The organism is Enterobacter sp. BIDMC 29 (genome assembly GCF_019378755.1).
Taxonomy (GTDB): domain Bacteria; phylum Pseudomonadota; class Gammaproteobacteria; order Enterobacterales; family Enterobacteriaceae; genus Enterobacter; species Enterobacter ludwigii.
This window is the reverse complement of sequence record NZ_CP080000.1, coordinates 789,949-846,185: the sequence shown is the minus strand read 5'-3', so window position 1 is coordinate 846,185 and position 56,237 is coordinate 789,949. Positions and strand designations below refer to the sequence as shown.

Annotated in this window: 53 protein-coding genes, 2 pseudogenes and 1 riboswitch (1 of these 56 running past the window's edge); of the genes and pseudogenes, 25 read left to right on the top strand and 30 right to left on the bottom strand. The window is 57.3% G+C overall.

Annotated features, from left to right (window positions below; genetic code table 11):
- The 3 genes in view from efeB to efeU are tightly spaced (at most 42 nt apart) and all read right to left on the bottom strand, a layout consistent with a single transcriptional unit that may run on beyond the window.
- Positions 1 to 1,192, bottom strand: the 5' portion of a protein-coding gene (gene efeB / locus JTA15_RS03810; protein WP_020884708.1) for an iron uptake transporter deferrochelatase/peroxidase subunit. 92 nt of this gene lie to the left of the window's left edge; 1,192 of the gene's 1,284 nt are visible here — the first part of the coding sequence; it begins with the start codon at positions 1,190 to 1,192; its stop codon lies beyond the left edge, outside the window.
- Between the two features lie 5 nt (positions 1,193 to 1,197).
- Positions 1,198 to 2,325, bottom strand: coding sequence for an iron uptake system protein EfeO (efeO, locus tag JTA15_RS03805; protein ID WP_063858501.1), 1,128 nt, complete (start codon positions 2,323 to 2,325; stop codon positions 1,198 to 1,200).
- Positions 2,326 to 2,367: 42 nt separating this feature from the next.
- Positions 2,368 to 3,201, bottom strand: coding sequence for an iron uptake transporter permease EfeU (efeU, locus tag JTA15_RS03800; RefSeq protein WP_020884710.1), 834 nt, complete (start codon positions 3,199 to 3,201; stop codon positions 2,368 to 2,370).
- Positions 3,202 to 3,452: 251 nt separating this feature from the next.
- On the opposite strand from efeU, the gene JTA15_RS03795 reads away from it, so the two are divergent.
- A complete protein-coding gene (locus JTA15_RS03795; RefSeq protein WP_014169507.1) occupies positions 3,453 to 4,637 on the top strand; it encodes a NupC/NupG family nucleoside CNT transporter in 1,185 nt (394 codons plus the stop codon).
- A gap of 32 nt (positions 4,638 to 4,669) precedes the next feature.
- Here JTA15_RS03795 and JTA15_RS03790 read toward each other — a convergent pair whose 3' ends face one another.
- Both JTA15_RS03790 and putP read right to left on the bottom strand, forming a co-directional pair.
- Positions 4,670 to 5,089 (bottom strand): DUF3574 domain-containing protein, encoded by a 420-nt coding sequence (locus tag JTA15_RS03790; RefSeq protein ID WP_219372889.1) that lies wholly within the window; start codon positions 5,087 to 5,089, stop codon positions 4,670 to 4,672.
- A 115-nt stretch (positions 5,090 to 5,204) separates the two neighbouring features.
- A complete protein-coding gene (gene putP, locus JTA15_RS03785) occupies positions 5,205 to 6,713 on the bottom strand; it encodes a sodium/proline symporter PutP (RefSeq protein WP_020884712.1) in 1,509 nt (502 codons plus the stop codon).
- A gap of 423 nt (positions 6,714 to 7,136) precedes the next feature.
- On the opposite strand from putP, the gene putA reads away from it, so the two are divergent.
- Together putA and JTA15_RS03775 are read left to right on the top strand one after the other, a co-directional pair.
- Complete coding sequence (gene putA / locus JTA15_RS03780; protein ID WP_219372888.1) at positions 7,137 to 11,099, top strand: trifunctional transcriptional regulator/proline dehydrogenase/L-glutamate gamma-semialdehyde dehydrogenase; 3,963 nt, start codon at positions 7,137 to 7,139, stop codon at positions 11,097 to 11,099.
- Positions 11,100 to 11,198: 99 nt separating this feature from the next.
- Positions 11,199 to 11,594: a lysozyme inhibitor LprI family protein gene (locus JTA15_RS03775; protein ID WP_020884714.1), complete on the top strand. Its 396-nt coding sequence runs from the start codon at positions 11,199 to 11,201 to the stop codon at positions 11,592 to 11,594.
- Here the strand turns inward: JTA15_RS03775 and rutR are convergent.
- Positions 11,591 to 12,229, bottom strand: a complete 639-nt coding sequence (gene rutR / locus JTA15_RS03770) for an HTH-type transcriptional regulator RutR (RefSeq protein ID WP_219372887.1) — start codon at positions 12,227 to 12,229, stop codon at positions 11,591 to 11,593. The genes JTA15_RS03775 and rutR overlap by 4 nt on opposite strands.
- A gap of 243 nt (positions 12,230 to 12,472) precedes the next feature.
- Between rutR and rutA the strand changes: the two genes are divergently transcribed.
- From rutA to rutG, 7 genes are read left to right on the top strand one after another with little or no spacing between them, the layout of a single operon-like run.
- Complete coding sequence (gene rutA / locus JTA15_RS03765; RefSeq protein ID WP_025204484.1) at positions 12,473 to 13,564, top strand: pyrimidine utilization protein A; 1,092 nt, start codon at positions 12,473 to 12,475, stop codon at positions 13,562 to 13,564.
- Entirely contained in the window at positions 13,564 to 14,253 is a 690-nt protein-coding gene (gene rutB / locus JTA15_RS03760) for a pyrimidine utilization protein B (protein ID WP_219372886.1), read from the top strand. Before rutA ends, rutB begins: the two co-directional genes overlap by 1 nt.
- An 11-nt stretch (positions 14,254 to 14,264) precedes the next feature.
- A complete protein-coding gene (rutC, locus tag JTA15_RS03755; protein WP_219372885.1) occupies positions 14,265 to 14,651 on the top strand; it encodes a pyrimidine utilization protein C in 387 nt (128 codons plus the stop codon).
- Positions 14,652 to 14,658: 7 nt separating this feature from the next.
- Entirely contained in the window at positions 14,659 to 15,459 is an 801-nt protein-coding gene (rutD, locus tag JTA15_RS03750; RefSeq protein ID WP_044867236.1) for a pyrimidine utilization protein D, read from the top strand.
- A gap of 9 nt (positions 15,460 to 15,468) precedes the next feature.
- Positions 15,469 to 16,059 carry a malonic semialdehyde reductase gene (locus JTA15_RS03745; RefSeq protein ID WP_025204485.1) on the top strand — a complete coding sequence of 197 codons (591 nt, stop codon included), beginning with the start codon at positions 15,469 to 15,471 and terminating at the stop codon, positions 16,057 to 16,059.
- 9 nt (positions 16,060 to 16,068) lie between these two features.
- On the top strand, positions 16,069 to 16,563 hold the full coding sequence (gene rutF / locus JTA15_RS03740; RefSeq protein WP_014169496.1) for an NADH-dependent FMN reductase RutF: 495 nt from the start codon (positions 16,069 to 16,071) through the stop codon (positions 16,561 to 16,563).
- Between the two features lie 21 nt (positions 16,564 to 16,584).
- Complete coding sequence (gene rutG, locus JTA15_RS03735; RefSeq protein WP_148575915.1) at positions 16,585 to 17,913, top strand: pyrimidine utilization transport protein G; 1,329 nt, start codon at positions 16,585 to 16,587, stop codon at positions 17,911 to 17,913.
- On the opposite strand, the gene JTA15_RS03730 is transcribed toward rutG, so the two are convergent.
- Together JTA15_RS03730 and JTA15_RS03725 are read right to left on the bottom strand one after the other, a co-directional pair.
- The gene (locus tag JTA15_RS03730; RefSeq protein ID WP_041162529.1) at positions 17,901 to 18,824 is read right to left on the bottom strand and encodes a DMT family transporter; all 924 of its coding nucleotides are present in this window, start codon (positions 18,822 to 18,824) and stop codon (positions 17,901 to 17,903) included. The two genes, rutG and JTA15_RS03730, sit on opposite strands and share 13 nt — an antisense overlap.
- 117 nt (positions 18,825 to 18,941) lie before the next feature.
- Positions 18,942 to 19,112, bottom strand: coding sequence for a general stress protein (locus JTA15_RS03725; RefSeq protein WP_001273664.1), 171 nt, complete (start codon positions 19,110 to 19,112; stop codon positions 18,942 to 18,944).
- Between the two features lie 391 nt (positions 19,113 to 19,503).
- On the opposite strand from JTA15_RS03725, the gene wrbA reads away from it, so the two are divergent.
- A complete protein-coding gene (gene wrbA, locus JTA15_RS03720) occupies positions 19,504 to 20,100 on the top strand; it encodes an NAD(P)H:quinone oxidoreductase (RefSeq protein WP_014169491.1) in 597 nt (198 codons plus the stop codon).
- Positions 20,101 to 20,118: 18 nt separating this feature from the next.
- Entirely contained in the window at positions 20,119 to 20,346 is a 228-nt protein-coding gene (locus tag JTA15_RS03715; protein ID WP_014169490.1) for a YccJ family protein, read from the top strand.
- A gap of 32 nt (positions 20,347 to 20,378) precedes the next feature.
- Here JTA15_RS03715 and agp read toward each other — a convergent pair whose 3' ends face one another.
- Together agp and JTA15_RS03705 are read right to left on the bottom strand one after the other, a co-directional pair.
- Positions 20,379 to 21,620, bottom strand: coding sequence for a bifunctional glucose-1-phosphatase/inositol phosphatase (agp, locus tag JTA15_RS03710; RefSeq protein WP_219372884.1), 1,242 nt, complete (start codon positions 21,618 to 21,620; stop codon positions 20,379 to 20,381).
- Between the two features lie 86 nt (positions 21,621 to 21,706).
- A complete protein-coding gene (locus JTA15_RS03705; protein WP_014169488.1) occupies positions 21,707 to 22,066 on the bottom strand; it encodes a helix-turn-helix domain-containing protein in 360 nt (119 codons plus the stop codon).
- Between the two features lie 100 nt (positions 22,067 to 22,166).
- Between JTA15_RS03705 and JTA15_RS03700 the strand changes: the two genes are divergently transcribed.
- Positions 22,167 to 22,916 carry an SDR family oxidoreductase gene (locus JTA15_RS03700; RefSeq protein WP_219372883.1) on the top strand — a complete coding sequence of 250 codons (750 nt, stop codon included), beginning with the start codon at positions 22,167 to 22,169 and terminating at the stop codon, positions 22,914 to 22,916.
- 1 nt (position 22,917) lies between these two features.
- Here the strand turns inward: JTA15_RS03700 and JTA15_RS03695 are convergent, their stop codons facing one another.
- On the bottom strand, positions 22,918 to 23,421 hold the full coding sequence (locus tag JTA15_RS03695; protein ID WP_219372882.1) for a DedA family protein: 504 nt from the start codon (positions 23,419 to 23,421) through the stop codon (positions 22,918 to 22,920).
- A 290-nt stretch (positions 23,422 to 23,711) separates the two neighbouring features.
- Positions 23,712 to 23,881, top strand: a riboswitch (M-box (ykoK) riboswitch).
- A gap of 60 nt (positions 23,882 to 23,941) precedes the next feature.
- On the opposite strand from JTA15_RS03695, the gene JTA15_RS03690 reads away from it, so the two are divergent.
- The gene (locus tag JTA15_RS03690) at positions 23,942 to 24,943 is read left to right on the top strand and encodes a magnesium transporter (RefSeq protein WP_020884727.1); all 1,002 of its coding nucleotides are present in this window, start codon (positions 23,942 to 23,944) and stop codon (positions 24,941 to 24,943) included.
- Positions 24,944 to 24,984: 41 nt separating this feature from the next.
- On the opposite strand, the gene JTA15_RS03685 is transcribed toward JTA15_RS03690, so the two are convergent.
- Positions 24,985 to 26,061, bottom strand: coding sequence for a LacI family DNA-binding transcriptional regulator (locus JTA15_RS03685; RefSeq protein ID WP_041162527.1), 1,077 nt, complete (start codon positions 26,059 to 26,061; stop codon positions 24,985 to 24,987).
- Between the two features lie 269 nt (positions 26,062 to 26,330).
- Between JTA15_RS03685 and JTA15_RS03680 the strand changes: the two genes are divergently transcribed.
- Positions 26,331 to 27,596, top strand: coding sequence for a maltoporin (locus tag JTA15_RS03680; protein ID WP_025204490.1), 1,266 nt, complete (start codon positions 26,331 to 26,333; stop codon positions 27,594 to 27,596).
- A gap of 104 nt (positions 27,597 to 27,700) precedes the next feature.
- On the opposite strand, the gene JTA15_RS03675 is transcribed toward JTA15_RS03680, so the two are convergent.
- The 6 genes from JTA15_RS03675 to JTA15_RS03650 form a co-directional block, all read right to left on the bottom strand.
- Positions 27,701 to 27,943 carry a PTS transporter subunit EIIB gene (locus tag JTA15_RS03675; protein WP_025204491.1) on the bottom strand — a complete coding sequence of 81 codons (243 nt, stop codon included), beginning with the start codon at positions 27,941 to 27,943 and terminating at the stop codon, positions 27,701 to 27,703.
- Positions 27,944 to 28,042: 99 nt separating this feature from the next.
- The gene (locus JTA15_RS03670; protein WP_032677844.1) at positions 28,043 to 30,100 is read right to left on the bottom strand and encodes a beta-galactosidase; all 2,058 of its coding nucleotides are present in this window, start codon (positions 30,098 to 30,100) and stop codon (positions 28,043 to 28,045) included.
- A gap of 30 nt (positions 30,101 to 30,130) precedes the next feature.
- The gene (locus JTA15_RS03665; protein ID WP_219372881.1) at positions 30,131 to 31,333 is read right to left on the bottom strand and encodes an arabinogalactan endo-beta-1,4-galactanase; all 1,203 of its coding nucleotides are present in this window, start codon (positions 31,331 to 31,333) and stop codon (positions 30,131 to 30,133) included.
- A gap of 2 nt (positions 31,334 to 31,335) precedes the next feature.
- Positions 31,336 to 32,187, bottom strand: a complete 852-nt coding sequence (locus JTA15_RS03660; RefSeq protein WP_219372880.1) for a sugar ABC transporter permease — start codon at positions 32,185 to 32,187, stop codon at positions 31,336 to 31,338.
- A gap of 11 nt (positions 32,188 to 32,198) precedes the next feature.
- Positions 32,199 to 33,503 carry a carbohydrate ABC transporter permease gene (locus tag JTA15_RS03655; RefSeq protein ID WP_020884733.1) on the bottom strand — a complete coding sequence of 435 codons (1,305 nt, stop codon included), beginning with the start codon at positions 33,501 to 33,503 and terminating at the stop codon, positions 32,199 to 32,201.
- A gap of 57 nt (positions 33,504 to 33,560) precedes the next feature.
- Complete coding sequence (locus tag JTA15_RS03650) at positions 33,561 to 34,775, bottom strand: extracellular solute-binding protein (RefSeq protein ID WP_219372879.1); 1,215 nt, start codon at positions 34,773 to 34,775, stop codon at positions 33,561 to 33,563.
- Positions 34,776 to 35,096: 321 nt separating this feature from the next.
- Between JTA15_RS03650 and JTA15_RS03645 the strand changes: the two genes are divergently transcribed.
- Positions 35,097 to 36,212, top strand: a complete 1,116-nt coding sequence (locus JTA15_RS03645) for an ABC transporter ATP-binding protein (RefSeq protein ID WP_020884735.1) — start codon at positions 35,097 to 35,099, stop codon at positions 36,210 to 36,212.
- On the opposite strand, the gene hpxK is transcribed toward JTA15_RS03645, so the two are convergent.
- The 7 genes from hpxK to hpxU form a co-directional block, all read right to left on the bottom strand.
- Positions 36,209 to 37,450 carry an allantoate amidohydrolase gene (gene hpxK, locus JTA15_RS03640; RefSeq protein ID WP_219372878.1) on the bottom strand — a complete coding sequence of 414 codons (1,242 nt, stop codon included), beginning with the start codon at positions 37,448 to 37,450 and terminating at the stop codon, positions 36,209 to 36,211. The two genes, JTA15_RS03645 and hpxK, sit on opposite strands and share 4 nt — an antisense overlap.
- Positions 37,447 to 38,688: an alanine--glyoxylate aminotransferase family protein gene (locus tag JTA15_RS03635; RefSeq protein WP_014169474.1), complete on the bottom strand. Its 1,242-nt coding sequence runs from the start codon at positions 38,686 to 38,688 to the stop codon at positions 37,447 to 37,449. The genes hpxK and JTA15_RS03635 overlap by 4 nt, the downstream gene beginning before the upstream one ends.
- A 14-nt stretch (positions 38,689 to 38,702) precedes the next feature.
- The gene (locus JTA15_RS03630; RefSeq protein ID WP_032677837.1) at positions 38,703 to 39,440 is read right to left on the bottom strand and encodes an amino acid ABC transporter ATP-binding protein; all 738 of its coding nucleotides are present in this window, start codon (positions 39,438 to 39,440) and stop codon (positions 38,703 to 38,705) included.
- Positions 39,421 to 40,077 carry an amino acid ABC transporter permease gene (locus JTA15_RS03625; RefSeq protein WP_025204495.1) on the bottom strand — a complete coding sequence of 219 codons (657 nt, stop codon included), beginning with the start codon at positions 40,075 to 40,077 and terminating at the stop codon, positions 39,421 to 39,423. The genes JTA15_RS03630 and JTA15_RS03625 overlap by 20 nt, the downstream gene beginning before the upstream one ends.
- Complete coding sequence (locus JTA15_RS03620) at positions 40,077 to 40,742, bottom strand: amino acid ABC transporter permease (RefSeq protein WP_014169471.1); 666 nt, start codon at positions 40,740 to 40,742, stop codon at positions 40,077 to 40,079. Before JTA15_RS03620 ends, JTA15_RS03625 begins: the two co-directional genes overlap by 1 nt.
- A gap of 4 nt (positions 40,743 to 40,746) precedes the next feature.
- Entirely contained in the window at positions 40,747 to 41,529 is a 783-nt protein-coding gene (locus JTA15_RS03615) for a transporter substrate-binding domain-containing protein (RefSeq protein WP_020884739.1), read from the bottom strand.
- A 192-nt stretch (positions 41,530 to 41,721) separates the two neighbouring features.
- On the bottom strand, positions 41,722 to 42,561 hold the full coding sequence (gene hpxU, locus JTA15_RS03610; protein WP_020884740.1) for a MurR/RpiR family transcriptional regulator HpxU: 840 nt from the start codon (positions 42,559 to 42,561) through the stop codon (positions 41,722 to 41,724).
- A gap of 153 nt (positions 42,562 to 42,714) precedes the next feature.
- Here hpxU and hpxW point away from each other — a divergent pair, with 153 nt between their 5' ends.
- The 4 genes from hpxW to hpxZ are packed head-to-tail and all read left to right on the top strand — an operon-like array spanning position 42,715 to position 46,274.
- On the top strand, positions 42,715 to 44,298 hold the full coding sequence (hpxW, locus tag JTA15_RS03605) for an oxamate amidohydrolase (RefSeq protein ID WP_219372877.1): 1,584 nt from the start codon (positions 42,715 to 42,717) through the stop codon (positions 44,296 to 44,298).
- 10 nt (positions 44,299 to 44,308) lie between these two features.
- Positions 44,309 to 44,497 (top strand): oxalurate catabolism protein HpxX, encoded by a 189-nt coding sequence (hpxX, locus tag JTA15_RS03600; protein WP_025204497.1) that lies wholly within the window; start codon positions 44,309 to 44,311, stop codon positions 44,495 to 44,497.
- Positions 44,494 to 45,891, top strand: a complete 1,398-nt coding sequence (locus JTA15_RS03595; protein WP_219372876.1) for an AtzE family amidohydrolase — start codon at positions 44,494 to 44,496, stop codon at positions 45,889 to 45,891. The genes hpxX and JTA15_RS03595 overlap by 4 nt, the downstream gene beginning before the upstream one ends.
- Positions 45,888 to 46,274, top strand: coding sequence for an oxalurate catabolism protein HpxZ (gene hpxZ, locus JTA15_RS03590; protein ID WP_032677834.1), 387 nt, complete (start codon positions 45,888 to 45,890; stop codon positions 46,272 to 46,274). Before JTA15_RS03595 ends, hpxZ begins: the two co-directional genes overlap by 4 nt.
- 90 nt (positions 46,275 to 46,364) lie before the next feature.
- Here hpxZ and puuE read toward each other — a convergent pair.
- The 3 genes and pseudogenes from puuE to JTA15_RS03575 all read right to left on the bottom strand — a co-directional run.
- A pseudogene (puuE, locus tag JTA15_RS03585) lies at positions 46,365 to 47,282 on the bottom strand (allantoinase PuuE); the annotation flags it as partial.
- A pseudogene (locus JTA15_RS03580) lies at positions 47,185 to 48,055 on the bottom strand (aspartate/glutamate racemase family protein); the annotation flags it as partial. The pseudogenes puuE and JTA15_RS03580, both read right to left, overlap by 98 nt.
- Complete coding sequence (locus JTA15_RS03575; RefSeq protein ID WP_219372875.1) at positions 48,055 to 48,771, bottom strand: GntR family transcriptional regulator; 717 nt, start codon at positions 48,769 to 48,771, stop codon at positions 48,055 to 48,057. The pseudogene JTA15_RS03580 and the gene JTA15_RS03575, both read right to left, overlap by 1 nt.
- 144 nt (positions 48,772 to 48,915) lie before the next feature.
- Here JTA15_RS03575 and JTA15_RS03570 point away from each other — a divergent pair, with 144 nt between their 5' ends.
- Entirely contained in the window at positions 48,916 to 50,412 is a 1,497-nt protein-coding gene (locus JTA15_RS03570; protein ID WP_219372874.1) for an NCS1 family nucleobase:cation symporter-1, read from the top strand.
- Positions 50,413 to 50,511: 99 nt separating this feature from the next.
- Entirely contained in the window at positions 50,512 to 51,831 is a 1,320-nt protein-coding gene (gene guaD / locus JTA15_RS03565) for a guanine deaminase (protein WP_219372873.1), read from the top strand.
- On the opposite strand, the gene uraH is transcribed toward guaD, so the two are convergent.
- Positions 51,811 to 52,134: a hydroxyisourate hydrolase gene (gene uraH / locus JTA15_RS03560; RefSeq protein WP_176586743.1), complete on the bottom strand. Its 324-nt coding sequence runs from the start codon at positions 52,132 to 52,134 to the stop codon at positions 51,811 to 51,813. The genes guaD and uraH overlap by 21 nt on opposite strands.
- Positions 52,131 to 52,631 (bottom strand): 2-oxo-4-hydroxy-4-carboxy-5-ureidoimidazoline decarboxylase, encoded by a 501-nt coding sequence (uraD, locus tag JTA15_RS03555; protein WP_219372872.1) that lies wholly within the window; start codon positions 52,629 to 52,631, stop codon positions 52,131 to 52,133. Before uraD ends, uraH begins: the two co-directional genes overlap by 4 nt.
- Positions 52,632 to 52,873: 242 nt before the next feature.
- On the opposite strand from uraD, the gene hpxO reads away from it, so the two are divergent.
- From hpxO to JTA15_RS03540, 3 genes are read left to right on the top strand one after another with little or no spacing between them, the layout of a single operon-like run.
- The gene (gene hpxO, locus JTA15_RS03550) at positions 52,874 to 54,028 is read left to right on the top strand and encodes an FAD-dependent urate hydroxylase HpxO (protein WP_219372871.1); all 1,155 of its coding nucleotides are present in this window, start codon (positions 52,874 to 52,876) and stop codon (positions 54,026 to 54,028) included.
- 17 nt (positions 54,029 to 54,045) lie between these two features.
- The gene (hpxD, locus tag JTA15_RS03545; RefSeq protein WP_219372870.1) at positions 54,046 to 55,080 is read left to right on the top strand and encodes a molybdenum cofactor-independent xanthine hydroxylase subunit HpxD; all 1,035 of its coding nucleotides are present in this window, start codon (positions 54,046 to 54,048) and stop codon (positions 55,078 to 55,080) included.
- A 12-nt stretch (positions 55,081 to 55,092) separates the two neighbouring features.
- Positions 55,093 to 56,043 (top strand): PDR/VanB family oxidoreductase, encoded by a 951-nt coding sequence (locus JTA15_RS03540; protein WP_219372869.1) that lies wholly within the window; start codon positions 55,093 to 55,095, stop codon positions 56,041 to 56,043.
- Positions 56,044 to 56,237: the final 194 nt, after the last annotated feature.

The window sequence follows — 56,237 nt, the reverse complement described above, 5'->3', positions numbered from 1 at the left end:
ACTCTTCCAGCGCTTCCCCGTTCAAGCGTTTCTGTACGGTCAGGAAGCCCTTCTCCAGGTCGTGCTGATAGCACACAAACAGCAGCCCCATATCGAGCTGGCCGGCGTTGGTTACGCCAAGTGAATAGCTATATCCCCGACGCATCATCAGGCTGGATTGTGTCTCTTTGGTACGCGGATTGGCCAGGCGGATATGGCTGTCCAGCGCGATGACATCGCCATTCGGATCGCTGGCGTAGTCAGGCACATCATGCTCGTTCTTCATCCCGAGCGGAGCGCCACTCTGTTTATCGCGGCCAAAAATCGTCTGCTGCTCTTTGAGCGGCGTACGGTCCCAGAACTCCACGTGGAACTGAATAATCCGCACCGCCTGATAACTTCCCCCCACAGCCCATGCCGGCTCGCCCTGATCGGCCGTCACCCAGACCACCTCTTTCATGAGCGGATCATTACGGCTGTCCGGGTTGGCCGTGCCGTCTTTAAAGCCCAGCAGGTTTACGGGCGTCTCTTTCCCTTTGCTGCGGGCGGCATGGTCAGAGATAAACCCTTCCCGCTTCCAGCGAACGCTCAGCAGGTCCGGCGTGTGCTTGATGATGTCGCGCAGCGCGTGGATCACCGTATCCTGGGTGTTGGCGCAAATTTGCAGGAGCAGATCGCCGTGGCAGAGAGCAGCATCCAGAGAGTCATTCGGGAAACGCGTCATTTTCTGCAGCGCTTTTGGCTTCTGTTTTGCCAGCCCGTAGCGCGCATCAAACAGCGACTCACCGAGCGAAACGGTTATCGTCAGGTTATCCGGAGCGATAAATGCCCCGAGGATACCGGAATCCATCGGCGGCAGACGCGGGTTAGGCGTGTCCGGCGCCGGACCACCGGCGGTGAGAAACGCGATGCGCGTCGTCAGCAGGCGGAACAAACGCTCAAGATCGGCTTTATCGCTTGCCAGCGAATCAAAAGCCACCAGCATCATGGAGGCCTGCTGTGGTGTCAAAATGCCCGACTGATGCTCACCATAAAAAGGCTGCGTCTCCATGCGTGCATTGGGTGACAGCGTGCCGGGAGCACTTTGCGGTTTCGCCGCATGCGCCACCGGGCACCCTCCGGCCAGAGCAAGGGCGCCCCCCAGCGCCCCTACTCCTTTTAACAATCGACGACGTGAAGGTTCCACCACGTCGTGTTCATTCTGCTTGTTCATCGTGCTTAATCCAGACCCAGTACGCCACGCAGCAGGGAGAGATCTTCCGCCAGTGTGGTAATCGGGCCTTTCAGCGCGTTACGGTCGGCATCGGTCAGTTTATCGTAGGTTTCAAACCCGTCTTTGGTACGGTACTTCGCCAGAATGGTGTCGACTTTTTTGAAGTTGGCATCCACTTTCGCCAGCAGCTCGCTGTTATCTTTCTGCAGCTGAGGACGCAGCAGATCGACAATTTTCTGCGCGCCATCGACGTTCGCCTGGAAGTCCCACAGGTCGGTGTGGCTGTAACGGTCTTCTTCACCGCTGATTTTACTGGCCGCCACTTCTTCAATCAGACCCGCGGCACCGCCCACCACTTTTGATGGCGGGAAGGCCAGCTCACTGATGCGTTTTTGCAGCTCAAGCACGTCACTGTTCAGCTGATCGGCATATTTATCCATCCCTTTGAGAGTGTTATCGCCAAACAGGGCTTTCTCCAGACGGTGGAAGCCGGTAAATTTCGGGTCGGCGGCTTTCTGCTCAAAATCATCTTCACGGGCATCAATGCTGCCATCCAGGTCAGAGAACAACTCGGCAATCGGCTCAATACGCTCGTAATGCTGACGGGTTGGCGCATACAGGGATTTCGCTTTCGCGATATCGCCCGCTTTTACTGCATCAGTGAAGGCTTTGGTACCGGTAGCCAGGTCCGCCGTCTCTTTGATGACATACGCTTTATAAGCAGTAATCGCATCACCCAGGCTCAACAGGGCCGTGCCTTTTCCGGCGTCGGCCGTGGCATCACCCTTCACGATAAGCTTGCCTTTAGGGTTCGTCAGCAGCCCGCAGGTCATCTCATATTCACCCGGCTGCAGGTTGGCGGTCATCTTCTGACTAAAGCCCGGCGCGATATTTTCACGCTCTTCCACCACCATGACGCCTTTCAGGATTTCCCACTCCAGCGCCTTCTGGCTGTGGTTCTGAATAATAAACTGGGTTTTGCCGCTGTTGACCGTGATGGTCATTGGCTCGCACTGCTTATCATTGACCGAAACCTTGACCTGCGGAACATCCGCGCCCCAGGCGGAAAATGCTGAAGCGAACAGCGCGGCAATGCCTGCGCATAACGCACTACGACGGAACTGAATTGCCATGACTCTTCCCTTTAAAAGTATGTTGTAACTAATGCAGTCAGATTACGGCGCAACGCGCGACGTCTGAGTGCCGGTGCGCGGCGGCATGGCAAACAGCACCAGCGCCGGAACCAAATAGATAAAGTACATCGCCACTTCGCTGACGCTCGGCGTTTCCTGGTAACCAAAAATACCTTCGAGCAAGGTACCGGTCAGGGAGTGCGTTGAGAGCACGTTACTGAGGTCGAACGCCACTTCCTGGAAGTGATTCCACAGGCCCGCTTCGTGGAAAGCGCGGATCGCTCCCGCCGCCAGCCCAGCGGCCACCAGCAGAATAAACAGGCTGGTCCATTTAAAGAACGCACCCAGGTTAAGGCGAATGCCGCCCCAGTAGAGCAGGAAGCCCAGCACCACCGCAGTGGCCAGACCCAGCATCGCACCCAGCGGTGGCCAGATCCCCACATCCTGCTGAAATGCCGCCAGCAGGAAGAAAACCGACTCCAGCCCTTCCCGCGCCACGGCGAAAAAGACCATCATGATCAGCGCCCAGCCGTGGTTATTGCCCTTTTGCAGAGCGTTATCCACCGCCTGCTCCAGCTGCACCTTCACGTTGCGGGACACTTTACGCATCCAGAACACCATCCAGGTGAGGATTACCACGGCAATGACGGCCACGATCCCTTCAAACAACTCTTGCTCTTTCTGGGGAAACTCACCGGTGGTTTCATTGATAAGAATGCCAAGGCCCAGACAGAGTGCTGCGGCGAGGAATACCCCAATCCACATGACACCGATCCAGCGTCCACGCTGGGTTCGCTTCAGATAACTGGCGATGAGGCTGACGATGAGGGCCGCTTCGAGACCTTCGCGTAACATAATGAGAAATGGAACAAACATGCCGACACCTTAAATGTTTATCGCGGTCAACTGATGCAAAGAAAGGTAAATTCTTGTGATAGTGATTATCATTACGCCAGCAAGAAAAACAAGCGAAATGTGTGTTGTTTTGATGACGAGTTGTAAACACCCAGCCTGGTAATAATTGCTGGCGTTATCGTTAAGTTTATAAGTTATAGCGAAAATGCCCATTTACGGTTAATCAGGGCTGTGGCTAAATATCTGCCTCAAAAACCAACTGAAAATTATCCATGTTCAACATTATCCATTTCCTGCTGGCGCTGGTGATTATTCTTGCGCTTGCCTGGCTGGTGAGTTTCGACCGCCGAAAAATTCGCATTCGTTTTGTTTTACAGCTGATTGTCATTGAAATAGCCCTGGCGTTCTTTTTCCTGCATGCCGAAAGCGGGCTGTTCATTATTAAATATGTCTCGGGATTCTTTGAGTCACTGCTGAAATTCGCGGCTGAAGGCACCAATTTCGTCTTTGGCGGGATGGGTGAAAAAGGACTGGCGTTCATTTTCCTCGGCGTACTCTGCCCGATTATTTTTATCTCCGCACTGATTGGTATTCTTCAGCACTGGCGAATTCTGCCGATTTTTATTCGGGTGATCGGGACACTGCTGTCAAAACTGAATGGCATGGGTAAGCTGGAATCGTTCAACGCGGTGAGCTCGCTGATCCTCGGACAGTCTGAAAACTTTATTGCCTACAAGGGTGTACTGGGCGACCTCTCCTCTCGTCGTCTCTTCACCATGGCGGCCACGGCCATGTCGACGGTATCTCTGTCGATTGTCGGTGCCTATATGACCATGCTCGACGCCAAATTTGTCGTTGCCGCACTCATCCTGAACATGTTCAGCACCTTTATTATTCTCTCCATTATCAACCCGGCGCGCCCGGAAGCAGAGCCGGACATCAAGCTTGAAAAGCTGCACGAGTCCCAGAGCTTCTTCGAAATGCTTGGCGAGTATATTCTGGCCGGTTTTAAAGTGGCGATGATTATTCTGGCGATGCTGATTGGCTTTATTGCCCTTATTAGCGCCGTTAACGCCCTCTTCTCCAGCGTATTTGGTATGAGCTTCCAGCAGATCCTGGGCTATGTATTTTACCCGCTGGCATGGCTGGTCGGTATTCCGCTGAGCGACGCGTTGAATGCCGGCAGTATTATGGCAACCAAGCTGGTCGCAAATGAATTTGTGGCAATGATTGAGCTGCAAAAAATTGCGCATCAGATGTCACCACGCGGACTGGGCATTTTGTCCGTTTTCCTGGTGTCGTTCGCTAACTTTGCCTCTATCGGCATTGTGGCCGGGGCGATCAAAGGCCTGAACGAGCAACAGGGAAACGTGGTATCACGTTTTGGCTTACGTCTGGTGTATGGCGCGACGCTGGTCAGTTTGCTGTCCGCCAGCTTTGCAGGGCTGGTGCTGTAAGCGATAACGGCGGGTTCTCCCGCCGTTTTTCATTAAAACTGCACGCACACCGGCTGATCGACCCGCATCACCGACTCCTGCGCGAAGCGTGATTTATAAATACCCCGCAACGCTTCAATATTCTTCTCGCTCTGCGCATCTTTACCGTGGATCAGCATAAGCGCCTTGCTCGGTTCACGCGCCACTTTCCCGTCGTTACCCAGCCACTGCCCGCGCGCATCAAAGACCGTCAGGCCATCGCGAAAACGCGGCGTCACGTCCTGGTCAACGAACTGCTGCCACTCGCCGGTGGTGATTTGCGCCCCTGCGGGACGGTTTAGCCCGAAATAGAGCGTGGTTTGCTGCATCTGGTTATCCGCTTTGCAGGTCTCCATCGCCGCGTGTTGCGACGGCACACTGCAGCCCGCCAGCATCAATATTGCCGCTGCCATTACCCCTGTTTTGATTGTCATGCTTCGCTATCCTCATTGTTATAAGCACAGCGATATCATCGTAAATTGCGGATTTTGGCAAGAAAAAAGCCGGGTAGCGCGCGCGCTTACCCGGCCTGTCTATCAGCGAAAAAGATTACTCAGCCTGCAGCTTAGACGGCGGTGCAGTGTGATAGTGTGCGTCTGCTTCAGCAAAACGTTTCTGCATTGAGGCAGAAGGCGCTTTACCCAGCAGGCTGAACACCACAATGCCGATACTGCCGAAGATGAAGCCCGGGATAATTTCGTACAGACCAAGCCAGGCGAACTGCTTCCAGACGATAACGGTAAGCGCACCGATAATCATCCCCGCCAGCGCGCCGTTGCGGGTCATGCGCGACCACAGCACCGAGAAGAGCACCACCGGACCAAACGCCGCACCAAAGCCCGCCCACGCGTAGCTTACCAGGCCCAGCACGCGGTTCTCAGGGTTTGCCGCCAGCGCAATGGCAATTAAGGCCACCACCAGCACCATGAAACGCCCCACCCATACCAGCTCTTTCTGGCTCGCATCTTTACGCAGGAACGCTTTGTAGAGGTCTTCGGTGATTGCACTCGAGCAGACCAGCAGCTGGCAGCTCAGGGTGGACATCACGGCCGCCAGGATCGCGGAGAGCAGAATACCGGCAATCCACGGGTTGAACAGAATGCCCGCCAGTTCGATGAACACACGTTCGGCGTTCTGGTTTACTGCACCTGCCTGCGCCGGGTTATTGTTGAAGTAAGCGATGCCGAAGAAACCAACCGCACAGGCACCCGCCAGGCAGAGGATCATCCACGTCATACTGATACGACGGGCATGAACAATCGTGTGGTGAGAGTCAGCGGCCATGAAGCGCGCCAGAATGTGCGGCTGACCGAAGTAGCCCAGACCCCAGCCCATCAGCGAAACGATGGCGACAAAGTTCAGCCCTTTCAGCATGTCGACGTTTTCAATGCTCTTCTGCTTAATCACTTCCAGCGAATCAGCAAAGCCGCCGACGGTGAAGATGACAATGACTGGCGTCAGGATCAGAGCGAAGATCATCAGGCTCGCCTGCACGGTGTCAGTCCAGCTTACGGCCAGGAAACCGCCCACGAAGGTATAGAGAATGGTTGCCGCAGCACCAGCCCACAGCGCCGTTTCATAGCTCATGCCGAAGGTGCTTTCGAACAGGCGCGCACCGGCCACAATGCCAGAGGCACAATAGATGGTGAAGAACACGAGGATAACCAGCGCAGAGATAATGCGCAGCACGCGGCTGTTATCTTCAAAGCGTCCGGTGAAGTAATCCGGCAGGGTCAACGCATTGTTGTTGGCTTCGGTATGCACGCGCAGACGGCCTGCAACCAACTTCCAGTTGATCCATGCCCCGACGGTCAGGCCAATGGCGATCCAGCTTTCAGAAATACCGGAGATGAAAATCGCCCCCGGCAGACCCATCAGCAGCCAGCCGCTCATGTCGGACGCGCCCGCAGAGAGTGCGGTGACCATCGGCCCTAAGCTACGCCCGCCCAGAATGTAGTCGTCAAAGTTCTTTGTTGAACGCCATGCCAAAAACCCTATCAGGATCATGCCAAATATATAAACGAGAAATGTCACCAGCATCGGTGTGCTAATTGCCATTCAAATTCTCCAAAATGTCGAGCGACAACCGTCCGGGTTGCCTTGTTATGTCATCACCGGAACGTAGTGATGTGTGTATGTGTTTCTGTTGGCCGCGCGTATCCTGCCGTAAGCAGTGCTCGCACACAAACGATTTAACACTGCATTTACATCAAATTCATCCCTGGTTTTATACGTCTTTCGTATAGGTTGCACTCGCTCACGCTTTTACGGGTTGCACCTTTTAAAAGTGTTAAGTCCCGCATAAAAACAGGCCTCTCATCCAGAAGCCAGCACTTTTTTCCATCTAACCATCTCTTAACAATCCATTCATTTTCTGGGTTGCAAACCAAGTCACATTTAACACGGTTGCACAAAGTTGCAACATGGTGGATATTTCACGCTATCGATAGCACACGACGACAGAACAACAGGAGCTTTGGCATGGGTATGACCACCATGGGGGTTAAGCTGGATGACGCAACCCGCGAACGGATTAAGACCGCAGCAACCCGCATTGACCGCACGCCGCACTGGCTAATCAAGCAGGCGATTTTTAACTACCTCGAAAGACTCGAAAGCGATGAGGGGCTGCCAGAGCTGCCCGCGCTGCTGGCGGGTGCAGCCAATGAAAGTGATGAGGTTTCCGCCGCTGCTGACGAAAACCATCAGCCGTTCCTTGAATTCGCCGAGCAGATCCTGCCTCAGTCGGTCAGTCGCGCCGCCATTACCGGTGCTTACCGTCGTGCCGAAACCGACGCCGTACCGATGCTGCTGGAGCAGGCCCGTCTGCCAGAAGCCATTGCCTCTCAGGCGCACAGCCTGGCGTATCAGCTTGCCGACAAACTGCGTAACCAGAAAAATGCCACCGGCCGCGCCGGAATGGTACAGGGTCTGCTGCAGGAGTTTTCCCTCTCCTCTCAGGAGGGCGTAGCGCTGATGTGTCTGGCGGAAGCGTTGTTGCGTATTCCTGACAAAGCCACCCGTGACGCACTGATCCGCGACAAAATCAGCAACGGTAACTGGCAGTCACACATTGGCCGCAGCCCGTCGCTGTTCGTCAACGCGGCGACCTGGGGCCTGCTGTTTACCGGCCGACTGGTCTCGACTCATAACGAAGCCAACCTCTCTCGCTCCCTGAACCGCATCATCGGCAAGAGCGGTGAACCGCTGATCCGCAAAGGCGTGGATATGGCGATGCGCCTGATGGGCGAGCAGTTTGTTACCGGCGAAACCATCGCGGAAGCGCTGGCCAACGCCCGTAAGCTCGAAGATAAAGGTTTCCGCTACTCTTACGACATGCTGGGTGAAGCGGCGCTGACCGCCGCCGACGCGCAGGCTTATATGGTCTCTTACCAGCAGGCGATTCACGCCATTGGTAAAGCGTCAAACGGTCGCGGTATTTATGAAGGCCCGGGGATCTCCATCAAGCTCTCGGCCCTGCATCCGCGCTACAGCCGTGCGCAGTACGACCGGGTGATGGAAGAGCTCTATCCGCGCCTGAAATCCCTGACCCTGCTGGCGCGCCAGTACGACATCGGTATCAACATCGATGCCGAAGAGGCCGACCGCCTGGAGATCTCCCTCGATCTGCTGGAAAAACTGTGCTTCGAGCCGGAGCTGGCAGGCTGGAACGGAATTGGTTTCGTTATCCAGGCGTATCAGAAACGTTGTCCGTTCGTGATTGATTACCTGATTGACCTGGCAAGCCGCAGTCGCCGTCGCCTGATGATCCGCCTGGTAAAAGGCGCATACTGGGACAGCGAAATTAAACGCGCCCAGATGGAAGGTCTGGAAGGCTATCCGGTCTATACCCGCAAGGTTTACACCGATGTCTCCTACCTTGCCTGCGCGAAAAAACTGCTCGGCGTGCCGAACCTGATTTACCCGCAGTTTGCCACCCATAACGCCCACACCCTGGCGGCCATCTACAGCCTGGCCGGACAGAACTACTATCCGGGTCAGTATGAGTTCCAGTGCCTGCACGGCATGGGTGAACCGCTGTACGAGCAGGTCACCGGTAAAGTGGCGGATGGCAAACTGAACCGTCCGTGCCGTATTTATGCCCCGGTGGGCACCCATGAAACCCTGCTGGCGTACCTGGTGCGTCGTCTGCTGGAGAACGGGGCGAACACCTCCTTCGTTAACCGTATCGCCGATACCACCCTGCCGCTTGACGAGCTGGTTGCCGATCCGGTGCAGGCGGTTGAGAAGATGGCGGCTCAGGAAGGTCAGATTGGCCTGCCGCATCCGAAGATCCCGCTGCCGCGTGAACTGTACGGCAAAGGTCGCGTGAACTCCGCGGGTCTGGACCTGGCGAACGAACACCGTCTGGCCTCCCTCTCCTCCGCCCTGCTCAACAGCGCGCTGCAGAAATGGCAGGCCAAACCGATTCTGGAGCAGCCCGTCGCTGATGGCGAAATGCAGCCCGTGATTAACCCGGCGGAGCCAAAAGATATCGTCGGCTACGTGCGTGAAGCAACCGAAGCAGAAGTGGATCAGGCGCTGGACAGCGCGGTGAATAACGCGCCAATCTGGTTCGCGACGCCGCCGCAAGAGCGTGGCGCCATTCTGGAACGTGCTGCGGTGCTGATGGAAGACCAGATGCAGTCGCTCATCGGGATCCTGGTGCGCGAAGCAGGTAAAACCTTCAGCAACGCCATTGCCGAAGTTCGTGAAGCGGTCGACTTCCTGCACTACTACGCAGGCCAGGTTCGTGATGATTTCGATAACGAAACCCACCGTCCTCTCGGTCCGGTGGTGTGTATCAGTCCGTGGAACTTCCCGCTGGCGATCTTCACCGGCCAGATTGCCGCCGCACTTGCCGCAGGCAACAGCGTGCTGGCAAAACCGGCGGAGCAGACCCCGCTGATTGCCGCTCAGGGTATTAACATTCTGCTGGAAGCGGGCGTGCCTGCGGGTGTCATACAGCTGTTGCCGGGCCGCGGTGAAACGGTTGGGGCGAAACTGACCGCCGATAACCGTGTGCGCGGCGTGATGTTTACCGGCTCAACTGAAGTGGCCTCCCTGCTGCAGCGCAACATCGCCACCCGTCTTGATGCACAGGGGCGTCCAACGCCGCTCATCGCTGAAACCGGCGGCATGAACGCCATGATCGTCGACTCCTCCGCGCTCACCGAGCAGGTGGTGGTCGATGTTCTCGCCTCCGCCTTCGACAGCGCGGGCCAGCGCTGTTCCGCCCTTCGCGTGCTGTGTCTGCAGGATGACGTGGCAGACCACACGCTGAAGATGCTGCGCGGCGCGATGGCCGAATGCCGCATGGGTAACCCGGGCCGTCTCACGACCGATATCGGGCCGGTTATCGACGCGGAAGCCAAAGCAAATATCGAAAACCATATTCAGACCATGCGCGCCAAAGGCCGTCCGGTCTTCCAGGCCGTGCGTGAAAACAACGAGGATGCCCGCGAGTGGCAGACCGGCACCTTTGTGCCGCCAACGCTGATTGAACTGGCCAGCTTCGACGAGCTGAAAAAAGAGGTCTTTGGCCCGGTATTGCACGTGGTGCGCTACAACCGTAACAACCTCAACGAGCTGATTGAACAGATTAACGCCTCCGGCTATGGCCTGACCCTCGGCGTGCATACCCGCATCGATGAGACCATCGCTCAGGTGACCGGCAGCGCTAAAGTAGGCAACCTGTACGTCAACCGTAACATGGTCGGCGCGGTGGTGGGCGTACAGCCGTTCGGCGGTGAAGGTCTGTCAGGTACCGGTCCAAAAGCCGGTGGTCCACTCTACCTGTACCGTCTGCTGGCAAACCGTCCGGACAATGCGCTCGGCGTGACGCTGGCACGTCAGGATGCCGAACGTCCGGTGGACGCGCAGCTGAAGGCCGTGCTGACACAGCCGCTTGAAGCGCTCATCACGTGGGCAGAAAAACGCCCGGAACTGCGCGCTGTCGCACAGCAGTATGGCGAACTGGCGCAGGCGGGTACGCAGCGCCTGCTGCCGGGGCCAACCGGTGAGCGCAACACCTGGACGCTGATGCCGCGCGAGCGTGTGCTGTGCGTGGCGGACAACGAGCAGGATGCACTGGTTCAGCTGGCCGCCGCTGCTGCAACCGGTTGTGAAGTGCTGTGGCCGGAAGATGCACTGCATCGTGACCTCGCGAAACAGCTGCCGAAAGCGGTCTCTGCCCGCATTCATTTTACGAAGCCCGATGCCCTGCTGACTCAGCCGTTTGATGCCGTTATCTATCACGGTGATTCCGACCAGCTGCGCGAACTGTGCGAGCAGGTGGCGGCCCGCAGCGGTGCGATTGTTTCGGTACAGGGCTTTGCCCGCGGCGAAACCAATCTGCTGCTGGAACGTCTGTACGTTGAGCGCTCGCTTAGCGTGAACACCGCGGCGGCGGGCGGTAACGCGAGCCTGATGACAATCGGTTAATCGTGTAAAATATCCCCGGTGGCACTACGCTTACCGGGGTGACAAAATAACCAGGGCCGGATAAGCACAGCGCATCCGGCTTTTTTACATGGAGGGATGATGAAAAGATATCTGATCGCGGGGGCTGCATTGCTGCTGAGCGCGAACGCGCTGGCAGAAGAGTGCGCAAATGCGACCACCCAGCTTGAAATGAACACCTGTACGGCGCAGCAGTACCAGGCCGCCGATAAAAAACTGAATCAGACGTATCAGGCTGCCATCAAACGCGCAGAAGCCCCACAGCGTGAGCTTCTGAAAAAAGCACAGCAAGCGTGGATTGCCCTGCGCGATGCCGACTGCAACTTTATCGGGTCGGGTACTGAGGGAGGCAGCGTTCAGCCGATGATCATCAGCCAGTGCCTGAACGAAAAAACCGTTGAGCGTGAAGCGTTTCTTGCCTCACTGATGCAGTGTGAAGAGGGCGATTTAAGCTGCCCTCTTCCGCCGGGAAACTAACGCACGCGGATCCCTTCAATGATCATCTGCTGAACGTTTTCCAGCGTGCTGTGGAAAAACGCCTCATCCTGGAGCGTTTTACCGGTCACCGCTTCAACCTGGGCCGCAAAGTCAGCGTAATGCTGAGTGGAGGCCCAAATCATAAAGATCAGATGATGCGGGTCAACTGGAGCCAGCTTCCCGCCCGCCACCCATCCGGCAATAATGGCCGATTTCTCGTCAACCAGCTGTTTTAAATCCCCGGTCAGTTCCGCCTGCAACAGCGGTGCGCCCTGCAGCATCTCCAGGCAGAACAGCCGTGACGCCTGCGGATAATCACGCGACACCTCCAGCTTCAGGCGAATGTACTCCCTGATCGCCACCAGCGGGGCAAGCTCTTCGCGAAACGCCTTGAGCGGCGCCAGCCAGATATCAAGGATCTGCTGCATCACCGCAATATAAAGCGCCTCTTTCGACGGGTAGTAGTAGAGCAGATTCGTTTTCGACACCCCGGCCTGTTCCGCCAACTGCTCAAGGCGCGTGCCATGAATACCAAACTGCGAAAAGGTCTCCAGCGCCGCACCGAGGATGGCCTGCTTCTTCGCACTGACCGCCTGCGAACGTTTACCGGGTGTTTTCACTGCACCTTGTGTCATTCCCGCTCTCCATATTTTGCGTTGCCATCAGCATAGCAAAACCCCTCACCGACCACGACACTCTGCACTCCGATCGCGCATGAATGCCTGTTTTCTGTGCAATGTTTTTGACCATTTAGTCCACATTTGCATACCTCAATTAACCAACCATTGATTAACACATTAATAACAAAGCCATTTTCAAAACTGGCATTGCCTTTGCAAAACCCTTTTTACCTGCAACGTCGTAAAGAGAGGTTCGTGATGAAAATTGGCGTATTTGTACCTATCGGCAACAACGGCTGGCTAATCTCGACCACCGCCCCGCAATACATGCCTACTTTTGAGCTGAATAAGGCCATCGTGCAAAAGGCGGAGCACTACCATTTCGATTTTGCGCTTTCGATGATCAAGCTGCGGGGTTTCGGCGGCAAAACCGAATTCTGGGATCACAACCTGGAGTCCTTCACCCTGATGGCCGGGCTGGCAGCCGTCACCTCGCGCATTCAGATCTACGCGACGGCCGCCACCCTCACCCTGCCGCCAGCGATCGTTGCCAGAATGGCCTCCACCATCGACTCCATTTCCGGTGGTCGCTTTGGCGTTAACCTGGTTACGGGCTGGCAAAAACCTGAGTATGAGCAGATGGGGATCTGGCCGGGCGACGAGTATTTCTCCCGCCGCTATGACTACCTGACCGAGTATGTGCAGGTGCTGCGCGATCTCTGGGGCACCGGCAAAAGCGACTTCAAAGGTGATTACTTCACCATGAACGACTGCCGCGTCAGCCCGCAGCCTTCCGCCCCGATGAAAGTGATCTGCGCCGGGCAGAGCGACGCAGGAATGGAATTCTCCGCTAAATACGCCGACTTCAACTTCTGCTTTGGCAAAGGCGTGAATACCCCAGCCGCCTTCGCCCCGACCGCGGCACGCATGAAAGAGGCCGCGGACAAAACCGGTCGCGATGTGGGTTCCTATGTCCTGTTTATGGTCATTGCCGACGAAACCGACGACGCCGCCCGCGCGAAATGGGAACGGTATAAGGCGGGCGCGGACGATGAAGCGCTGAGCTGGCTCACCGAACAGAGCCAGAAAGATACCCGTTCCGGCTCGGACACCAACGTCCGTCAGATGGCCGACCCGACCTCAGCGGTCAACATCAACATGGGCACGCTGGTCGGTTCCTATGCCAGCGTCGCCAGAATGCTCGATGAAGTGGCCGCCGTGCCCGGTGCGGAAGGCGTGCTGCTGACCTTCGATGAGTTCCTGACCGGTGTGGAAACATTCGGCGAGCGCATTCAGCCGCTGATGCAGTGCCGCGCCCACATTCCTGCCATCACAAAGGAGGTCGCGTAATGACCACGCTTGCAGCACGTCCGGAAGCCATCACCTTTGCGCCGCACCAAAGCGCCCTGATTGTGGTGGATATGCAAAACGCCTATGCCAGCCAGGGCGGCTATCTGGATCTGGCGGGATTTGACGTCTCCACCACCCGACCGGTGATTGAAAACATTAAAACCGCAGTCAACGCAGCCCGCGCGGCAGGCATGCTGATCGTCTGGTTCCAGAACGGCTGGGACGATCAATATGTGGAGGCCGGTGGCCCGGGCTCTCCCAATTTCCATAAATCGAACGCCCTGAAAACCATGCGCAAACGGCCCGAACTGCAGGGCACACTGCTGGCGAAAGGCAGCTGGGATTACCAGCTGGTGGATGAGCTGGTGCCAGAGGCAGGCGATATCGTGCTGCCCAAACCGCGCTACAGCGGCTTTTTCAACACTCCGCTCGACAGCCTGCTGCGCAGCCGGGGGATCCGTCATCTGGTCTTTACCGGCATCGCTACCAACGTCTGCGTGGAATCCACCCTGCGCGACGGCTTCTTCCTGGAATATTTTGGCGTGGTGCTGGAAGACGCCACCCATCAGGCCGGGCCGGCGTTTGCGCAGCAAGCGGCCCTGTTCAACATCGAAACCTTTTTTGGCTGGGTCAGTAACGTCGCGGATTTTTGCGACGCCCTGAATCCACCGCTAGCCCGTATTGCCTGAGGAACAAGACCATGCCGAAATCCGTGATTATTCCGCCAGGAACCAGTACCCCGATTGCCCCGTTCGTGCCCGGCACGCTGGCCGATAGTGTGGTGTATGTATCCGGCACGCTGCCGTTTGATCAGCACAATAACGTGGTCTACCCCAACGACCCAAAGGCGCAAACCCGCCACGTGCTGGAGACGATCAAAAAAGTGATCGAAACAGCGGGTGGCACAATGGAGGATGTGACGTTCAACAGTATCTTTATCACCGACTGGAAAAACTACGCCGCGATTAACGACATTTACGCCGAGTTCTTTCCCGGTGATAAACCGGCCCGGTTCTGCATTCAGTGTGGGCTGGTGAAGCCAGATGCGCTGGTTGAAATCGCGACCGTTGCACACATCGCAAAGTGAGGCGGCCATGAAGCTCTCTGTCTCACCTCCCCCTTACGACGGCGCGCCCACGGTAGTCCTGATTGCCGGGCTTGGCGGGGGCGGCAGCTACTGGTTACCGCAGCTTGCCGTCCTGGAGCAAGAGTACCAGGTGGTGTGCTACGACCAGCGCGGGACGGGCAATAATCCCGACGTGCTGCCGGAAGCCTACAGCCTGGCGATGATGGCCGACGAGCTGGCCCGGGCGCTGAATGCCGCCGGGATCGTTCGTTACTGCGTCGTGGGTCATGCGCTGGGGGCGCTGATCGGCCTGCAGCTGGCGCTCGACCACCCCGAGGCCCTCAGCGCGCTGGTGTGCGTGAACGGCTGGCTCACTCTGAATGCTCATACCCGACGCTGTTTCCAGATCCGCGAACGCCTGCTTCATGCAGGCGGCGCACAGGCGTGGGTAGAGGCGCAGCCGCTGTTTCTTTACCCGGCCGACTGGATGGCCGCCCGTGCGCCGCGCCTGGAGGCCGAAGAGGCCCTGGCATTGGCCCACTTCCAGGGCAAAAACAACCTGCTGCACAGGCTGAATGCCCTGAAGAAAGCGGACTTCAGTCGCCATGCGTCACGCATTCACTGCCCGGTACACCTCATCTGCTCCGCCGACGATCTGCTCATCCCTGCGGTCTGTTCCACTGAGCTGCAGGCCGCCATCCCCGGCAGCCACAAGGTGGTGATGCGCCAGGGCGGGCACGCCTGCAACGTCACCGAGCCAGAAACTTTTAATACGCTGCTGCTGAACGGGCTTGCCAGCCTGCTGCACAGCCCTGAACCCGCTTTATAAGGAGCCCTGATGAGCGAAGCGATTACCCCTGGCGCGCTGGCATCACTGTTTACCGGCGCACGCACCCATAACGGCTGGCAGGCGATCCCCGTCAGCGACGAGACGCTGCGCGAGATCTACGACCTGATGAAATGGGGTCCCACGTCCGCCAACTGCTCGCCAGCGCGGATTGTGTTTGTACGAAGCGCAGAGGGAAAAGAAAAACTGCGTCCGGCGCTTTCCAGCGGCAACCTGGAGAAAACCCTTACCGCCCCGGTCACGGCGATTGTCGCCTGGGATAGTGAATTTTATGAACGCCTGCCCGCCCTGTTCCCCCACGGGGATGCGCGGAGCTGGTTTACCTCAAGCCCGGCGCTTGCCGAAGAGACCGCCTTTCGCAACAGCGCGATGCAGGCGGCTTACCTGATTTTCGCCTGTCGGGCGCTGGGGCTCGATACGGGCCCGATGTCAGGCTTTGATCGCCAAAAAGTCGACGACGCGTTTTTCACCGGCACGTCGCTGAAAAGTAATCTGCTTATCAATATTGGCTATGGCGATACCAGCAAACTCTACGGCCGTTTGCCGCGTCTGGCCTTTGAAGACGCATGCGCACTGGCATAAGGAGCCATCATGATGACACCCGATAAACAAACCTTCCGTGATGCCATGGCCTGCGTCGGTGCGGCGGTCAATATCATCACCACCGACGGTCCTGCCGGGATGGCGGGCTTCACCGCCAGCGCGGTGTGCAGCGTAACGGATTCACCGCCCACGCTGCTGGTATGCCTGAACCGTGGCGCATCCGTCTGGCCGACCTTCAGTGAAAACCGCACCCTGTGCGTCAATACCCTGAGCGCTGGACAAGAGCCGCTATCAAACCTGTTTGGGGGGAAAACCCCGATGGACGAGCGCTTCGCCGCCGCGCGCTGGGAGACCGGCGAAACGGGGTGCCCGCGTCTGGAGGAGGCGCTGGCCTCGTTTGACTGCCGTATCAGCCAGGTGGTGAGCGTGGGCACGCACGACATCCTGTTTTGCGACATCGTTTCGATTATTCGCCACCCCGCGCCGCAAGGGCTGGTGTGGTTTGACCGCGGCTATCACGCGCTTATGCGACCCGCCTGTTAACCCTCCTTAAGGAGTCAGCTCATGGCAATGTTCGGTTTTCCCCACTGGCAGTTGAAATCGACCTCTACGGAACCTGGCGTGGTCGCGCCGGATGAAAGGCTCCCGCTCGGACCAACCTTAGTGATGGGGGTTCAGCACGCGGTCGCGATGTTCGGCGCAACGGTGCTGATGCCCATGCTGATGGGGCTTGATCCCAATCTGTCCATTCTGATGTCGGGTATCGGTACCCTGCTGTTCTTTTTCATCACCGGCGGGCGCGTGCCCAGCTATCTTGGTTCCAGCGCTGCGTTTGTCGGCGTGGTCATCGCCACCACCGGCTTTAACGGTCAGGGCATCAACCCGAATCTGAGCGTCGCGCTCGGCGGCATTATCGCCTGCGGGCTGGTCTACACGCTGATTGGCCTGGTGGTCATGAAGGTCGGGACGCGCTGGATAGAGCGGATGATGCCTCCCGTCGTCACCGGGGCAGTGGTGATGGCAATTGGTCTGAACCTTGCGCCAATAGCCGTCAGAAGCGTCTCCGGTTCGCCCTTTGAAAGCTGGATGGCGGTGATCACGGTACTCTGCATTGGCCTGGTGGCGGTGTTTACGCGGGGGATGATCCAGCGACTGTTGATCCTGGTGGGGTTAATCGTTGCCTGTCTGGTGTACGCCCTGCTGGCAAACGTCTTCGGTCTGGGCAAGCCGGTTGATTTTACGCTGCTGCATAACGCCGCCTGGTTCGGCCTGCCGCAGGTGACGTCTCCGGTCTTTAACACGCAGGCGATGATGTTAATTGCGCCGGTTGCGGTGATCCTGGTGGCAGAAAACTTAGGCCATCTGAAAGCCGTTGCGGGTATGACCGGGCGCAGCATGGACCCTTACATAGGCCGCGCCTTTGTCGGCGACGGTCTGGCTACCATGCTCTCCGGCTCGGTCGGCGGCAGCGGCGTAACGACCTACGCTGAAAATATTGGCGTGATGGCAGTGACCAAAGTTTACTCCACCCTGGTCTTCGTGGCGGCTGCGGTGATGGCGATGCTCCTCGGGTTCTCACCGAAATTCGGCGCGCTGATCCACACCATTCCCGCGCCGGTGATTGGTGGGGCATCGATTGTGGTATTTGGTCTGATTGCCGTTGCCGGGGCACGCATCTGGGTGCAGCATCGTGTCGATCTGAGCCAGAACAGCAACCTGATTATGGTGGCGGTCACGCTGGTGCTGGGGGCGGGAGATTTTGCCCTGACGCTGGGCGGATTCACCATTGGTGGGATTGGCACCGCAACCTTTGGCGCAATCCTGCTTAACGCCCTGCTGAGCCGCCGGGAAGCGGCCGCACCGCAGGGCGACGTAGTACATCAGGACTCTTGATTTATCGCAGCGCTGTCACGCTCTGGCAGCGCTTTTTTCTTCCGTTTCAGCTTCAGCTCACTCACCAGCACGCCGGCGACAATAAACGCCGCACCCACCAGCGCCAGCAGCGGTAAACGCTCTCCGGCGATACGCCCAAAAATGCCCGCCCATACCGGTTCGCCGGTATAGATAACCGTCGCACGCGTCGGGGAAACGCTGCGCTGCGCCCAGTTCATGGTGACCTGAATAATGGCGCTAAAGATGCCCAGCCCCAGCGCCACCACAACCAGCCCGGTGGACATCGGCGGAACAGACTCCCCTGCCGGCACCATGGTGGCAAAAGCCACCAGCGACGCGGTCGCCAGCTGAACCACGGTGACGCGCTTGACGTCCACTTTGCCAGCCCAGGCGCTGATCAGAATAATTTCCGCGGCAATCGCGATAGCGCCCACCAGCGTAATGATTTCGCCCGGCCCCAGCGCCAGCAGATTGTTTTCCGGCCCGGCAAGCAAGATAAGGCCAATAAACGCCAGCACGATCCCCGTGCAGGACATCAGACCCGGTATTCTCCCCAGACAGAGCCATTGCAGTAACGGCACCAGCGGCACATACATGGCGGTGATAAACGCCGATTTGCTGCTGGTGATGGTCTGTAATCCCCACGTCTGCAGGCTGTAGCCCATGGCAATCGCAACCCCAATGGCCACCCCGGCCTTCAGTTCTTTAAGCGTCAGCCCGCGCAAGGTTTTAAGCGAGAGTAATCCCACGGCAATCGCCGCCGTCGCAAAGCGCAGGCCGACAAAAAAGAACGGACCGCTCAGCGTGACCGCGTACTGGACGGCAAGAAAGGTTCCGCCCCAGAACATGGTGATCAGAATGAGAAGGGCTTCCTGAGGTTTGACGGAGAATGTGAAACGGGAGAGAGACATGCGGCACCAGCAAATAAGCATCAATCCTCTAGTGTGCGATGCCTTTGGTTACAGTTCAATGTTGCAGAAATAAAAAACCGCCGGGAGATCCCGGCGGCAGGGTATCAGCCCGGCGTATTACTTATTGCTGCCATGACTGTTTTTGCCCCCTTTTTTGCCAGCTTCTGATGCGCGCTGAGGGTCATTTTTGAAATTCCCCCCGCTAGACTGGCCACCTTTACGACCTGCTTCTGATGCTCTTTCACGGTCTTCAGCGAAATTACCTGAACCACCACGATGGTTTGCCATCTCTAACCTCCAGAGTGTGAAACATTAGACATCATATTGCATTCAGTAAAAGAGGATTCTTTCACCGCGCGGCTGAAGGACAGTGCCTTTATCTGTGCCGCGTGAAATTAAGCTTAGTGGAATGCGGCTATCCGGCAAGTCAGAGGTAATATTCTGCAACATGATCTCAGCCATTCGGGTGAGATTACGCGACGGCCATTTATAAGCCTTTCTTATCATTTTAAAAATCCGCAGCGGGAAAGTTGTTTCATTTTGCTACAAAGCGCTTTTGTATCCATATTGTTATAAATCAAAGAAATGCCGTTCATTTTTGCAGTCTGGCTGTGATGACATATCTTTAAATGAACGCAGCGATCCGCTGTCAGAAAACACAAACGAGGAGTGATGCAAAATGGCAAAAGTTCTGGTGCTCTATTATTCCATGTATGGACACATTGAAACCATGGCTCACGCGGTAGCAGAAGGTGCAAACAGAGTGGACGGCGTAGAAGTTGTGGTGAAACGCGTACCGGAAACGATGCAGGCTGAGGCGTTCGCCAAAGCCGGGGGGAAAACACAAAATGCCCCGGTTGCCACCCCGCAGGAACTGGCTGATTACGATGCCATTATTTTCGGCACCCCTACCCGATTTGGCAATATGTCAGGCCAGATGCGGACCTTCCTCGATCAAACCGGAGGACTTTGGGCATCCGGAGCGTTATACGGCAAACTCGCCAGCGTCTTCAGCTCCACCGGGACCGGCGGCGGTCAGGAGCAGACGATTACGTCAACCTGGACTACCCTTGCTCATCATGGGATGGTGATTGTGCCGATTGGCTACGGCGCGCAGGAACTGTTTGATATTTCCCAGGTTCGTGGCGGGACACCGTACGGCGCCACCACCATTGCCGGTGGCGATGGCTCCCGACAGCCGAGCAACGAAGAGCTCACTATCGCCCGCTATCAGGGTGAGTATGTCGCAGGCCTCGCCAAAAAACTGAACGGCTAACTCAACAGGAGGACAAGTATGCCAACTCAAGAATCCAAAGCCCACCGCGTGGGTGAATGGGCAAGTTTACGCAACACCTCTCCGGAGATCGCCGAAGCCATTTTTGAAGTCGCGAACTATGACGAGAAGCTGGCAGAGCAGATTTGGGAAGAAGGCAGCGATGAAGTGCTGGAACGTGCCTTCGGGAAAACGGACAAAGACGCGCTCTTCTGGGGTGAGCAAACCATCGAACGTAAAAACGTCTGAACGTTTCCCCCCGCCTGAGCGGGGGGTTTTACCTATTTCGCCGCGTTATTCATCACCACATTGAATTTATCGATTGGGCAAAAACCGTTCGCATCAACCGGACACCCCTTCAGCTCCAGCGTCACACGCTGCGCCGGCGCATCCAGTGACAGTACGCTGGCGTTACGCAGTTGGTCGGCGCTCTGATAGACATACTCAATCTTCATGAGCTCCTGGTTGGCGCTTTTATCATGCCAGCGCTGGAAAACAATTTTCCCGCCAATTGGCGTCCGCTCGTGCTGGTCATGCAGCTGGTACGGTTTGAAATCCAGCGCCGTAAGCAGCGACGCGATATTGGAATCATGCCCCACCAGCAGGGTGATTTTCGGCGCTTTCGCCTGCCCGGTGACGAGAGCCTGGTCGATATACTTCACCAGCGGTTTGGCCACGTTTTGCGCCACCTCGGTGGAGGTAAACAGCGAGTCCTGATAGCCATTTTTCAGCTGCGACAACACGCGCCACTGTTGATCGGTTTTAATTTCACCCCAGGCAACCTGGTCTGCCGGGAAGCCTTCGTAATACTGCAGCGTGAAGGCATCCACCAGCGAGTTACCGACTTTTAACGGCCCCGATACGCCAGGTTCTTTTTCATAGTCGGCGCTGAAGGTATCTTTCGCCTCTGCCAGCGAGCACACGTTCTTCTCTTTACAGGACGGTGAATCGGCGTAATTCGTCATCTGCTCCAGCAGCTTGTAGCTCTCGCCAAGCTGCATTTTCTGCCGCTCAGTCTCCATCGCCTTCAGCGCTTTTTCACGGAATTCAGGTGAGTTATCCGTAATCACCGGGTTAAAGGTCGGATCCATGGTGCCCATTTTTTCCTGATGATGCACAGGCACATCGCACCCCGGGAAGGCGCCGGTGATAAAGAACTGCGCGGTGGCGACAGTGCGCTGCAGGCTGTTGGCATAGGCATATACGCTATCCGCGGCCGGGCACTCGCCGGTTTTCACCATCCCCTGCTGTGCCAGCCACTCACGCATATAGTGGCCCATATAGACTTCAAGCACGCCACCTTTGGTGGTGAGCTGACCGCCTGGCACCTCCCATTCTGGCCACTGCTTCGGTGTGGATTGCTCGAGCACGCTGCCATTATTGGCGAGCGGCGCGCGCAAATTATGGCGACTCATGATTAAAACTTGTTCCAGCTGATACCCTTCCGGCGTCTCTTGCGCCTGCACGCCAGATGTCACTGCAATGGAACCGGCGATTGCCAGCGCGAGTAGTGCTTTTCTCATCCCTAATTCCTCACTCGTTTTAAAATGTCGCAGTGAGTGTGACAGATTCGTGACAATTTTCCGGGAAGCGTTTCGCAAACTGAGGATTACTTTTCAAGGCGATCGCCGTATTCGCTCATCCAGTCGGCCAGCGGGGAGAGCGCACTCTGGAGGGTTAACCCCAGCGCGGTTATCTGATACTCCACCCGCGGTGGGATCTCCGGGTAGATAGTGCGCGACACCAGCCCGCGCTGCTCAAACAGGCGCAACTGCTTCGTGAGCTCTTTTTGCGTGATGGGGGCAGCGGCGCGCAGCAGATCGCCAAACCGGACCGGTGCATTGAGCATAATCAGGCGATAGAGCACCGGGATGGCCCACTTACCGGAAATCAGGTTTACAAACTGCGTCATCGGGCAGAGATAAACCTCAGATTTTTTTTCACAGGGTATATTGAGTGATTCCGCCATAGCACACCTCTAGCCTCATTAGTATCCAAATGGTACCTGGTTTCCTTTCGATACTAACGTTTCTATAGTGCTTTCTCCAGAGTCATTTCAGGAGAAGCACATGGGTCGTTTAGCAGGTAAATATACGCTGATTACCGGCGGCACTTCCGGTATTGGTCTCGCTACCGCGCAGGAATTTATTGCCGAAGGGGCGCACGTTGCTGTCACCGGACGTAACCCGGATACCCTTGCCGAAGCACAACGCATTCTGGGCGATAATGCCTGGGTTATTCCGACCGATGCGGGTGACATCGCCGCGCAAAAAGCGCTGGCGGACACGCTCGCCTCTCGCTGGCCACGTCTTGATGCCGTGTTTATTAACGCCGGCGATGTGACGCACGGGCTGCTTGAAGAGTGGCAGGAAGACGCCTGGGATCGCCTGATGGGCATCAACCTTAAAGGACCGTTCTTTTTGATTCAGGCCCTGCTGCCGCTGCTCAATAATCCCTCCTCTGTGATCCTGTGCGGGTCCGTGAGCGCCCGCATCGGGCTGCCTGCCAGCAGCGTTTATGCCGCCAGCAAGGCGGGATTACTGTCGCTGGCACGCACGCTGTCAGGGGAGTTGTTGCCGCGCGGTATTCGCGTCAACGGCCTGAGCCCGGGTCCGGTAGAAACACCGGCATTTAATAAAACGGGGTTAAGCGAGAAAGCGCTCAAGGCGATGCTGGGGGATATCACCAAACTTGTGCCGCTGGGCAGAATGGGCACGCCGACGGAGCTGGCGAAAGCCGCGCTCTATCTTGCCTCTGACGAATCGCGCTATATGGTGGGAACGGAACTGCTGGTCGACGGCGGAATGGGAAACCTGTAGGTCAAAAGGCGCTGATGCCGGTGACGATGCCGACATACAGCGCCGCCCATACGACGGCTGAAATCAGGCTTACCGCGTACACCTTCGCCGCGTTCAGTCTGAGCATGCCCGCTGCCAGCGGGACGATATAACGCAGCACCGCCAGGAAACGCGCGGTAAAGAGCACCAGCACGCCGTTTTTCTGCAGCTGATGTTGTACCCGCAAAAATTTCTCGGCGTGCCGGGAGGTGAAGCGCGTGACCAGCCGCGTGTGGCCCATCAACTGGCCGATATGATAATTCAATACCGACCCTGTTGTGGCACCCGCCGCGACAGCCAGCCACGTCAGTGCCGGATGCAGGCTGGTCTGGCTGACGGTGATCCCTGCCAGCAGCATCACCGAGGCCGGCGGAAGCACGGAGGAAACCAGTACCGTAGACTTGCTCAGCGCGATGATGAAAAGCAGCGCGAACAGATGCGTCGGATAGAGCGCAAAATGATTCAGCAGATTGTCAAACCACGTCATATTCCACCCCGCAGCGTTCGTGATGCTGACCATTAGAAACGAACAACCTTAAATGGGGTATCAACCGCTCAGACCTCCAGCAGGAAGGCATTAACGACACGCCAAAATGTCAGCGCCATTTAGAAACACAGAAGTGTGGAATTATACTCTCTTGAGCAATAACCTCCGTCATTGATGAATAATCGATGTCATTAATACGCGGGATTAAATTATTGTTCTAAACGTTTCTTAAACGTCTTTTAAATTCCACAGCGCGATTTTTAAAGTGGCGTATTATCCCTCTCGTTTTACAACGATCTCGTTATGGCGAGGCTCCTGTACAAATACACGTTATCGCTCTGGTGGGTTCGAGAGAACCGACACAGGGTAAAACAGGCACTGTCGAATCAAGGCTTTGTCAGTATAACTTCCCTTACGGGATACGGTGTACAGTGCTGAACCCAGGACGTGGGGATCTCCTCTTCGACATGCCCTGTCTTGCTCGCCCCTGAGAGATTTTATTATTCAAAGGGAATTCACTATGTCTTACGCTATTCACAATCAAAACCTGGCATTCAATGACAGCGCAATCGCGCAATATATGAATACCGATTTTATCGTCCTCGATATTTCATTATGCGTGGCGCTGGCACGCGAGCAATTTTTCGAAAAATTAAAAGACGATGATATTCCATCGCATATTTTCCTCGAAGATAACGGTCGGCTGGCGGGCATGGTTGCGGTGCGCAAACTGCTGCAGACCGCCGATACGGTACAGCCGGTGAAAACGCTGATGATTTCTCAGTTTCTGCAGGTCAAACCGGAAGACGAGCGTGCCGATGTCGCCGGGCTGCTGGCCCACGGCGAGGCGGATGTCGTGCCGGTGGTCACGCACGGTAAAGTGGTCGGCTGCCTGACCGAACGCGAAATCGCCCATCTGCTGGAAGATGATGTCACCGAAGATGCCCAGCTCCAGGGAGCAACGCTGCCGCTGGAAAAGCCGTATCTGGAAACCAGCCCCTTCAGCCTGTGGAAAAAACGCTCCGTCTGGCTGCTGCTGCTGTTTGTCGCTGAAGCCTATACCAGCTCGGTTATTCAGCACTTCGAAGAGGCGCTGGAATCCGCCATTGCCCTGGCCTTTTTTATTCCGCTGCTGATAGGGACCGGTGGGAACAGCGGGACGCAGATCACCTCCACGCTGGTGCGTGCAATGGCGCTGGGTGAAGTGCGTCTGCGCGACGTTGGCCGCGTGTTACGAAAGGAGATGACCACCTCGCTGATGATTGCCGCCACGCTTGGTCTTGCCGGGTGTGTTCGCGCCTGGATGATGGGTATCGGGCTGGAAATTACCCTTATCGTCAGCCTGACGCTGGTCTGTATTACGCTGTGGAGTGCGATTGTCTCGTCAGTTATTCCGATGGTACTGAAGCGCTGCGGCATTGACCCGGCCGTCGTTTCCGCGCCCTTTATCGCGACGCTTATCGACGGAACCGGTCTGATTATCTACTTCAAGATTGCGCAGTACACGCTGGGGCTGGAATAAGAGTGCAGCACCTCACCCACCGGGATGAGGTGCTCACCGTTTTACATATCGCCAAGCTGATGTGCGATATCACGAAGCTGTTGCGCCAGCGCCTGCAGGTTTTTGCCCTTCTCACCTTTCGGCCCGGTCGACTGCCGCACCACCAGCCGGGCAGGCAAAATGGATGACATGCGCACGGCATTGTCTTCGCCACTGTCAAGAATGCGGCGCACCGCCTCTTTCCCCTGCAGATCCAGGTCCAGCGATACCGTGGTCAATGCCGGATAGAAGAATGAGCTTTCGTAGGTGTCATCGTAGCCAATCACCGATTTTTCACCCGGAATGGAAATCTGATGCTGATGGAAAGCACTTAGTACCCCCAGCGCCATCTGGTCGTTGGCCACCAGCACGGCAGAAAATTGCGGCGTCTCGCGCAGCATCTGCAACGCACCCGCGTAACCGCTCTGCGCGTCCCAGTTCCCGCGGATCACCGAGGCCGGCTCCAGACCGTAACCGTTCAGGGTTTCAATCCAGCTTTTCAGCCTGAGCTGCGCCGAGACAGAAGACGCAGGCCCCGCCAGCAACGCGATTTCCCGGTGCCCCAGTTCGTAGAGATATTTGACGCTGGCACGGGTGCCATCTGCCGGGTTAAACGAAACGTTAAACACGGAACTGTAAGGGTCAACGTCGAGGAACAGACAGACGATATCGTCGTTGTCCGTCGCGATTTTCTGCGCCTGCTCTGCTTCCAGCGGGACATTGATGATCACCTTACTGACGAGCTGAGATTTCAGTTCATTGATCGAATCCTGGATGCTGTGGTTGACGTTCTCATCAATCATGGAGATCAACACCTGATACCCTTCCACATTTGCATAGCGTTTTACCGCCGCGGCGACCTGTGACGGCGCATGCAAAGCCAGCGAAATCGTCACCAGTCCGACGGTCTGGGTCTGCTTTCCGACCAGCTGCTGCGCCAGGCGGTTCGGGACATACCGCAATAACTCTATGGATTTCTCCACCTTGTGACGCGTGGCTTCGGATACATTGGCAGATTTATTCAGTACCCTGGACACGGTCTGATAGGAGACGCCCGCATGGCGTGCGACGTCCTCTAACGTTGCGCTTTTCGACTTCATGGTCCGGTTCCTTATGTTGTTATGCGCTGATTGTATCAGGGGCGATATAAAAAAACGCCCACTGGGCACTTTCGGCTGCCATAACACCATCAAAAAGTATTACGTTCACAATACTACATTTCTGGTCACACCTCATCAATCGTAACAAAATTGGCTATTTTATTTGCACTTAATCACAGATTAACGATCACGCAATTGCCAGAAAAAAGGTTTAGGCATTTTATGACAGCGGATTTGTGAACGTATTACAAAACAATAAGAGGGTAACAATGAACACGACGATCCGCTCTGTATCTGTTGCGTTGGCTGCCGCGTTAGCGTCTCCTTCGCTGTTTGCAGCGTCTTCAGTACCAATTGATTTTCATGGGTATCTTCGCTCCGGTGTGGGCGTCTCACGGGATGGTGGGATGGAGGAGTGGCAAAAAAATAAAATTGGCCGTCTGGGTAACGAGGCCGATACCTACGGCGAGCTGGAGCTGGGCTCAGAGGTGTACAAAAAGAACGATGTCAGCTTCTACCTCGACAGCATGGTGAGCATGGTCTCTGACGGCTCTAACGACAATGAAACCACCTTCGGCGACGATGCGCAGTTCGGGTTGCGTCAGCTGAATCTGCAGATCAAGGGGCTGATCCCCGGCGATCCGAACGCGGTGATCTGGGGCGGTAAGCGCTATTACCAGCGCCATGACCTGCACATCATTGACACCAAATACTGGAACATCTCAGGCGCGGGAGCCGGTATCGAAAACTACACGCTCGGACCGGGTGCAGTGTCCGTGGCCTGGATCCGTGGCGATGCCAACGACGTGGACTACCGCGTGGACGGCGATAGCGACGTTAATATCAACTACATCGACCTTCGCTATGCGGGCTGGAAGCCGTGGGCGGGTGCATGGACTGAAGTGGGCATTGATTACGCCATGCCAAACCCCACCAATAAGCAGAAAGAGTACGGTGGGCTGTATGAGGCCGACAACGGCGTCATGGTCACCGGTGAGATCAGCCAGGACATGTTAGGCGGCTACAACAAGCTGGTGCTGCAGTATGCGAACAAAGGCCTGGCGCAGAACATGGTGTCCCAGGGCGGCGGCTGGTATGACATGTGGAACTACGTGAACGACGCCAGCGGCTACCGTGTGATTAACACCGGCTTAATTCCGATTACGGACAAGCTCTCCTTCAACCACGTGCTGACCTGGGGCTCGGCGGATGACACCACGCAATTCACCGATAAATCGCGCCTTGTCTCTCTGGTGGGTCGCGCACAGTACCAGTTCACCGAATACGTGCGTCTGATTGGTGAAGTGGGCGGTTTCTACCAGAAAGATACCTACACCGACGGCTCCAGCTACAAGCAGAGCGGAGAGAAGTACACCCTCGCACTCGGACTGGCGGATGGGCCTGATTTTATGTCGCGTCCTGAACTGCGCGTCTTCGCCTCTTACCTGAATGACTCCGAGAAAGGACAATCCTTCGAAGACGGCACCGCAAATAATACCTGGAACGTTGGCGTGCAGGTGGAAGCCTGGTGGTAATGTTTATTTCCTGATATGCGTTAATCGTTATTGTATCTCCAACAACTGGCAGTCTATTCTCCTCGTTTGGGATAGCCATTATTTTGGCTATCCCTTTTTTATTGTTAGTGATTAAAATGCGCATCTAATAATTGCCGCAAGGTATCAGACTGCCGGCCAAATATCGCATGCACCTGCTGGCCGATAATAATCACGCCTAGCGCCCCCTCCTGTTGTAACGCCTGCGTATCCACCTTATTTAAATCTTTTACCGTGACGCGCAGGCGGGTAATGCAGGCTTCAACATGTTCGATATTATCGTCGCCGCCGAATGCAGGAATTAAACGCTGAGTTATTTCACTGTCCATAATACGCCTCTCTGTTATGCAGATAAAAAAATGCCTGCTCATAGAGCAGGCGCCTTCAGATTGATTAGCCAGGGTTGTACGACGCGACGCCCTCAGCGACTACGCTTTACGCCTGAGTACCCGACAATCCCACGGCAGCAGAGCGGTATCACCCGCGGCGGCGGCATCGGTCATGCAGTCGGTATACCCCTGCGGCAGCGTAATGAGCTGCTGCTGGGCGGTGTAGTTCTGCACAAACACCCACGTGGTTTCGCCGTCCGTGCGGGCCGTTGCCACTACACCCGGTGGGAAATCGCATTCCATGGCCCGCGGCAGCGCCAGTTCATCAATAATCCCGGCGAAGAAATCACGCTGGAACGGCAGATCGTTGCGCGACGCCACATGCCACGCTTTCCCCTTACCGAAACGGTTCACCGTCACGGCAGGCCGACCGGCGTAGAAATCATCCCGGTAGGTCGCCAGCGGCTGAGCGTTTTCGACATGGATCAGTTCGCACAGATGACGAACCTGGTACGGCCCCTGCAGGCCAGCCGCATTACCCGCCAGCCCCTGTATTAGATTACGTTCTCCCTCACCGAGACAGTCGATCTCTTCTGCCCAGATGCCGAGCAGTTTACGCAGCGGCCCCGGGAACCCGCCGAGATGACAAAGATCGCTTTCATCCACGATGCCGCTCCAGTAGGTGGTCACCAGATGGCCGCCCCCGGCGACAAACGCTTCTGCGCGTTCGGCGAAGCCTTCCCGCACCATATAAAGCATCGGCGCAATCACCAGCGCGTACTGGCTGAGATCGCCATCGGCATCAATCACATCCACCGCGATGCCTTTTTCCCAGAACGGACGGTAGTGTTCGTTAACGGTTTTTTCGTACTCCATCCCCATGTTGCGCGGCCCTTCGGCATCGTCCAGCGCCCAACGATTTTGCTGGTCGAAGATAATCGCCACCCGTGCCTGCGTGCGACACCCGACCACCCCCGGCAGGCGCTCAAGCATTTCGCCCAGACGCGTCACTTCGCGCCCGACACGCGTATCAAGATGCCCCACGTGGTCGATAACCGCCCCGTGGAATTTCTCCACCGAACCGCGGCTTTTACGCCACTGGAAGTACTGTACGGCATCGGCCCCGTGTGCCACCGCCTGCATTGACGAGAGAATATGCATCCCCGGCTTTTTCAGCTTGCTGGTCGGCTGCCAGTTGGTGGTACTCGGCGTGGACTCCATCAGCACAAAAGGTTTGCCGCCTTTCAGGCTGCGCATCATGTCGTGGTACATGGCGGTGTAGCAGGCGAGCTGGGTTTCGTCTTTCTCCTTGTGCCACATCGGGTAGCTGTCCCAGGAGATAAAGTCGATCGCTTTCGCAAGCTGCCAGTAGTCGTAATCGTAGAAGTACTCCATGAAGTTGGTCGTCACCGGCAACGCTGCGTTGACGGCTTTTAGCGGCGCAACCTCATGGCGGCAGAAATCTGTTACCTGCGCCGTATTAAAGCGGCGCCAGTCGAGGTTCAGACCGTGAATGGACACCTCGCCCTGCGGCGCAGGGGACTCAATCTGCGACCAGTCGCTATAGGTGTGGCTCCAGAAGGTGCTCCACCATGCGTGGTTCAGCGCATCCAGGGTTTTGTAGCGCGCTTTCAGCCAGTCGCGAAAGCGCTCCTGGCACAGATCGCAGTGGCACTCACCGCCGTACTCATTGGAGATATGCCAGCCCAGCACCGCCGGGTGCTGTGAATAACGCTCAGCCAGTAAGGTATTCATTTTGAATGTCTTGTCACGGTACACAGGGGAAGACATACAGTGGTTATGACGCCCACCGTGCAGCGCAGGCACGCGGTTACGCCCTACGCGCAGCACCTGCGGGTATTTTTGCGACATCCATGCCGGTCGCGCACCGCTCGGCGTGGCGAGGAAAATATGGATCCCCGCTGAATATAATTTATCAATGACGTTATCCAGCCAGACAAAATCATATTCCCCTTCACGCGGTTCGAGCTTCGCCCAGCTAAATATGCCCACCGACATGACATTACATTTCGCCTGCTGCATCATGGCAATATCTTTTTCAATAATACCGGGGTAATTCTCCCATTGCTCCGGGTTATAGTCGGCGCCATGCAATAACGCAGCGACCTTCGAACTTAAAGGCGCAAATTTATTCATATTAAAAACGTCCTGAAGTGAAACAGAATACTATTTAAATACCGTTATCGACGGCAGCACTTTGCCATGACAATCAAATAACGCCTGGTTTTCGCGGGCATTTCCCTCTTTCCAGTCATCATGGATATATTTCATGCCGGTTTTGGTGGCCCATGTGGTGCCCGGTACGGCAATCCAGGTCGGCTCCCAGTAGAACAGGCCCTTACCGCGACGATCGGGAACGTCAATCACGGCCTGCATTAAATCGTGGATATAATCGTACTGACCCTGCACGGTGCCGGGGTAGCCACCGTCCTTCTCTTCTTTGGCCTGGAAACTGTTTTCTGCGTTATCGCAGTTCTCCAGCGTATAGCCATAGGCCGCTTCCACCACAATGACGTCTTTGTTATAGCGTTTGCTGATGTCATCCATATTGGCTTTCAGCGCGCCGATCGGACCATTCCAGTAGGTGTACATCGACAGGCCGATAATATCGAACGGCACATCGCGCTTCGTGATCTCATCAAACCACCAGCGGAAGGTGTCATTTTTAGTGCCTTCGGCCAGGTGCAGCATAATTTTCACCTGCTCGCCGTCGGTCAGGTTCTCTTTCATCCCAGTGATTGCGGCGTTGAGTAACCCGGCTACGCGGTCAAACTCGCCGCCACCCTGCCCCCAGCTTTTGCCTTCCGGCCAGAGCAGCCCGCCATTGATTTCATTACCAATCTGGACCATGTCCGGCAGCACGCCCTCTTTTTTAAAGCGGGCAATGGTGTCTCGCGTATAGTCATGGATTGCCGTTTTAAGCTGCGGGTAATCCATCTTCTCCCAGGCTTTAGGTTTGAACTGTTTGCCCGGGTCGGTCCAGAAATCGCTGTAGTGGAAATCGAGCAGGAGTTTTATGCCCTGGGCCTTCACGCGCTTCGCCAGCGCCAGCGTGTTTTCCAGATTGTTACTGCCGCCCCCGTAGGTATTTCCGTTGGCATCCTGCGGATCCACCCACAAACGCAGGCGCACATAGTTCACGCCGTTGGCTTTCAGAATGGCAATCGCGTCCTGCTGCTGGCCATTCTGGTTATAAAATGTTGCGCCATGCTGTTCCGCCTCGAGCAGCGTCGAGATGTCCGCCCCCTTAATAAAGTCTGCCGGCATGGCGTTAAAAGGACGCGTTTTTATCCCGTCCGCGGCGAACGCACTCGCAGCAAGACCGCAAGAAAGACAAACAGCAAGCAAAGCGGGTTTGAGTCTTTTCATGGTTATCCCTTAGTACTCCCGGAGGTCAGACCGGAGACGAAGTATTTTTGTAAGGCCAGATAGAGGATCGCGACCGGCACCGCAATCAGTACCGCGCCTGCCGCGTAGGTGGTGTAACTGGCACCCATTTTTTGCGCCACCAGGTTATAAAGCCCGATGGGTAAGGTGTATTTGTCCGGGGTGCGCAAAATGGTGCTGGAGAGAATGAAATCCCCCAGCGGCCCGGTGAAGGAGAACAGCGCCACCACCGCCACAATGGGTTTGGAAAGCGGCATGATGATCTCGATGAAGATGCGGAAGTTACTGGCTCCGTCCATGCGCGCGGACTCGTCCAGATCCTTAGGAATGGCGTCCAGGTAGCCCTTCATCAGATAGGTATTCATTGGGATCATGCCGGCAACGTAAATCAGCACCAGCGCCAGATGGCTGTTGATTAAGCCCAACAGCTGCGAGAGCACGAAGATGGCAATCAGCGCCGAGAACTGCGGGATCATCTGCAGCAGCAGGAAGAGCATCAGTCCGTTCTGCCGCCCCTTAAAGCGAAAACGCGAGAAGGCATAGGCGGTAAAGCTAACGCTGATTAAGGTCAACACCATGGTCAGGAAGCTGATTTTCATCGAGTTCCAGTACCACGTCATATAGTTCACCTGACCATTAAACAGGTCGGCGTAATGCTGGAACGACAGGTTCTGCGGAATAACAGAGGAGCTTAACAGGCTGTTGCCCGCGTTGAGTGAGGCGCCCACCGTCCACACCAGCGGGTAAATGATGATGACCGACACCAGCACAATAACCAGCCAGGAGAGTGAAAGGCGGACCCATTTCTCACGTTTAATACTTTGTGATTTAGCCATTGTTACGTCCCTTACGCCATGTCGTCATTTTTGAAAGATTTGGTGGCGCGGAACTGCCATAACGCCAGGCCGACGACAAAAACAGACAGCAGGATGGTGATGGTCGCCGCAATGGCATATTGCGAAGATGACATCGTCAGTTTGTAGATCCACGACACCAGAATGTCGGTGCCGCCCGCATTCGACCCCACTACCGCCGGCCCGCCGTTATTGAACAGATAGATGATGTTGAAATTATTGAAGTTGAAGGTGTATTGCGTAATCAGGATCGGCGCAATGGCGTAGAGCACCAGCGGCAGCGTAATGGTCCGCAACCGGGTCCAGCTGCTGGCGCCGTCCATGGTGGCCGCTTCATACAGGTCATCAGGAATGGCCTGCAGCACGCCGGTGGTCATGGCGAAAACAAACGGGAAACCAAGCCAGGTTTGCATCATGATCAGCGCCGTTTTGGTCCAGAACGGATCTGTCATCCAGGCTTTAGGCGCAATCCCAAAGAAGGCCAGAATGGCGTTGTTAATCACCCCGAACGAGTCATTAAACATCCCGGCGAAAACCAGGATGGTGACAAAGCCCGGCACGGCCCACGGTAGAATAAAGATGGTGCGGATCAGCGGCTTAAAGCGTAAATCTTTCTGGTTCACCAGAATCGCCAGCAGTACGCCCACCGTACACTGCAGCGTAGTGGCGAGCAGCGTCCAGACTACCGTCCACTGCAGCACGTCGAAGAAGGTGGAACGCCAGATAGAGAGCGTAAAGATATTGATGAAGTTCTTAAACCCGACCCAGTCAACCAGCTTAGCCGGCGGCGTGTGGTAGAGGTTGTAGTTGGTAAAGGCGATGGCAAACCCGAACAAAATGGGAAACACCACCACAAACACCAGCAGGATAAAGCCCGGGGTGATCATCAGATACGGGAAGCCGTCGCTCAATAGCATCTGATACTGTTTACGCACGCTATTAAGCTGCAACCCTTCGTCACGTTTCAGGCCATTGACCCACGCGTCACGCATCGACAGGTAATACACCATCACGCCGAACGCAGCGATTAACACGCTGATGATCCCCTCCGCCAGCAGGAAGATGGAGTTGTCGCGCGGCACCTCCTCACCCAGCGTCACCAGTCCCCACAGCCCTTCGCGCAGAAAATCAGCAAATACGCCGATAAAACTGGCAAGCAGCACCAGGAAGATGACCCCTTTCAGCCACTGACGGTGGTAAAACTGACCGAAGCCGGGAATGACCGCCAGCAGCAGGCTGGTCCAGGCGTGACGCCCGGCCACGCGCGGTTTGGCAAAATGTTCCGGGATGATACTCACAAACAACTCCTTTCAAAAAACGGGAGAGACGCCCTCCCGTTCTGCGACGTCAGAAAACTACTGGTTGCTGGCCTGCATGGCTTCGATTTGCATCTGAACCTGTTTTTCTGCGCTGTCGAGCGCGGCTTTCGGATCCTGTTTACCGGTCAGGCTCAGCTCGAGGGCCGCGTTCGCCGGAGCCCAGACTTCACCCATTTCCGGAATGCCCGGCATCGCTGTCGCCCGTGCGGCCTGCACGGCAACCGCGCTGGCTTTCTCGTCGTTCTTAATGAGCGGATCGTCAATCATCGCGGTCAGCGGCGGAATTTCACGCGTCGCGATATAGCGCGTTTTGACGTACTGCGGCTGGTTGATAAATTCGATAAATTTCTGCGCCATGGCTTTGTCTTTGCTCCAGGTAGAGACGACATAGCCCTTCACGCCCAGGAATGAACTCATTGGCTTACCGTCCGGCAGCGTCGGCAGCGGCGCAACGCCGTAGTTAATGCCCGCCGCTTCATACGGCTGGAACGCCCACGGACCGTTGATGACGGCTGCCGCTTTTTTCTCGGTAAACAGAGAATCGATCGCATTCAGACCGTTATCGCCAATGATCCCCGCCGGGAATACGTCATCGGCATAGAATTTTTTCAGGTAGGTGACCGCGTCTACCGCGCCCGGCTTGTTCAGGCCCACGTCGCTGGCGTTATAACCGCCTTTATCGTTTTTACCGAAGATGTACCCGCCCATTGGGGAGATAGCCCCCCAGCTGTAGTAAATCTGGTCGAACTTGGCGAGCAGGCCGTACTGGTTTTTGGTGCGCTGCTGTTTAGAAAAGTCATACCAGTCCTGAAGTGAGTTGAGCGGCTTCGCGATCAGGTCTTTGTTGTAAATCAGCACCAGCGTCTCAACCGCTTTCGGCACACCGTAAAGGGTGTTATCCATTTTGAAGGCATTTATCGACGCCGGCGTGTACTGTTCGGTCTGCTTCGCCTCCAGATTCAGGGGGGTCAGCAGCCCTTGCACAACCGCCCCGCCCAGTTGATCATTGGGAATGACCAGCACGTCCGGGCCAATTCCTGCCGGGCCGTCGAGGCGCAGTTTTTCCAGCTGCTGCGCGTAAGGCATCTCCTGCAGGTTAACCTTAACGTCGTACTGCTTTTCGAAATCGGCGACCGCGTCTTTAATGCCGGACGACTTTTTGATGTCTTCCCAGACGTTAAGCTGAGTGGTGGCGTGAGCCTGCACCGCGAGCGTAGAGAGGATCAGAGCAGCGAGTATGTTCTTTTTCATTATCAACCTCATGTGAAGGTATAACAATTTTATGGTTGTTATTGCATTTCACCGCCATACACCTTCGCCAGAAAACCGACTAACACTGGCGTACAACGTATAACATCAAATGCCTTTGGTTTGGTATACGCTACCCTTCACATCATGATAACTCTACAAAAAACTGTAAGTTGTGTGATCGTCATAACATTAATGGAATATCGGTATAGGGTGCGTGAATACTGGAAGTTATAGTCAGAGCAGACAAATTGCACCGTCCAGCCATGTAGCAAATAATTGTTATACGTAATACATACGCGGCGGTTTACTCGGGGAATACAGATGTCGAACATACAATTGAGGAATGTCACCAAACGCTTTGGCGACACCGTAACCTTGCACAACGTGAATCTTGAGATTGAAGACGGTGAGTTTGCCGTCTTTGTCGGTCCTTCCGGCTGCGGTAAATCGACAATGCTGCGCATGATTGCCGGACTGGAGGACATTAGCGAAGGGGAAGTGTTGATTGGTGACGAGGTGATGAACGACGTTGCCCCCTCCCACCGCGGCGTGGCGATGGTGTTTCAGTCCTATGCGCTCTACCCACATATGACGGTGGCCGAAAACATGGGCTACGGCCTGAAGGTCAATAAGGTGCCGAAAGATCAGATCCGCCATCAGGTCGAGATGGTGGCCAAAACGCTGCAGCTTTCCCACCTTCTGGATCGCAAACCTAAGCAGCTTTCCGGCGGTCAGCGCCAGCGTGTGGCCATTGGCCGCGCCATCGTGCGTAATCCGCGGGTCTTTATGTTCGACGAACCGCTCTCTAACCTGGATGCCGAGCTGCGCGTGGAGATGCGTCTGCACCTTGCCCGTCTGCACCAGGAGCTGAAAACCACCATGGTGTATGTCACCCACGACCAGATAGAAGCGATGACCCTGGCTGATAAAATTGTGGTGATGAACTACGGAAAGGTTGAGCAGATGGGCGCGCCGATGGAACTCTACTACAAACCGGCGAACAAGTTCGTGGCCGGGTTTATCGGCTCGCCGAAGATGAATTTCCTGCCGGCAACGGTAGAGGCCTGGCAACCGGGTGAGCTGACGGTGAGATTATCCCAGCAGAAGACGCTCACACTGGCCCTGACCACCACACCGTTGAACGCAGGCAGCCCGGTGACGCTGGGCATTCGTCCGGAACATTTAACCACCGATCTCCGCCACGGCACGCGGCTGACGTTTAACTGTGAAGTGGTTGAGCGTCTGGGCAACAACACCTACCTCTTTGGTCAGTGCTACGGCCACGACAATGTGAAGATTTTGCTGCCGGGCGATGTGAAATTCGCGCCGTGGCAGCAAATTGATGTGGCTTTTGACGATCGCCACTGCATGGTGTTTGACGAGCAGGATGTGCGGGTGAGTGCCGACATCGATGAAGCGGTACGCTCGGTCGCTTAACCCGCCAGACGCGTTACCGCACGCGTAAAGGCATCAATCGCCAGCGCGACATCCTCAGCCATCACCGATTCCGCCGGATGGTGGCTGACGCCTCCCCTACACCGCACAAACAACATCCCTACCGGCCAGCGCTCCTCCAGGGCGATGGTGTCATGACCGGCACCGCTCGGCAGCGATAATGTCTTCCCCTGCACCGATTCTACAGCCTCCGCCAGCAGCGCCTGCAGACGTGTATCGCATGGCGTGGCGGCGATTCGGTAAAATTCGTCGGCTGCAAAATGTATTCCGCGACGGGCCGCTATCGCCTGCGCCTGCGTCAGCAGTGCAGTAAGCAGAAGGTCAAGCGGCGCATCCTGCGGGCCGCGAATATCTAACGAGAGCGCGACCTCGCCGGGGATGACGTTTACCGCACCAGGCAGACAGCGCAACTCACCCACCGTGGCCACCAGGTTGCCGCCGTGCTGACAGGTGGTGTTTTCAATCAGCACCATCCATTCGGCGGCGGCGGCCAGCGCGTCCTTACGATGCGCCATCGGCACGGTCCCGGCGTGGCCGGCCTCACCGGTGAAGCGGCAGTTCAGACGACGCGCGCCGTTAATGGCTTCAACCACGCCCAGCGCCAGACCGGCCTGTTCCAGACACGGTCCTTGTTCAATATGCAGCTCCAGACAGGCGCTGAAATCATCCGGGCGTCTTGCGGCCATCGCGACACGGCTGGGATCTAACCCTGCCTGTACCATCGCCTGCGCCACGCTGATACCTCTGGCATCGCACGTGTCGAGCCAGCCCACAGGCCAGGTGCCCGTCAGCGCGCGGCTGCCCAACAGCGTGATACCAAAGCGGGTACCCTCTTCATCGCAAAAGCCGACAATCTCAACGGCCTGCGCCAGCCGTTTTCCCTGCTGATGCAGGCTGTCAACGACTTCAATGGCCGTCAGCACCCCCAGCATCCCGTCGTAGCGCCCGGCATTGCGCACGGTATCCAGATGCGAGCCAAGCAACACCGCCGGTGCGCCCTCCTGCTCGCCTTCATAACGTCCGCAGATATTCCCCACGCTGTCCTGCCAGACGGTCATGCCCGCCTGGTTCATCCACTGCCCGACCAGCTGATTAGCCTGCAGATGCTGGGCAGAGAGATACACGCGGGTAAGGGAATCCTGGGTTTCGCTGATGGCGGCCAGCGCATCGGCGCGGGCCATCACACGTTCTGCCGCCTGCTGGCGTGTCGCGTGATTCATAGCGCCGTCTCAGTGCGGTAATGATCCCACGCGGCCTGCATCGCGGCACCCTGCGTAGTGGAAAACTTCAGGTAGTTCAGTACCGACTCCAGCGCACTCAGGGTTGTCATCACGCAGTCTTTACGCGCGTTATAGCCCATGGTGCCAATACGCCACACTTTGCCGTGCAGCGGACCAAACGAAGTACCGATTTCAATGCCGAAATCCTCCAGCATCAGTTTACGCACCTGGTCACCGTTTACGCCCTGAGGGATAAGCACGCCCAGCACGTTGTTCATCTTGTGCCTGAGGTCGCCGAAGGTCTCGAGCCCCATCGCCTGAATACCTTTCAGCAGCGCATCCCCGTGCAGCTTGTGGCGGGCGATACCGTTATCCAGCCCTTCCTGCAGAATGAGGCGGGCACATTCGCGGGCGCCAAACAGCGCGGTGGTCGCTTCGGTGTGGTGGTTCAGACGCTCGGGTCCCCAGTAATCCATCACCATGCCGAGGTCGAAATAATTTGAGTAAATCATCTCTTCGTCGCCGTCGCGATGGGCATCGGTACGGATCCCCTCTTCGATGCATTTGCGGCGACGGATTGCCTCTTCCATCCGCGGGCTCAGGGTAACAGGCGAGGTGCCGGACGGACCGCCAAGACATTTCTGCATCCCCGCCGAGACCGCATCCAGCCCCCAGGCATCGGTCTCCAGGGCGTTGCCGCCGAGCGACGCGGTAGCATCGGTATAAAACAGGACATCGTAACGACGGCAGATTGCTCCGAGTTCCGCAAGCGGCTGCAGCATGGTGGTGGACGTATCCCCCTGCACGGTTAACAGCAGGCGCGGACGCACGCGTTTAATGGCATCTTCCACCCGATCCGGTGTGAACACCTCGCCCCACGGTACCTCGATGGTGTGGACCTCTGCGCGGCAGCGGCGGGCAATTTCGCACAACAGATGGCCGAAGCGCCCAAAAACGGGCACCAGCACCTTGTCTCCCGGACGAATGGCCGATACCAGAATCGCTTCAATCCCCGCGCGGGAGGTGCCGTCCACCAGCATCGTCCAGCGGTTTTCCGTGCGGAACACGCCGCGGTAGAGTGCCATGACGTCGTTCATGTAGTGGGTCATCGCCGGATCGTACTGGCCGATAAGCTGGCTCGACATGGCACGCAGCACGCGCGGATCGGCGTTGATCGGCCCCGGCCCCATCAGCAGACGTTGTGGCGGATTGATTTGCGGAAATTGAGCGATATCCATTTTTTAGTCCTTAGTTAATTGAGGCCGCGCACGGAGGAGATAAACTGTTTAAGCTCAGTGGTCTGTGGGTTAGCGAACAGCGTTTTACTGTCGCCCTGCTCCCAGACGCGCCCCTGATGCATAAACACCACGCGGTCGCCCACTTCGCGGGCAAAATTCATTTCATGGGTCACCAGGATCAGCGTCATCCCCTCAGCGGCCAGTTGTTCCAGCACCTTGAGCACTTCGCCTACCAGTTCCGGATCGAGCGCGGAAGTTATCTCGTCACAGAGTAAAACTTTAGGCGACATCGCCAGAGCACGGGCAATCGCCACGCGCTGCTGCTGGCCGCCGGAGAGGCTTGACGGGTAGTAATCCAGACGGTCACCCAGCCCGACTTTCTCCAGCATGCGCTGCGCCAGTGCCTGACATTCTGCTGCGCTTTTCTTCAGCACCCGACGTGGCGCGAGCATCACGTTTTCCATCGCCGTCATGTGCGGGAAAAGGTTGAAGTTCTGAAATACCATGCCGACCGAGCGACTGATTTCACGCGCCTGGGAATCCCGGTCGGTAATGGTCATGCCGCCGAGCTTGATGCTGCCGTCCTGATACCCTTCGAGGCCGTTAATGCAGCGCAACAGCGTGCTTTTACCCGAACCGCTGCGCCCGATAATTGAAATAACCTGGCCCATATCGATGTCCAGATCCACGCCCTTGAGCACGTGGTTATCGCCGTAGTACTTCTGCACCTGATTAATGGTGATGAGAGGCATTGAATTTAGTCTCCAGATAACGGCTGTAGCGCGACAGCGGATAACACAGAATGAAGTAGCCGAGCGCCACCAGCGCAAAGACTTTAAACGGCTGATAGGTCACGTTGGTCAGCATCGTCCCGGCCTTGGTCAGCTCGATAAAACCGATAATGGATGCCAGCGCGGTCCCCTTAATCACCTGCACGGCGAACCCCACCGTTGGGGCGATGGCGATGCGTAACGCCTGGGGAGCCACCACGCGAAACAGCGTCTGGCCGAAGGTCAGCCCCAGACAGCGCGACGCCTCCCACTGCCCTTTCGGCAGCGCACGAATACTGCCAAACCAGATATCAAGCAAAAAGGCGCTGGTGTAGAACGTCAGGGCCAGCGACGCGGCGGTCCACGGCGAAACATCGATACCCAACAGCGCCACGCCGAAGAAGGCCAGGAACAATTGCATCAGCAGCGGCGTGCCCTGAAACAGTTCGATATAGCCGCGGATAAGCCGTTTTACCGTACGCCCACCCGTGAGGCGCAACAGCAACAGCGGCAGCGTTACCGCCGCCCCGCCGACAAACGCCACCAGTGACAGCAGCACCGTCCAGCGTCCGGCGAGCAGCAGATTGCGAATAATGTCCCAGTCGGTAAAGGTGGTCATCATGCCTGTACCCCCAGCCACTTCCGTCCTGCCGCCATCATTAGCTGGCGTAGGGTAATTGACAGCACCAGGTAAATTCCGGTGGTCACCAGATAGACCTCAAAGCTCAGGAACGTTCTTGACTGAATCAGGTTGGCGGCAAAAGTCAGCTCTTCATAGGAGACCTGCGACACCACCGACGAACCGAGCATAACGATAATGCACTGGCTGACCAGCGCCGGATAAATACGCTGCAGGGCCGGTGGCAGCACCACACGTATAAACGTTTGCAGGCGGGTAAGCCCCAGCACGCGGCCGGCCTCCCACTGTCCTTTGGGCGTAACCTGAATACCGGCACGGACAATCTCCGTGCTGTACGCGCCCAGGTTGACAACCATTGCCAGCAGCGCCGCTTCGCCCGCCGTCATCTTCAGCCCCAGATTCGGCAGACCGAACACAATGAAAAACAGCTGCACGACAAAGGGCGTGTTGCGGATAATCTCCACGTAGCCGCCCCAGATCCGGCTAAACCACGTCGTCCGGCCGCTGCGAATCGCCGCCCCGAAAATACCGATCGCCAGCCCGCCGAGGGTTGCCATCACCGTCAGTTGAATGGTGACCCACAGCCCTGCCAGCAGCGCCGGCCAGTACGGCCAGAGCGCAGAGAAATGGAGTTGCTCTGTCATCGCCTTACACGCCCAGGCTTGCCGGCAACGGCGCTTTCAGCCACTGCTCAGAGAGGCTATTCAGGGTGCCGTCTTTAATTCCCTGCTCGATCACCGCATCAACTTTCGCTTTCAATGCCGGTTCGTTTTTCTTCAGCCCGATAAAGCACGGCGAGTCCTTCAGCATAAAGCTCGGAACCGGGGCTTTGGCGGCGTTCTGGCGGGAAATCGCCGCCACGACCAGATTACCTGTCGCCACGTACTGGACCTGACCGGACAGGTAAGCCGACAGCGTGGTGTTATTGTCTTCGTAGCGTTTGACGTCTGCATCTTTCGGCGCAAGGCTGGTCAGCACCATGTCCTCCACCGCGCCGCGCGTCACGCCAATGGTCTTTCCACTCAGTTGAGCAGCATCTTTCAGCTCAGCCCCTTTCGGACCGAACACGCCGAGGAAGAACGGTGCATAGGCACGGCTAAAATCAATCACCTTTTCACGCTCGGCGTTTTTACCGAGGCTTGAGATCACCAGATCCACCTTATCGGTTTGCAGATACGGCACGCGGTTGGCACTGGTCACCGGCACCAGCTGCAGCTTGAGCTTCATCTGTTTTGCCAGATAGCGCGCCATGTCAATGTCGTAGCCCTGCGGCTGGAGATCGGTCCCGACCGAACCAAACGGCGGAAAATCCTGCGGGACGGCGATACGAAGAGTGCCGCGTTTCTCAATATCCTGCAGCTGGTCAGCTTTTGCTGGCAGGTTTGCAAACAGACAGACGGCCCCGGTCAGTGCAATCAATAACTTTTTCATGGTGCTTCCCCGTAACGTTAACATGAAACAAAAGATTCTTTGAATTGGATTTTGCAACTAATGTGCCAGATGAAGCGAAACAGGAAATTTTCTCTGAAGGCCTGATAAAACGAGAGCGGGGCGGAAAAGGCCTCCCTTTCCCGCCCCGCTCTGCTGCACTATTTTAATGCAAAGCACCAGCCTGATGCCCCATTATCGCTGTTCCAGTTCGTCCAGCTGCTGATACAGGGAGGCGATATCGTGGATCCGGGGACGGCCTTTATCGAGGATTTCATGCAGGAAGGCGTTAGCCAGCAGGTTGATCAGACTGTTGACCGACGAGTAGCTGTCGTACGCCGAGACGCTGTCCAGCGGGGCGCAGAGCTGCCAGCTGGTCAGCGGAAACAGGCTGTGTGCCTGCGGCTCACACATCAGCAGAACCGGAATACCGCTGTGCTGAAGCTGCTGCAACAGCGGCCGTACGATCCGCGGGCGACGGCGAAACGCCATCATAATCACCAGATCGTCGGGCGTGAGATCGACCAGTTCCTCGCTCAGACTCTGCCCCGGCTGCGGCAGCAGCAGCACCTGTCCGCGCGCCTGCAACAGCTGCTGGCGCAGGTGCAGCGCCGCCGGATAGGCGTTGCGCATCCCGATAATCACAATCCGCCGTGCCTTCACCATTGAGGCCATGGCCTCGGCAAACTGCTGAGCATCCAGAGCGTTGACCCACTGGGTGAGGTTTGCCATCTCCTGCTTATAATGCCGCGCCAGCAGAGTGTTGCCCTGCACCGCATCGCGGTTATCGGTCAGCGGCATGCCGCTCTGGCGCAGCGTGCGCAGTTCGTCGCGCATCTCTTTATACTTCTCATAGCCCAGACGCTTAAACAGACGGCTCACCGTGGCTTTCGACACCCCGCTCAGCTGCGCCAGCTCGGCGCTGTTATAACTAATGAGGTCGTCGAAATGATCAAAAATAAAATCAGCCACCCGTTGCTCCTGCGGTGACAACGACGCGTATTGCGCTTTCAGACGTTCATCAAGCTGTTCCATAAAGCCTCTGTAACTTTTGTTTCACCTCACTATACCTTTCATTAAGCATGCCAGCTTCTTAAAACGTTATGTTACGACTGACGTGAAACTTTTCATTCATAACTGGAACAGCTTTTGCAGCACCTTGTGACTTTTGGGTTATGAGGACTCTCCATGCAAAGTAATGTCTCCGTACACGGAATGGCCGTGGCGCCCCACCATCTTGCCAGCCAGAGCGCCCTGGCCATTCTGCGTGAAGGCGGTAGCGCGATTGAGGCAATGGTCGCCGCCGCCGCAACCATTGCCGTGGTTTACCCGCACATGAACGGTCTCGGTGGGGACGGTTTCTGGCTTATCGTGCCGCCCGATGGCGAACCGGTCGCCATTGACGCCAGCGGCGCAGCTGGCTCACTGGCGACGCTTGCCGCCTATGACGATGTCTCTCAGATCCCCCATCGCGGGCCTCGCGCGGCGCTGACCGTGGCGGGAACGGTCAGCGGCTGGGACGAAGCGCTGAAGGTTTCGCGCACGATGACGGGCACCGCTCTTCCCCTGAATCGCCTGCTGGCAGACGCCATTGACTATGCCCGAAATGGCACGCCGGTGACCGCGTCTCAGGCCGCCGCCACGGCCAGTAAGCTGCATGAACTGAAGGACCTGCCCGGCTTCGCGGAGACCTGGCTGACGGACGGCAAACCGCCGCAGGTCGGCAGCCGGTTTTATCAACCGGCGCTGGCCTCCACGCTCTCCCACCTCGCAGAAGACGGTCTGGACAGTTTTTATCGCGGCCCGCTGGCGGAGCGTCTGGCCCGGGGCATGGCAACGCTGGGGCTGCCCATCACCCTGGCTGACCTAAACGCGCATGTCGCCCGGCGCACCACGCCGCTGAAATTACAGCATCAGCAGGGTGAAGTGTGGAACCTCGCGCCGCCAACGCAGGGGCTGGTGTCGCTGGCGATCCTCGGGATAACCGACCGCCTGTCCATGGCCGATGCTGACGAAGCGACCACCGTTCACCGCATTGTAGAGGCCACCAAGCTGGCGTTTGGTCTGCGCGATGCCCATATCACCGACCCGCGCGAGCTGAAAACCGATATCCAGAGTCTGCTGGATCCTGCCGCACTGGCCGCCCTCGCCGACCAGGTCGATGATAACCAGGCCGCACCGTGGGGCTGCGGCAAAGGCCCTGGTGATACGGTCTGGATGGGGGTGATGGATAACAGCGGTCTTGCCGTGTCGTTTATCCAGAGCATTTATCACGAGTTCGGCAGCGGCGTGGTCCTGCCTGATACCGGCATCGTCTGGCAAAACCGGGGAGCCTCATTCAGCCTCAATCCCCGTCACCTGCTGGCGCTTGCGCCAGGAAAACAACCGTTCCACACCCTGAACCCGGCAGCCGCGCGTCTGCATGACGGACGCGTCATGGTCTACGGCTCGATGGGCGGTGACGGGCAGCCGCAAACTCAGGCCACCCTATTTACCCGCTATGTGGTGCAGGGGGTACCATTGCAGGAGAGCATCGCCCGCCCGCGTTGGTTACTGGGGCGTACCTGGGGACAGACATCCGACACCCTGAAGGTGGAAGGCCGCTTTACGCCGCAGACCGTCGCGCGCCTGCGGGCGCTGGGCCACGACGTGGAGTGCTTCCCGCCATTCAGCGAAGCCATGGGCCACGCGGGTGCGATTGTTCGTCATCCCAACGGGCTGTTTGAAGGGGCATTTGACCCGCGCAGCAACGGCGCCGCCGCCGGATTTTAAGGAGAGACTGATGAATACCACACAACCTGACTGGCATGCCTATCTGGCGCAAATGGAGTCCGTGCTGGGCGTTGAGCTGGATGACGCCCGCCGGGCAGAACTCCATGTACAGTTCTGCCGTATCGCGGCGATGGCCGCCCCGCTGATGGCGCTGCCGCTTGATGACCGTCTGGAGATCGCAGGAGTATACAAAGCATGACGCTACACGAGATGAGTATCAGTGAGATCCAGCAGGCGCTGAGTGCAGGCGACCTGAGCGCCCATGACATCGCCCGCCAGACGCTGGAAGCCATTACGCGCATCAATCCCCATATCAACGCCTGGACCACCGTCACGGAAGAACGCATGCTGGCCGAAGCCGAGAATATCGACACCCTGCGTCGGGAGAAACGCCCTCTGCCGCCGCTGGCGGGCATTCCCTACGCGGTGAAAAACCTGTTCGACGTCGCCGGGCATACGACCCTTGCCGGTGCAGAGCTGTTCAGCCAGCGCCCCCCCGCCACCGCTGACAGCTTTGCGGTACGCCAGCTGCGCTGTGCCGGCGGCTTATTGTCGGGGATGGTCAACATGGATGCCTACGCCTACGGCTTTACGACGGAAAACAGTTACTACGGCGCAACGCGTAACCCGCACGATGTGACGCGCATTGCCGGAGGATCGTCCGGCGGCTCTGCCGCCGCGGTCGCTGCCGGACTGGTTCATTTTTCGCTCGGTACCGACACCAACGGGTCGATTCGCGTACCGGCCTCCCTGTGCGGAATATACGGTCTTAAGCCCACTTTTGGTCGTCTGTCACGCGCCGGCAGCCATCCGTTTGTCGCCAGTCTGGATCACATCGGGCCGTTTGCCCGTCGCGTGAGCGATCTGGCGTCGGTGTACGATGCACTGCAGGGTCGGGATACCAGCGACGGATTTCAGGCGGAGAGCTCCCGGGAGCAGACCCGGCCCCTGCTCGACCGCGGTCTGGATGGTTTGCGCTGCGCGGTGCTCGGCGGCTATTTCAGTACCTGGTGCGACAGCGACATGCGAGACGCCGTGGCGCGGGTGGCAAAAGCTCTCGACGTGCAGGAAACGCTGCAATTCCCCGATGCCGAGCTGGCCCGCTCCGCAGCGTTTATCATCAGCGCCTCGGAAGGCGGAAATCAGTACCTGCCCGCGCTTCGCCGCGAGCCTGGGCGTTTTGAACCGCACTCCCGCGAGCGACTGCTGGCCGGCGCGATGATCCCTTCAGCCTGGTATATTCAGGCCCAGCGTTTTCGCACGCAGGCCCGACAGGCGTTTAAAGCGCTGTTTGCGCAGGCCGACGTGCTGATCGCCCCGGCCACGCCGCGCAGTGCAACGCAAATTGGCGAAGAGATTATGGAGATCAACGGCCAGCCGTTACCGGTTCGCGCCAGCATGGGCATGCTGACGCAGCCGATTTCGTTTTTAGGTTTACCCGTTACCACCGTCCCGCTGCGCACCGCTCAGGGCGCACCTGTTGGCCTGCAGTTGATCGCCGCACCGTTTAACGAGCAAGCCTGCCTGCGCGTGGCGCGGGTGCTGGAAGCAAGCGGAATAACCGATGCCCGGCCAGCGGAGATGGCACCATGATAAATCACGATGACATTAACCTTCCGTGGGTCGTTGCAGAAGTGACCGCAGCCTTTTACCGCTATGAAGACGCGCTGGTTAGCAACAACATTCCGGTGCTGGATGAGCTGTTCTGGCACGACAAAAACACGGTGCGTCTCGGTGCGGGCGAAAACCTGTACGGCATTGAGGAAATCCGCGCCTTTCGGGCGGCGCGCCCGTCCGCGGGTCTGCAAAGGACATTGCGCCATACGGTAATCACCACCTTCGGAGAGGATTACGCCGTATGTAGCACCGAATTCACCCGCGAAGGAACGGAGCGGATTGGCCGCCAGCAGCAGACATGGGTACGCTTCCCGTACGGCTGGCGAATTGTGGCGGCGCAGGTGAGCGTGATGGCGTAATGTTAATAACCCTGCCCGGTGGCGCTTTTCCCATCAGATAAGCAGCAGGCCGGGACAGACGTCACCGCCGCCCGGCACACTGCTGGACCGTTATTGTTGGAACGGGTGCACTTCACGCCAGTGATCGGCTATCTGCTGGCGGGTGCAGACCCATACCCGATCGTGCTGCGCAAGGTAATCGAGGAACCGCTGCAGAGCACGAAAACGCCCCGGACGCCCCAGCAGACGGCAATGCATGCCGATGGACATCATCTTCGGCGCACGTTCCCCTTCTTCGTACAGCACGTCAAAGCTGTCTTTCAGGTAGGTATAAAACTGTTCGGCGGTGTTGAACCCCTGCGCGGTCGCGAAGCGCATGTCGTTGGCATCCAGCGTATACGGCACAATCAGGTGGGGTTTGCGCGTGCCGTCGCTGCACGCCACTTGCGTCCAGAACGGTAAATCGTCGCCATAGTAGTCGCTGTCATAGTCAAAGCCCCCATGCTCCACTACCAGCTGGCGGGTGTTTGGGCTGTCACGCCCGGTGTACCAGCCGGCAGGCGGTTTGCCAAACAGGTCAGTCAGGACATGCACCGCCTTGTGCAGGTGCTCGCGCTCCTGGTTGATATCCATACTTTGATAGTGGATCCAGCGCCAGCCGTGGCTAACCACGTCATAATCAGCCGCTTTGATGGCGTCAACGATATCGGGATGTCGCGCCAGCGCCATTGCCACGCCAAAGACCGTCAGCGGCAGGCCACGCTTGCAGAATTCGTTATGGATCCGCCAGAACCCGGCGCGGCTGCCGTATTCATAGAGGGAGTCCATCGACATGTGTCTGTCCGGATAACTGGCCGCACCGATGATGTCCGAGAGGAATTGTTCTGAGCCGGCATCACCGTGCAGAACGTGGTTTTCCGCCCCTTCTTCGTAATTGAGTACAAACTGCACGGCGATGCGCGCCTGGTTCGGCCACTGCGCGTGCGGCGGCTTGCCTGCATAGCCGCGTAAGTCCCGCGGATAATCTTCGTTAAAAAGCGCCATTATCACCCCCTCAATTAAAATGGATTCAGTGCCTGAAAGTGTCCGCTCAACGCTTTTTTCTCCGGGAAAGCCAGGTCCCCGTGCTTGCTGGTTGACAGCCCCAGCGCCACCAGCGACTCGACCATTTTCACCGCTGCACTGACGCCGTCGATCACCGGCACGTGCAGCTCGCGCGTCAGCGCCTGCGCCAGCGTCGCCATTCCACCGCAGCCGAGCACAATCGCGCCGCAGCCATCTTCTTTCAGCGCCTGGATGCAGCGCGCGCGCACCTTCTCCTGAGCCAGGCCGCTACCGTCTTCCAGTGCCAGCACCGGCAGATCGATGGCATGCAGGGCTGCACAGTGGTCCTGGAAACCATACTGGTGCAAAAGATGGCGGGCGATAATCCGCGTGCGCGGCAGCGTGGTCACAACAGAAAAGCGTGTTGCCACCAGCGTGGCCATATGCATCGCAGCTTCTGCGATACCGATGACCGGCCCCTGCGCCAGCTCGCGCGCCGCCAGCAGGCCGGGGTCACCAAAGCAGGCAATCACGTGTCCATCCACACCCTGTTGCCGTCCGCGTTTTATCTGTTCGAGAACGCCCACGGCGGCGATGGCCTCATCAAAATGGCCTTCTATCGAGGGCACACCTGCGCTCGGGCAGACGGCGAGGATCTCCGTTCCCGGAGCTGCCACCGCGCGGGCTGCGGCGCCGATGGTTTCCGTCATCGCGAGGCTGGTGTTGGGGTTAATCACTTGTATACAAACAGACGACATTACGACTCCTTGTGGCTGGCGAACAGCCGGGCAAAATCAGGCAGGCACTCACCGGCCCGTTCGAAACAGAGGCTGGCAACAATATGTTCAAAATGGTGCATTAAGGCCTCACTCAGGGGCTGGAGCGCCTTCTGGCGCAAGAGTTCGACCAGTTGCTCGTGGTCATTGCAGCGGCAGCCCTGACGCCACGGCGCGCCCCAGGCGGCGATCACCAGCGACGACCGCTGACTCAGTCCGGTCACCATCTCTGTCAGCACCTGATTGCCTGAAATGGCCTGAAGCTGAATATGGAAATTGGCGGAGTGGCGGATTGCGGCGGGACCGTCATACGCTTCGTGCGCCTGCTGCTCCTGGCGAATAATCCCTTCCAGTGCAGCCAGATGCGGCGGCTGACAGTGGGCCAGCACGTCCGGCAGGTTAGCCACCTCAAGCAGAGCGCGCGTGCGGAAGATCTGCTGCGCCTCTTCTACCGTCGGGCTGGCCACGTGTGCACCACGTTTGGGCGTTAAGGTGACCATTTGCACAGCGGCGAGTCGTTGCAGCACCTTGCGAATACCGGTGCGGCTCACGCCGAAGACCTCAGCCAGCGCCTCTTCAGGCAATTTACTTCCCGGGAGCAACTGATGTTCGACTATCGCGGTCATCAGCGCCTGAAAGATGGATTCATCTTTGTCATGCAGGTCTGGCGCGGTCTGCAGGCTGTTTTTGTTATTCATTAACCACTCCGATTTTTACTTTTCGCTATCGAATCGTATACATAAAAATAAAATATTGCATACAAGATTTATTATTTTGGCCTGGATCCTGCAACACCGTCTGCACTCCCACTTAACGGGTTTTCATTCACAGGAGCAGGTTTCATGCCAAACAGACAAAACGCGCAGTACGGTACGGCCGCTGATTCCGGTGCGGTTTACAGCCCACGTCTTTGCAATGAGGATCTGGCACCGACGCGTGACCAGAACTGGAGCTGGTACAACATCTTTTCTTTCTGGATGTCGGACGTCCACAGCATGGGGGGTTATGTTGTTGCCGCGAGCTTCTTTACGCTCGGGCTGGCAAGCTGGCAGGTCTTGCTCTGCCTGCTGATAGGGATTTGCATTGTGCAGTTGTGTGCCAACCTGGTGGCGAAACCGAGTCAGATGGCAGGCGTACCCTACGCGGTGATTTGCCGTCAGGCATTTGGCGTTTTCGGGGCCAATATTCCGGCGGTGATCCGCGGGCTGATTGCTTTCGCATGGTACGGCATTCAGACCTACCTGGCCGCCAACGCGCTGATGCTGGTGGCGCTTAAGTTCTGGCCTTCACTCGCGACGCTCACCACCGGTTCGTTCCTGGGCCTGTCGCATCTTGGCTGGATCTGTTTCGCTATCATGTGGGTGCTGCAGGCGATGGTCTTCTGGCACGGCATGAGCGCCATTAAGCGCTTTATTGATATCGCCGGTCCGGCGGTCTACGTGGTGATGCTGGCGCTGGCGGGATGGATTGTATACAAGACCGGTTTTGACGGCATCTCCTTTACCCTCGCCAGCAAATCCCTGAGCGCCGGTGAACAGACCTGGCAGATGATCACCGCTACGGCGCTGGTGGTTTCTTACTTCTCCGGCCCGCTGCTCAATTTTGGTGACTTCTCCCGCTACGGTAAAAGCATGGGGGAGATCCGCCGCGGTAACCGCTGGGGTCTGCCGTTTAACTTCCTGCTGTTCTCCATCGTTACCGTGGTGATTGTGTCGGGTACGCAATCGCTGTTTGGCCGCATGATCACTGACCCGATTGAAACCGTCAGCCGTGTGGGCAACGATCTGGCCGTGGCCATTGGCTTGCTGACCATGATCACCGCCACCATCGGGATCAACATCGTGGCGAACTTCGTCTCCCCGGCGTTTGATTTCTCTAACTGTTCACCGCAAAAAATCAGCTTCCGCACCGGGGGGATGATCGCCGCCGTCGGCTCTATCCTGTTAACCCCGTGGAACCTGTTTAACTCGCCGGAGCTTATCCACTACACTCTGGACGTGCTCGGGGCGTTTATTGGCCCGCTGTTCGGGATTCTGATTGCCGATTTTTACCTGATTAAGCGCGGCAAGGTCTCCGTAGACGATCTGTTTGATGACACGCCAAAAGGCAAATACTGGTATCGCAACGGTTTCAACCCGAAAGCCATCGGCGCGCTGGTGCCATCCGTTGCCGTTGGACTGGTGATAAGCTTTATTCCCTCCCTGCATGAAGTGGCAAACTTTAGCTGGTTTATCGGCGTCTTCCTGGGCGGGGTCACCTACCGCTGGCTGGCGCGGGAAGAGCGTGAAGCGGCAGGCGCCTCGTCGTTCAGCCCCCGCGTGGCAACGCAAAAAGAGTAACCCTTCCTCCGGGCCGCAGTTCCTCTGCGGCCTTTTTCATTCTGGCACCGTTTTTGCTCAGTCTCATCACCCCGCTACGCAAACACTAAGGCAGGAATCATGATGGAGTACCAGACTGCGATCCGCGGTGCATTTTTTGATATTGCCCGGGTCTGCGACAGTGCAGACGTTATCGCCCAACAGGCACGCTACCTTGAAGACGGGCTGCTGTTCATCCATAACGGCAAAATTCTGGCGCAGATGGCCTGGCAGGAGGGCGAGCAGTATCTTGATCCCTACAAAAGGTACACCGACCTGCGCGGCAAACTGCTGCTCCCGGGTTTTGTCGATACCCACGTCCATTACCCGCAGACGGAGATGATTGGCGCTTTTGGTGAGCAGCTGCTGGAGTGGCTGACCACATACACGTTCCCGGTAGAAAGCCAGTTTGCCGATGAGGCCTATGCGAAAGAGATTGCGGCGTTTTTCATCAACCAACTGGTCAGCCACGGCACCACCACCGCGCTGGTGTTTTGTACGCTGCATCCTGAATCGGTCGAGGCGCTGTTCACCGAGGCCCTGCGCCTTAACATGCGCCTTATCGCCGGCAAGGTGATGATGGACCGCCACACGCCTGACTACCTGAGTGAAACCGCGAAAGAGAGCTACCGGCAGACGCGCGAGCTGATCCAGCGCTGGCACCACCGTGGACGGTTGGGCTACGCCATTACGCCACGCTTTGCCCCGACCTCCTCACCGGAACTGCTGGCCGCGGTCAGCCTGCTCAGAGAGGAGTTTCCCGACACGTGGATGCAGACCCATCTGAGCGAAAACCCAAATGAAGTGGCCTGGGTAAGCGATCTGTGGCCGGAACATGAACGTTATCTGGATGTGTATCATCATTACGGGCTGACCGGCGAACGCAGCGTGTTTGCCCATGGGATCCACCTCCATGAGAGCGAGTGGCGCTGTCTGCACGATACCGGCTCGGCGGTGGCATTTTGCCCCACCTCGAACCTGTTTCTTGGCAGCGGACTGTTCCGCTTACCCGCCTGCTGGCAACACCAGGTGCGTATGGGCATTGGCACCGATGTGGGTGCCGGAACCACCTTCAGCATGCTGCGCACCCTCGGGGAGGCGTACAAGGTGGGTCAGCTGCAGAGCTACCGCCTGCGCGCCAGCGAAGCGTTTTATCACGCCACGCTGGGCGGCGCTCACGCCCTGAGGCTGGACGATAAGATTGGCAATTTCGCCCCCGGCAAAGAGGCCGATTTTATCGTCATCGACCCGGCCGTTACGCCGCTACAGCGCCTGCGTAACCGGCGCTGTCAGGACATTTATGAGCAGCTGTTTGTGCTGATGACCCTGGGCGACGAGCGCAATATTAGCGAGACCTGGGTCAACGGTGTGCAGGTGTGGTCAACTGCCGCGGTAGGTTGACCACCCGCCCGGCGCAATCACAAACGGCAGGTGGAAATGCTCGTCTGCCGTTTCTCCCGTCACAAAATCGATCTGTGCGCAGGGGTAAAGCGTGTCGCGGCCGGTTTCGGTGAACCAAGCCCCAATCTCAGCCACCAGCCGGTAACGTCCTGCTGGCAGGAAAGGGATAAACGCGGTGATGCGCCCCTGGGCGTTAGTGAAAGCAGTGGCCAATACGACGCCGTCCTGCTCAAGACAAACCCTTACGCCCTGCGCCGGTTTTCCCGTCGAAATATCAAGAATATGTGTGCTTAACGTACTCATTCGTCAATGACTCCTTCCAGCCGAAGCAGCGTAATTTCCCGCAACTGTTCCAGTGCGGCCTGTACCTCCTGCGCATCGCTGTTTTCCAGCCGGGCGTTGAGGGCGCGTAAAATCTCCTCACCGCTACGGCCTTTCGCGCGGATCAAAAACACGCGTCCAAAACGGGCCTCGTAGCGAGCGTTCCCTTCCTGCAGTGCCTGTGCCAGCTGCCTGTCGCGGTTGTCGACGGCGCCCTGCTCCTGGCGCGAAAGCACCGCCTCCGCCCGGGCTCCCGTCGGTTTCTCACCAATTCGCGGGTGCGCATTCAGGGCCTGCGTAAGCGCCGTTTCATCCCAGGTTTGTGCCAGTGTCCGGGCGGCGTCGAACAGTGCTTTGCGGTGTAAATAGGGCCGCCCCTGCACCAGCGCATTGGCCCAGTCGGGCAACGCCACGCAGGGCTGCAACCGCGCGAGCGCCTCTTCGTGGCTCAGTTGATTAAAAGTTTGCAGTGCAATCATACTCACTCCCGTCATATCGTCGTTTTCTCACTTTGCACAAACTACGCCACTCTTGCCATCCCCTATGAAACAGTCGATTCCGAATCGCACAACAGGAAATTATTGATTCATAAAAAGGCATTCTCACCGCGTTTGCGCACCTTAGCAGTGCAAAACCACCCCATACAACGCGCTTTTCGCCACTCTACAGCCTGGTACGCAAATTGCTCTTCCCTTTTTACACCCTGCAAAAGGAGAGAAGCATGAGAGCAATCGTTATTGGCGCGGGCATTGGCGGCCTGAGCGCCGCTGTAGCGCTGAAGAAGGCGGGAATCGACTGTACCGTGTTTGAGGCCGTGAAAGAGATGAAGCCCGTCGGTGCGGCCATCTCCATCTGGCCCAATGGGGTGAAATGCATGCAGCACCTCGGAATGGGCGACATCATCGAGACCTACGGCGGCCCTATGCGCTTTATGGCCTATAAGGATCACCGGCGCGGCGATACCCTCACCCGCTTTAGCCTTGCCCCGCTGGTCGAGCGCACGGGCGGTCGCCCCTGCCCCGTGTCGCGTACGGAACTGCAGCGCGAAATGCTGAACTTCTGGGGGCACGAGAACGTTCAGTTCGGCAAACGCGTTGAAAGCGTCCGTGAGGACGCGGCTGGCGTCACCGTCACCTTCACCGACGGTACTACCGCGACGGGGGATTTCCTGATTGCCGCCGATGGCAGTCACTCCGCTGTTCGCCCGTACGTGCTGGGCTATACGCCCGAGCGCCGCTACGCCGGTTACGTCAACTGGAACGGGCTGGTGAAGATTGATGAAGAGATTGCCCCTGCACACCAGTGGACCACCTTCGTCGGCGAGGGCAAGCGCGTTTCGCTGATGCCCGTCGCCGGCGGACGTTTCTATTTCTTTTTTGATGTTCCGCTCCCCCTCGGGCTGGAGGAAGATCGCACTACCCTTCGCGCCGATCTCACGGGCTACTTCCGCGGCTGGGCGCCACCGGTGCAGAAGCTCATCGCCGTGCTGGATCCCGAGACCACCAACCGTATCGAAATCCACGACATTGAACCGTTCGACACCCTGGTGCGCGGCAACGTGGCGCTTCTTGGCGATGCCGCGCACAGCACCACGCCAGATATCGGCCAGGGCGGATGCGCGGCAATGGAGGACGCCGTGGTGCTGGGTGACTGCCTGCGCGAGAACCACAACATCGCACTGGCGTTGCGGCAGTACGAAGCGCTGCGCTGTGACCGGGTCCGCGACCTGGTGCTTAAGGCCCGTAAACGCTGTGATATCACGCATGGCAAAGACATGTCATTGACCCGGGCCTGGTACCAGGAGCTCAAAGAAGAGACCGGAGAGCGCATCATTAACGGTCTGTGCGACACCATTCAGGCCGGGCCTTTAGGCTGAACGCGAGAGGGACAACCATGAAAATACAACCGACTCCACCCGCCCATTGTACGTTTGAGCCAGAGGACTGGCTGCGTCTGGCAAAATGCTGGCACCCGGTTGCTCGCGCCTGCGACATCGGCGCGGCACCGGTCAAAGCCACCCTGCTCGACGAACAACTGGTTATCTACCGCGTCAAAGACCAGGTTGTGGTCGCCCGGGACGTTTGCCCGCACCGCGGCGTACCGCTGACGCTGGGCTTTCACGATGAACACGGGATAATCTGCCCTTATCATGGCTTACGCTTTGGTGAAGATGGACGCTGCAACCGCATTCCGTCCAGCCCTGACCAGCCGGTTCCCGCGAAGCTTAACCTGATTAACTATGCCGTGGAGGAGCGCTTTGGGTTGATCTGGACCTGCCTGGCGTTGGATCCCGATAACCCAATGCCGTTGCCCACCATGCCGCACTGGGATAACGAGGGATTTCAGCAGATCAACTGCCCGGCGTTTGAGGTGAATGGCTTCGCCGGCCGTCAGGTGGAAGGGTTTCTGGACGTGGCGCATTTTGCCTGGATCCACACTGACACCTTTGCTGACCCCAATAATCCGCTGGTACCCCATTATCAGCCCCAGGAGACGCCGTTTGGCTTTGTTGCCGATTACTGGAGCTCGGTGAGCAACTACCCCGCCAGCTCCGATGTCCAGGCCCCAGAAGGCTTCCAGTGGCTGCGTCATTTTGAAATGCATTTACCGTTTACCGCCACGCTGACGATCCATTTTCCGGGGGAAGCCAGGCTGGTGATCATGAACGCCGCCTCGCCCGTCTCTTCACGGGTAACCCGCATGTTCGCCCCTATCGCGCGCAACTTTGACCTGCATATTCCGGTAGAGGAAGTGCACGCCTTCAATTTGCGTATTTTTGAAGAAGACCGCCTGATGGTTGAGACGCAGCGCCCGGAAAGCCTGCCGCTGGATCTGACTCTGGAAGCCCACATCCCTGCGGATAAAAGCTCGATTGCCTACCGCCGGGGGCTGAAAAAGATGGGCTTCGGCGAGTTTTTCCTGGTGTGACGGAGGAACGTGATGAGCGAAATGTTGAGCGTTATTGTCGACGGTCTCTGGCGCGAGGGGGATAAGAGTCTCGCCATCAGGCTGGTGTCAGAATGCGGTGAAGCCCTGCCGGGCTGGCAGCCCGGGGCGCACATTGACGTGCATCTGCCCTGCGGGCTGGTTCGCCAGTATTCGCTGACCGGAGCAAGCGACAGCGAGAGCTATCTTATTTGCGTAGGACGTGAAGCCGCCTCGCGCGGCGGGTCACGCTATGTTCACGAGACGCTACGTCCGGGGCAGAAACTGCTTATCTCCTCACCGCGCAATCTGTTTGCGCTGCACGAGGCTGAACGCTTCTTGCTGCTGGCGGCAGGGATAGGCATAACGCCCTTGTATGCGATGGCCCGGCAGCTGGAGGCTTCCGGTACCCCATTTACGCTGCACTATTACGTTAAAGAGCATGGCAACGCGGCGTTTGCGCGTGAACTCATGCAATTTAAACACGGCGAGTGTGTCATCCATACCATCAGCCCGCGCACTGCGCTGGCAGAGCACATGCCCACGCCAGCGGTCGGTTTCCACGCCTGGGTCTGCGGGCCGGCAGGCTTTATGGAGAAAGTGTATCAGGTCGCCCTCACGAGAGGCTGGGCGGAGAGCAATCTTCACAGCGAAGCATTCCAGCCCGTTATGCCCGCCGACTGTAATGAAACGGGCGAGATTTTTACAGTCAAGCTGGCATCAACCGGCGAGCGCTGGCCGGTGCCGGCGGACAAAACTATCGCGCAGGTGCTGCTGGAAAACGGCGTGGCGGTACCGCTCTCCTGTGAAATGGGGATTTGCGGCGCCTGTCTGACGCCGGTTATCGATGGCGTAGTGGATCACCGGGATAGCGTGCAGTCGGAGGCGGAGAAAAGCGCGGCAGACCAGCAGGTGGCGCTGTGCTGCTCGCGAAGCCATTCAGGGGAACTGGTGATTGGGTTGTAGAACGAAAAAAACCTGCGATATTGCTATCGCAGGGTTTTCGGATTTGGCGGGATCCACGGATAGTCAAAACAAACGGCATACCGGGCTTCGGAGAAAAAGCATGTCCATAATCACCGATATCACCCCAAAAACAGCGGAACGGACGATAAAACGATCCCTCATGTCAGCATAACTGGCCTGACACGTCATCATCC

Excerpts from the sequence above, each read along its gene's own strand:
- efeO (WP_063858501.1), bottom strand. The coding sequence starts at position 2,325 with ATGGCAATTCAGTTCCGTCGTAGTGCGTTATGCGCAGGCATTGCCGCG.
- efeU (WP_020884710.1), bottom strand. The coding sequence starts at position 3,201 with ATGTTTGTTCCATTTCTCATTATGTTACGCGAAGGTCTCGAAGCGGCC.
- JTA15_RS03795 (WP_014169507.1), top strand. The coding sequence starts at position 3,453 with ATGTTCAACATTATCCATTTCCTGCTGGCGCTGGTGATTATTCTTGCG.
- JTA15_RS03790 (WP_219372889.1), bottom strand. The coding sequence starts at position 5,089 with ATGACAATCAAAACAGGGGTAATGGCAGCGGCAATATTGATGCTGGCG.
- putP (WP_020884712.1), bottom strand. The coding sequence starts at position 6,713 with ATGGCAATTAGCACACCGATGCTGGTGACATTTCTCGTTTATATATTT.
- putA (WP_219372888.1), top strand. The coding sequence starts at position 7,137 with ATGGGTATGACCACCATGGGGGTTAAGCTGGATGACGCAACCCGCGAA.
- JTA15_RS03775 (WP_020884714.1), top strand. The coding sequence starts at position 11,199 with ATGAAAAGATATCTGATCGCGGGGGCTGCATTGCTGCTGAGCGCGAAC.
- rutR (WP_219372887.1), bottom strand. The coding sequence starts at position 12,229 with ATGACACAAGGTGCAGTGAAAACACCCGGTAAACGTTCGCAGGCGGTC.
- rutA (WP_025204484.1), top strand. The coding sequence starts at position 12,473 with ATGAAAATTGGCGTATTTGTACCTATCGGCAACAACGGCTGGCTAATC.
- rutB (WP_219372886.1), top strand. The coding sequence starts at position 13,564 with ATGACCACGCTTGCAGCACGTCCGGAAGCCATCACCTTTGCGCCGCAC.
- rutC (WP_219372885.1), top strand. The coding sequence starts at position 14,265 with ATGCCGAAATCCGTGATTATTCCGCCAGGAACCAGTACCCCGATTGCC.
- rutD (WP_044867236.1), top strand. The coding sequence starts at position 14,659 with ATGAAGCTCTCTGTCTCACCTCCCCCTTACGACGGCGCGCCCACGGTA.
- JTA15_RS03745 (WP_025204485.1), top strand. The coding sequence starts at position 15,469 with ATGAGCGAAGCGATTACCCCTGGCGCGCTGGCATCACTGTTTACCGGC.
- rutF (WP_014169496.1), top strand. The coding sequence starts at position 16,069 with ATGATGACACCCGATAAACAAACCTTCCGTGATGCCATGGCCTGCGTC.
- rutG (WP_148575915.1), top strand. The coding sequence starts at position 16,585 with ATGGCAATGTTCGGTTTTCCCCACTGGCAGTTGAAATCGACCTCTACG.
- JTA15_RS03730 (WP_041162529.1), bottom strand. The coding sequence starts at position 18,824 with ATGTCTCTCTCCCGTTTCACATTCTCCGTCAAACCTCAGGAAGCCCTT.
- JTA15_RS03725 (WP_001273664.1), bottom strand. The coding sequence starts at position 19,112 with ATGGCAAACCATCGTGGTGGTTCAGGTAATTTCGCTGAAGACCGTGAA.
- wrbA (WP_014169491.1), top strand. The coding sequence starts at position 19,504 with ATGGCAAAAGTTCTGGTGCTCTATTATTCCATGTATGGACACATTGAA.
- JTA15_RS03715 (WP_014169490.1), top strand. The coding sequence starts at position 20,119 with ATGCCAACTCAAGAATCCAAAGCCCACCGCGTGGGTGAATGGGCAAGT.
- agp (WP_219372884.1), bottom strand. The coding sequence starts at position 21,620 with ATGAGAAAAGCACTACTCGCGCTGGCAATCGCCGGTTCCATTGCAGTG.
- JTA15_RS03705 (WP_014169488.1), bottom strand. The coding sequence starts at position 22,066 with ATGGCGGAATCACTCAATATACCCTGTGAAAAAAAATCTGAGGTTTAT.
- JTA15_RS03700 (WP_219372883.1), top strand. The coding sequence starts at position 22,167 with ATGGGTCGTTTAGCAGGTAAATATACGCTGATTACCGGCGGCACTTCC.
- JTA15_RS03695 (WP_219372882.1), bottom strand. The coding sequence starts at position 23,421 with ATGACGTGGTTTGACAATCTGCTGAATCATTTTGCGCTCTATCCGACG.
- JTA15_RS03690 (WP_020884727.1), top strand. The coding sequence starts at position 23,942 with ATGTCTTACGCTATTCACAATCAAAACCTGGCATTCAATGACAGCGCA.
- JTA15_RS03685 (WP_041162527.1), bottom strand. The coding sequence starts at position 26,061 with ATGAAGTCGAAAAGCGCAACGTTAGAGGACGTCGCACGCCATGCGGGC.
- JTA15_RS03680 (WP_025204490.1), top strand. The coding sequence starts at position 26,331 with ATGAACACGACGATCCGCTCTGTATCTGTTGCGTTGGCTGCCGCGTTA.
- JTA15_RS03675 (WP_025204491.1), bottom strand. The coding sequence starts at position 27,943 with ATGGACAGTGAAATAACTCAGCGTTTAATTCCTGCATTCGGCGGCGAC.
- JTA15_RS03670 (WP_032677844.1), bottom strand. The coding sequence starts at position 30,100 with ATGAATAAATTTGCGCCTTTAAGTTCGAAGGTCGCTGCGTTATTGCAT.
- JTA15_RS03665 (WP_219372881.1), bottom strand. The coding sequence starts at position 31,333 with ATGAAAAGACTCAAACCCGCTTTGCTTGCTGTTTGTCTTTCTTGCGGT.
- JTA15_RS03660 (WP_219372880.1), bottom strand. The coding sequence starts at position 32,187 with ATGGCTAAATCACAAAGTATTAAACGTGAGAAATGGGTCCGCCTTTCA.
- JTA15_RS03650 (WP_219372879.1), bottom strand. The coding sequence starts at position 34,775 with ATGAAAAAGAACATACTCGCTGCTCTGATCCTCTCTACGCTCGCGGTG.
- JTA15_RS03645 (WP_020884735.1), top strand. The coding sequence starts at position 35,097 with ATGTCGAACATACAATTGAGGAATGTCACCAAACGCTTTGGCGACACC.
- hpxK (WP_219372878.1), bottom strand. The coding sequence starts at position 37,450 with ATGAATCACGCGACACGCCAGCAGGCGGCAGAACGTGTGATGGCCCGC.
- JTA15_RS03635 (WP_014169474.1), bottom strand. The coding sequence starts at position 38,688 with ATGGATATCGCTCAATTTCCGCAAATCAATCCGCCACAACGTCTGCTG.
- JTA15_RS03630 (WP_032677837.1), bottom strand. The coding sequence starts at position 39,440 with ATGCCTCTCATCACCATTAATCAGGTGCAGAAGTACTACGGCGATAAC.
- JTA15_RS03625 (WP_025204495.1), bottom strand. The coding sequence starts at position 40,077 with ATGACCACCTTTACCGACTGGGACATTATTCGCAATCTGCTGCTCGCC.
- JTA15_RS03620 (WP_014169471.1), bottom strand. The coding sequence starts at position 40,742 with ATGACAGAGCAACTCCATTTCTCTGCGCTCTGGCCGTACTGGCCGGCG.
- JTA15_RS03615 (WP_020884739.1), bottom strand. The coding sequence starts at position 41,529 with ATGAAAAAGTTATTGATTGCACTGACCGGGGCCGTCTGTCTGTTTGCA.
- hpxU (WP_020884740.1), bottom strand. The coding sequence starts at position 42,561 with ATGGAACAGCTTGATGAACGTCTGAAAGCGCAATACGCGTCGTTGTCA.
- hpxW (WP_219372877.1), top strand. The coding sequence starts at position 42,715 with ATGCAAAGTAATGTCTCCGTACACGGAATGGCCGTGGCGCCCCACCAT.
- hpxX (WP_025204497.1), top strand. The coding sequence starts at position 44,309 with ATGAATACCACACAACCTGACTGGCATGCCTATCTGGCGCAAATGGAG.
- JTA15_RS03595 (WP_219372876.1), top strand. The coding sequence starts at position 44,494 with ATGACGCTACACGAGATGAGTATCAGTGAGATCCAGCAGGCGCTGAGT.
- hpxZ (WP_032677834.1), top strand. The coding sequence starts at position 45,888 with ATGATAAATCACGATGACATTAACCTTCCGTGGGTCGTTGCAGAAGTG.
- JTA15_RS03575 (WP_219372875.1), bottom strand. The coding sequence starts at position 48,771 with ATGAATAACAAAAACAGCCTGCAGACCGCGCCAGACCTGCATGACAAA.
- JTA15_RS03570 (WP_219372874.1), top strand. The coding sequence starts at position 48,916 with ATGCCAAACAGACAAAACGCGCAGTACGGTACGGCCGCTGATTCCGGT.
- guaD (WP_219372873.1), top strand. The coding sequence starts at position 50,512 with ATGATGGAGTACCAGACTGCGATCCGCGGTGCATTTTTTGATATTGCC.
- uraH (WP_176586743.1), bottom strand. The coding sequence starts at position 52,134 with ATGAGTACGTTAAGCACACATATTCTTGATATTTCGACGGGAAAACCG.
- uraD (WP_219372872.1), bottom strand. The coding sequence starts at position 52,631 with ATGATTGCACTGCAAACTTTTAATCAACTGAGCCACGAAGAGGCGCTC.
- hpxO (WP_219372871.1), top strand. The coding sequence starts at position 52,874 with ATGAGAGCAATCGTTATTGGCGCGGGCATTGGCGGCCTGAGCGCCGCT.
- hpxD (WP_219372870.1), top strand. The coding sequence starts at position 54,046 with ATGAAAATACAACCGACTCCACCCGCCCATTGTACGTTTGAGCCAGAG.
- JTA15_RS03540 (WP_219372869.1), top strand. The coding sequence starts at position 55,093 with ATGAGCGAAATGTTGAGCGTTATTGTCGACGGTCTCTGGCGCGAGGGG.